At 27.0% G+C, this 52,664-nt stretch carries 47 protein-coding genes; 12 read left to right on the top strand and 35 right to left on the bottom strand.

Features of this window, described 5'->3' with window-relative positions:
* Positions 1 to 66: 66 nt before the first annotated feature.
* From aat to ABUA17_RS11695, 10 genes are all read right to left on the bottom strand, one after another.
* Positions 67 to 717 (bottom strand): leucyl/phenylalanyl-tRNA--protein transferase, encoded by a 651-nt coding sequence (aat, locus tag ABUA17_RS11740; protein WP_349818200.1) that lies wholly within the window; start codon positions 715 to 717, stop codon positions 67 to 69.
* A 127-nt stretch (positions 718 to 844) separates the two neighbouring features.
* Entirely contained in the window at positions 845 to 1,588 is a 744-nt protein-coding gene (locus ABUA17_RS11735; protein WP_042394005.1) for a DUF434 domain-containing protein, read from the bottom strand.
* 209 nt (positions 1,589 to 1,797) lie between these two features.
* Positions 1,798 to 2,100, bottom strand: a complete 303-nt coding sequence (locus ABUA17_RS11730; protein WP_055275114.1) for a hypothetical protein — start codon at positions 2,098 to 2,100, stop codon at positions 1,798 to 1,800.
* Between the two features lie 198 nt (positions 2,101 to 2,298).
* A complete protein-coding gene (gene gloA / locus ABUA17_RS11725) occupies positions 2,299 to 2,679 on the bottom strand; it encodes a lactoylglutathione lyase (protein WP_042393999.1) in 381 nt (126 codons plus the stop codon).
* Between the two features lie 47 nt (positions 2,680 to 2,726).
* Complete coding sequence (locus ABUA17_RS11720) at positions 2,727 to 2,921, bottom strand: CooT family nickel-binding protein (protein ID WP_042393996.1); 195 nt, start codon at positions 2,919 to 2,921, stop codon at positions 2,727 to 2,729.
* Position 2,922: 1 nt separating this feature from the next.
* Positions 2,923 to 3,336 carry a DUF3842 family protein gene (locus ABUA17_RS11715; RefSeq protein WP_042393990.1) on the bottom strand — a complete coding sequence of 138 codons (414 nt, stop codon included), beginning with the start codon at positions 3,334 to 3,336 and terminating at the stop codon, positions 2,923 to 2,925.
* A 9-nt stretch (positions 3,337 to 3,345) separates the two neighbouring features.
* A complete protein-coding gene (locus tag ABUA17_RS11710) occupies positions 3,346 to 4,119 on the bottom strand; it encodes an energy-coupling factor ABC transporter ATP-binding protein (protein WP_042393987.1) in 774 nt (257 codons plus the stop codon).
* Positions 4,120 to 4,929: a cobalt ECF transporter T component CbiQ gene (gene cbiQ / locus ABUA17_RS11705; protein ID WP_042393983.1), complete on the bottom strand. Its 810-nt coding sequence runs from the start codon at positions 4,927 to 4,929 to the stop codon at positions 4,120 to 4,122.
* Positions 4,930 to 4,990: 61 nt separating this feature from the next.
* On the bottom strand, positions 4,991 to 6,022 hold the full coding sequence (locus ABUA17_RS11700) for an energy-coupling factor ABC transporter permease (RefSeq protein ID WP_042393981.1): 1,032 nt from the start codon (positions 6,020 to 6,022) through the stop codon (positions 4,991 to 4,993).
* Between the two features lie 531 nt (positions 6,023 to 6,553).
* Positions 6,554 to 7,924 carry an MATE family efflux transporter gene (locus tag ABUA17_RS11695; protein ID WP_042393977.1) on the bottom strand — a complete coding sequence of 457 codons (1,371 nt, stop codon included), beginning with the start codon at positions 7,922 to 7,924 and terminating at the stop codon, positions 6,554 to 6,556.
* 219 nt (positions 7,925 to 8,143) lie between these two features.
* On the opposite strand from ABUA17_RS11695, the gene selD reads away from it, so the two are divergent.
* The gene (selD, locus tag ABUA17_RS11690) at positions 8,144 to 9,181 is read left to right on the top strand and encodes a selenide, water dikinase SelD (RefSeq protein ID WP_042393974.1); all 1,038 of its coding nucleotides are present in this window, start codon (positions 8,144 to 8,146) and stop codon (positions 9,179 to 9,181) included.
* Between the two features lie 126 nt (positions 9,182 to 9,307).
* On the opposite strand, the gene yedF is transcribed toward selD, so the two are convergent.
* The 5 genes from yedF to ABUA17_RS11665 all read right to left on the bottom strand — a co-directional run bounded on the left by yedF (position 9,308) and on the right by ABUA17_RS11665 (position 12,606).
* Positions 9,308 to 9,904, bottom strand: coding sequence for a sulfurtransferase-like selenium metabolism protein YedF (yedF, locus tag ABUA17_RS11685; protein ID WP_055291519.1), 597 nt, complete (start codon positions 9,902 to 9,904; stop codon positions 9,308 to 9,310).
* Positions 9,905 to 9,926: 22 nt separating this feature from the next.
* A complete protein-coding gene (gene yqeB / locus ABUA17_RS11680) occupies positions 9,927 to 10,718 on the bottom strand; it encodes a selenium-dependent molybdenum cofactor biosynthesis protein YqeB (protein WP_042393968.1) in 792 nt (263 codons plus the stop codon).
* Between the two features lie 2 nt (positions 10,719 to 10,720).
* Positions 10,721 to 11,479, bottom strand: coding sequence for a selenium cofactor biosynthesis protein YqeC (gene yqeC / locus ABUA17_RS11675; protein WP_349819614.1), 759 nt, complete (start codon positions 11,477 to 11,479; stop codon positions 10,721 to 10,723).
* Positions 11,480 to 11,770: 291 nt separating this feature from the next.
* Positions 11,771 to 11,968 (bottom strand): hypothetical protein, encoded by a 198-nt coding sequence (locus ABUA17_RS11670; RefSeq protein WP_042393962.1) that lies wholly within the window; start codon positions 11,966 to 11,968, stop codon positions 11,771 to 11,773.
* Positions 11,969 to 11,982: 14 nt separating this feature from the next.
* Positions 11,983 to 12,606 (bottom strand): HAD family hydrolase, encoded by a 624-nt coding sequence (locus ABUA17_RS11665; protein ID WP_042393959.1) that lies wholly within the window; start codon positions 12,604 to 12,606, stop codon positions 11,983 to 11,985.
* A 168-nt stretch (positions 12,607 to 12,774) separates the two neighbouring features.
* On the opposite strand from ABUA17_RS11665, the gene ABUA17_RS11660 reads away from it, so the two are divergent.
* Positions 12,775 to 13,371 carry a hypothetical protein gene (locus tag ABUA17_RS11660; RefSeq protein ID WP_042393956.1) on the top strand — a complete coding sequence of 199 codons (597 nt, stop codon included), beginning with the start codon at positions 12,775 to 12,777 and terminating at the stop codon, positions 13,369 to 13,371.
* Positions 13,372 to 13,548: 177 nt separating this feature from the next.
* Here ABUA17_RS11660 and ABUA17_RS11655 read toward each other — a convergent pair whose 3' ends face one another.
* A complete protein-coding gene (locus ABUA17_RS11655; protein ID WP_055291518.1) occupies positions 13,549 to 15,003 on the bottom strand; it encodes a glycogen synthase in 1,455 nt (484 codons plus the stop codon).
* 330 nt (positions 15,004 to 15,333) lie between these two features.
* On the opposite strand from ABUA17_RS11655, the gene ABUA17_RS11650 reads away from it, so the two are divergent.
* Entirely contained in the window at positions 15,334 to 15,528 is a 195-nt protein-coding gene (locus tag ABUA17_RS11650; protein WP_042393952.1) for a hypothetical protein, read from the top strand.
* Between the two features lie 38 nt (positions 15,529 to 15,566).
* On the opposite strand, the gene yjeM is transcribed toward ABUA17_RS11650, so the two are convergent.
* Entirely contained in the window at positions 15,567 to 17,087 is a 1,521-nt protein-coding gene (yjeM, locus tag ABUA17_RS11645) for a glutamate/gamma-aminobutyrate family transporter YjeM (RefSeq protein WP_349818033.1), read from the bottom strand.
* A gap of 428 nt (positions 17,088 to 17,515) precedes the next feature.
* Between yjeM and ABUA17_RS11640 the strand changes: the two genes are divergently transcribed.
* Positions 17,516 to 18,244 (top strand): phosphatase, encoded by a 729-nt coding sequence (locus ABUA17_RS11640; protein ID WP_042393947.1) that lies wholly within the window; start codon positions 17,516 to 17,518, stop codon positions 18,242 to 18,244.
* A 187-nt stretch (positions 18,245 to 18,431) separates the two neighbouring features.
* Here the strand turns inward: ABUA17_RS11640 and ABUA17_RS11635 are convergent, their stop codons facing one another.
* The 5 genes from ABUA17_RS11635 to ABUA17_RS11615 all read right to left on the bottom strand — a co-directional run bounded on the left by ABUA17_RS11635 (position 18,432) and on the right by ABUA17_RS11615 (position 27,652).
* Entirely contained in the window at positions 18,432 to 20,072 is a 1,641-nt protein-coding gene (locus tag ABUA17_RS11635) for an outer membrane protein assembly factor BamB family protein (protein ID WP_055291517.1), read from the bottom strand.
* 194 nt (positions 20,073 to 20,266) lie between these two features.
* Positions 20,267 to 20,479 (bottom strand): EamA family transporter, encoded by a 213-nt coding sequence (locus ABUA17_RS11630; protein WP_172684753.1) that lies wholly within the window; start codon positions 20,477 to 20,479, stop codon positions 20,267 to 20,269.
* A gap of 141 nt (positions 20,480 to 20,620) precedes the next feature.
* A complete protein-coding gene (locus ABUA17_RS11625) occupies positions 20,621 to 21,661 on the bottom strand; it encodes a M42 family metallopeptidase (RefSeq protein ID WP_042393937.1) in 1,041 nt (346 codons plus the stop codon).
* Positions 21,662 to 21,895: 234 nt separating this feature from the next.
* Entirely contained in the window at positions 21,896 to 25,051 is a 3,156-nt protein-coding gene (locus tag ABUA17_RS11620; RefSeq protein WP_042393934.1) for a DEAD/DEAH box helicase, read from the bottom strand.
* A 264-nt stretch (positions 25,052 to 25,315) separates the two neighbouring features.
* Positions 25,316 to 27,652 (bottom strand): glycoside hydrolase family 31 protein, encoded by a 2,337-nt coding sequence (locus tag ABUA17_RS11615; RefSeq protein WP_316320593.1) that lies wholly within the window; start codon positions 27,650 to 27,652, stop codon positions 25,316 to 25,318.
* Between the two features lie 139 nt (positions 27,653 to 27,791).
* Between ABUA17_RS11615 and ABUA17_RS11610 the strand changes: the two genes are divergently transcribed.
* Positions 27,792 to 28,694 (top strand): AraC family transcriptional regulator, encoded by a 903-nt coding sequence (locus ABUA17_RS11610; protein WP_042393926.1) that lies wholly within the window; start codon positions 27,792 to 27,794, stop codon positions 28,692 to 28,694.
* Positions 28,695 to 28,732: 38 nt separating this feature from the next.
* Here ABUA17_RS11610 and ABUA17_RS11605 read toward each other — a convergent pair whose 3' ends face one another.
* Both ABUA17_RS11605 and ABUA17_RS11600 read right to left on the bottom strand, forming a co-directional pair.
* Positions 28,733 to 31,978: an ABC transporter permease gene (locus ABUA17_RS11605; RefSeq protein WP_195951170.1), complete on the bottom strand. Its 3,246-nt coding sequence runs from the start codon at positions 31,976 to 31,978 to the stop codon at positions 28,733 to 28,735.
* Positions 31,978 to 32,682, bottom strand: a complete 705-nt coding sequence (locus ABUA17_RS11600) for an ABC transporter ATP-binding protein (protein WP_055291337.1) — start codon at positions 32,680 to 32,682, stop codon at positions 31,978 to 31,980. Before ABUA17_RS11600 ends, ABUA17_RS11605 begins: the two co-directional genes overlap by 1 nt.
* A 247-nt stretch (positions 32,683 to 32,929) precedes the next feature.
* On the opposite strand from ABUA17_RS11600, the gene ytaF reads away from it, so the two are divergent.
* On the top strand, positions 32,930 to 33,568 hold the full coding sequence (gene ytaF, locus ABUA17_RS11595; protein ID WP_042393919.1) for a sporulation membrane protein YtaF: 639 nt from the start codon (positions 32,930 to 32,932) through the stop codon (positions 33,566 to 33,568).
* 121 nt (positions 33,569 to 33,689) lie between these two features.
* Here ytaF and ABUA17_RS11590 read toward each other — a convergent pair whose 3' ends face one another.
* On the bottom strand, positions 33,690 to 34,334 hold the full coding sequence (locus tag ABUA17_RS11590) for a pentapeptide repeat-containing protein (RefSeq protein WP_042393914.1): 645 nt from the start codon (positions 34,332 to 34,334) through the stop codon (positions 33,690 to 33,692).
* 161 nt (positions 34,335 to 34,495) lie between these two features.
* Here ABUA17_RS11590 and ABUA17_RS11585 point away from each other — a divergent pair, with 161 nt between their 5' ends.
* A complete protein-coding gene (locus tag ABUA17_RS11585) occupies positions 34,496 to 35,038 on the top strand; it encodes an NADH peroxidase (protein WP_055275131.1) in 543 nt (180 codons plus the stop codon).
* A gap of 26 nt (positions 35,039 to 35,064) precedes the next feature.
* A complete protein-coding gene (locus tag ABUA17_RS11580) occupies positions 35,065 to 35,382 on the top strand; it encodes a DUF1540 domain-containing protein (protein ID WP_055275133.1) in 318 nt (105 codons plus the stop codon).
* 51 nt (positions 35,383 to 35,433) lie between these two features.
* On the opposite strand, the gene ABUA17_RS11575 is transcribed toward ABUA17_RS11580, so the two are convergent.
* From ABUA17_RS11575 to ABUA17_RS11540, 8 genes are all read right to left on the bottom strand, one after another.
* A complete protein-coding gene (locus tag ABUA17_RS11575) occupies positions 35,434 to 36,324 on the bottom strand; it encodes a tetratricopeptide repeat protein (protein WP_042393907.1) in 891 nt (296 codons plus the stop codon).
* A 178-nt stretch (positions 36,325 to 36,502) separates the two neighbouring features.
* The gene (locus tag ABUA17_RS11570; RefSeq protein ID WP_242833215.1) at positions 36,503 to 37,216 is read right to left on the bottom strand and encodes a PHP domain-containing protein; all 714 of its coding nucleotides are present in this window, start codon (positions 37,214 to 37,216) and stop codon (positions 36,503 to 36,505) included.
* Between the two features lie 177 nt (positions 37,217 to 37,393).
* On the bottom strand, positions 37,394 to 38,143 hold the full coding sequence (gene truA, locus ABUA17_RS11565) for a tRNA pseudouridine(38-40) synthase TruA (RefSeq protein ID WP_154820453.1): 750 nt from the start codon (positions 38,141 to 38,143) through the stop codon (positions 37,394 to 37,396).
* Between the two features lie 76 nt (positions 38,144 to 38,219).
* Complete coding sequence (locus tag ABUA17_RS11560; protein WP_042393904.1) at positions 38,220 to 38,825, bottom strand: hypothetical protein; 606 nt, start codon at positions 38,823 to 38,825, stop codon at positions 38,220 to 38,222.
* A gap of 107 nt (positions 38,826 to 38,932) precedes the next feature.
* Complete coding sequence (locus ABUA17_RS11555) at positions 38,933 to 39,886, bottom strand: patatin-like phospholipase family protein (RefSeq protein ID WP_195951169.1); 954 nt, start codon at positions 39,884 to 39,886, stop codon at positions 38,933 to 38,935.
* A 43-nt stretch (positions 39,887 to 39,929) separates the two neighbouring features.
* A complete protein-coding gene (locus ABUA17_RS11550) occupies positions 39,930 to 40,940 on the bottom strand; it encodes a dipeptidase (RefSeq protein WP_055275143.1) in 1,011 nt (336 codons plus the stop codon).
* A gap of 195 nt (positions 40,941 to 41,135) precedes the next feature.
* Positions 41,136 to 42,863, bottom strand: coding sequence for a phospho-sugar mutase (locus tag ABUA17_RS11545; protein WP_042393903.1), 1,728 nt, complete (start codon positions 42,861 to 42,863; stop codon positions 41,136 to 41,138).
* 151 nt (positions 42,864 to 43,014) lie between these two features.
* A complete protein-coding gene (locus ABUA17_RS11540) occupies positions 43,015 to 43,620 on the bottom strand; it encodes a 50S ribosomal protein L25 (protein ID WP_042393901.1) in 606 nt (201 codons plus the stop codon).
* An 893-nt stretch (positions 43,621 to 44,513) separates the two neighbouring features.
* Between ABUA17_RS11540 and glmS the strand changes: the two genes are divergently transcribed.
* Positions 44,514 to 46,337 carry a glutamine--fructose-6-phosphate transaminase (isomerizing) gene (glmS, locus tag ABUA17_RS11535; protein WP_042393898.1) on the top strand — a complete coding sequence of 608 codons (1,824 nt, stop codon included), beginning with the start codon at positions 44,514 to 44,516 and terminating at the stop codon, positions 46,335 to 46,337.
* 35 nt (positions 46,338 to 46,372) lie between these two features.
* On the opposite strand, the gene ABUA17_RS11530 is transcribed toward glmS, so the two are convergent.
* Together ABUA17_RS11530 and ABUA17_RS11525 are read right to left on the bottom strand one after the other, a co-directional pair.
* Positions 46,373 to 49,612: a DEAD/DEAH box helicase gene (locus tag ABUA17_RS11530; protein WP_042393894.1), complete on the bottom strand. Its 3,240-nt coding sequence runs from the start codon at positions 49,610 to 49,612 to the stop codon at positions 46,373 to 46,375.
* A gap of 176 nt (positions 49,613 to 49,788) precedes the next feature.
* The gene (locus ABUA17_RS11525; RefSeq protein ID WP_042393891.1) at positions 49,789 to 50,142 is read right to left on the bottom strand and encodes an arsenate reductase family protein; all 354 of its coding nucleotides are present in this window, start codon (positions 50,140 to 50,142) and stop codon (positions 49,789 to 49,791) included.
* Between the two features lie 160 nt (positions 50,143 to 50,302).
* Between ABUA17_RS11525 and ABUA17_RS11520 the strand changes: the two genes are divergently transcribed.
* The 3 genes from ABUA17_RS11520 (at position 50,303) to ABUA17_RS11510 (ending at position 52,611) form a co-directional block, all read left to right on the top strand.
* A complete protein-coding gene (locus ABUA17_RS11520) occupies positions 50,303 to 50,740 on the top strand; it encodes a tetratricopeptide repeat protein (protein WP_242833212.1) in 438 nt (145 codons plus the stop codon).
* 88 nt (positions 50,741 to 50,828) lie between these two features.
* Positions 50,829 to 51,638 (top strand): J domain-containing protein, encoded by an 810-nt coding sequence (locus ABUA17_RS11515; protein ID WP_195951168.1) that lies wholly within the window; start codon positions 50,829 to 50,831, stop codon positions 51,636 to 51,638.
* A 52-nt stretch (positions 51,639 to 51,690) separates the two neighbouring features.
* The gene (locus ABUA17_RS11510) at positions 51,691 to 52,611 is read left to right on the top strand and encodes a DUF5685 family protein (protein WP_349818032.1); all 921 of its coding nucleotides are present in this window, start codon (positions 51,691 to 51,693) and stop codon (positions 52,609 to 52,611) included.
* Positions 52,612 to 52,664: the final 53 nt, after the last annotated feature.

Below are 52,664 nucleotides of genomic sequence, written 5' to 3'. Positions count from 1 at the left end.
ATTCCAAATCTACCAACTAATCATACAAAAAAAGAGTAGATAGATTTGTTTTTTACACAAATCTATCTACTCTCCCAGTCCTTCCTTTAACATTACCTTAAATTCTTTCCAACTAACAAACTTTCCACCCATACTTTCTAAATGGTTTGTGTGCATTTGACAATCTAGAAAAATATATCCCTCTTCCTCAAGCTTTTTACAAATACTTATTAAAGCTACTTTAGACGCATTACTTTTCTTTGAAAACATACTTTCTCCAAAGAAACACTTTCCTATCTTAACACCATAAAGTCCTCCTACAAGTTCTTGATCTTTATATACCTCAACACTTGTGGCAAAACCTTTTTTATGTAAGTTGATATACGCTTCCATTATTTCATTAGTTATCCATGTTCCTTCTTTATTTTCCCTAAGTTCTTTACAGTTTTTTATTACCTCATTAAAATCTTTATCAAAAGTAACCTTAAACTCACCTTTATTAAACACTCTTTTCATTGATTTTGATATATTAATCTCACTTGGCTTTATTATAAATCTCGGCTTTGGACACCACCATAAAATTGGTTCACCTTCACTGTACCATGGAAAAATACCATTGCAATAAGCTAAGATAAGTCTTTCAAAACTTAAATCTCCACCTACTGCTAATAATCCATCTTCTTCTGCTAAATCAGGATTTGGAAACATTATTTCATCACTTAATTGATATACTGGCATATGTTCATCACTCTCTCTTAAATTTTATCAACTCTATTATCTTATTATATATCAATATTATTAAATAAAAAAAGTTAAAAATACACTTGTACTTCTAACCTTTTATCTAATATCAAAATATTATTAATCAATTTCTCTTTTCACTATTATATTTTTCTAAATTAATAACCCAAGCATTATCAATATATTCTTTAATAATATAACTAACTAAATTAATCCAACCATCACATTTATCTAAAATAATAGAATCACTACTTACAACGTAATTACTCTTTTCAAGTATAACATCAGGATTAATAACTATATCAACATTTACATTAACTTCCCACTTCTCAGCAGCTTCATAAATTGCAGCTTTAAGATTTCCTGAATTAGAAACAGGGGCATCTATATAAAAGTTAACACATTCTAATTCTAGACTTCTAAAAGCTTTTCCTAAGATTTCTAATACACCATATGTTTTATCAATTAATCTATAAGTACCTCTTAGTCCTGCTAAATCTCTTATAGCTCCATCCATACACTTTATTAATAATCCCTTAGATAATGCCACCTCAAGAGAAATAATAAAATTAAATGCATCTATATTAATAGTTTTTCCCTTTAAACTAGACACACTTATCTCCTTATCTCGTCTCACTTCTAAATCCTTGATTGAGCAACTTGCCCTTCTAATTGCCATGCGTTGTCTTGTTGAAAATTGATACCTTCCCCCTACAAAATCAATTATATTACTAATAGGATAATTTCTATTAAGCAACCAAACTACTTCTTCTTGTGCATGCCTTAATCTTTCTATCTCCTTACTTGAAAAAAATCTTTCATCTTTATCTTCCTTGCCTCTAATAGTTCTCTTTTTTATTTCTTCCATATTGTATTACCTTTCATATCTATTTTTAATAGTATACTACTTATATTTTATATTATTTTTCTTTATATTATAAAAAATCACTAAATATAAACTTCTATTATTTAGGTTAGACAAAAACTTGTACGTAAATTAAAATTAAATATAATAACAAAAACATCAATTTACATTTATGTGAAAATTGATGTTATATATAAGAAATAAATTTATACTTAAAAAATATAAGTCATATTTTGTGGTTCAAAATATGATAATCCATGTGATTTTGCCATTTCAGATATTATGTCATTTAAATATTCAGCATCTTCAAGCATACATCCAATTATTACAAATCCTTTTCCCTTAGCAATTTCAATATTAAGCTTTTTATCAATTAAATCTTCATAAAATTCATCTATTAAGCTTATATCTCCAACTAAAGAACTATCTCCTTCACATAACATTTCATATAAAATCTGTGCTCCAACTGCACTACTTACACTATCACTATTCCATACTGCACAATACCAATCCATTATTTTCTCCTTTGCTTATTAAAAATTCACTTAATACTAGGAATATTCATTACATTTAACTTTTCCTACTAATACACTTATTCCACTGTATTCTGAAATATTTTAATTTCAAAATTAAAATACCTAAAAAAATAAGAAGTAAAGAAACTTATACAAACTCCTAAAGAATTTCTATATCCCCCTTACTTCTTAAAGTAATTATCCTCTTATAACTTCAACCTTATATCCATCTGGATCAGTTACAAAGTAATAATGAGGTTTTTCTCCTGGAAGCCCCTTTAAATCAGTAACTTCATATCCCATTTCACTGTGCTTTTCTCTTAAAGACTCAATATTATCATGAGCTATAGCAATATGACTAAATCCATTTCCTAAATCATAAGGAACTTCTGGATTATAGTTATAAGTAAGCTCTACTTCATAACCACCTGGTACATCTGATAAATAAACTAATGTAAATTTATGCTCTGGAAAATCTTTTCTTCTCGTTTCTACAAGTCCTAAAGCATTCTTATAGAACTCTAGTGATTTTTCTAAATCCATTACTCTTATACAAGTATGTAACATTTTAATTGACATAATATACCTCCTAAATTAAACTTGTATAAATTATAGCATAAATTACTTTATTTTTCAGCCTCTAAAATAATCTTATGATTAACTAATTCCATCTCTTTAATTTTTGCTCTAATCGTTTTTCTTTGACTAAATATATTTTCTAAAAAAATTCCTTCTTCTCCAGGTATAATTTTATCTACTGACTCAAGTAATAATCTTTCTCTTCCCTCTCTATCAATTAAATAAACATTAGCCTCACACATATTATCTACCTCCATAATTTTTAACTATTTCAACTACATCTTCAATATAATGTGGTAGCGATTTATTTTCTATGCCTACAACTAGTACATTACATTTATTTAAAGGAATAAGTACCTTTTTTACAGAACTTTCTGCTATTGCTTCTGCCATCTTAGGTGTTAATTCACCTAAAAAAGAATTTGCACAAACTATTCCAACACTCCCTAATATCATATCTACTCTTGTAGAATTATAAACTATTGCATTTTCACCTGTGGCTCCCTCGTTAGCTCCAGCCTTTAACATCATTGATGTTGCTAAAGAATTGGTTCCAAGTGCTATTATTTCTAACTCCTCATTGCAAGTTCTCCTCAGCCTATCTACAATTGCCTTTCCTATTCCGCCACCTTGTCCATCAATAACTGCTATCTTCATAATCCCTCCCTATTTATTAACAAACTGCTTATTACCTCTCCCACAAATAGGACAATTTTGAATAGATAAAGGAATTTCTAGTCCACATGTATCAAGCAACTCACTATCTCTTAATATTTGCTTAGATGATCCATCAGCAATAATCTCCCCATTTTTTATTACTATAATTCTATTACATGTATCTAAAACCATATCTAAATCATGACTAGTAATTAATTTGGTATGTTCAAATTTATTAAGCATATTTATTAAGTTTCGCCTTGACTTAGGGTCCAAAGCTGATGTGGGTTCATCCATTATTAATATATCCGGTTTCATAGATAATACAGAAGCTATAGCTGCACATCTTTTCTCTCCACCAGATAATTTAAAAGGTGCTCTATCCTTTAAATGTGGAATTCCTACTAAATTTAATGCTTTCATAACTCTTCTTTCAACTTCGTCCTCTTGCAAATTATAGTTTCTTGGACCAAATGCCACATCATCATATACAGTTGTCATAAATAATTGATCATCTGGATCTTGAAATACCATACCTAACTTTTCTCTTATTTTACTTAATGTTTTTTTATTTAATTTCTCTTCCCCTACTATTATTTCACCATTTTTACTGGTTAATATACCCATTAAGAGCATAAGTAAAGTAGATTTTCCAGCCCCATTTGCTCCTATAATTCCAACAGATTCACCAGGCATTATATCAAAAGACATGTTTTTAATTGCTTCTTGTCCATCTGGATAAGAAAAAGTTAAATTTCTTACCTGTAGTTTATGATGAATCATTTATCCGATCACTCCTGAAAATAAATTTCCTATTAAAATAGGTATATTAAAATTTCTTGCTACTATGAAAAATAAACACCAAATAGTTAAATATAAATAATCTGATAATTTAATTTTTAAAGAAGCAGTACTATTATATTCTCCATTAAATCCTCTTAACTTCATTGCTTCATATACCCTTTGAGCTCTATCATAGGTACGTAAAAGCATCTGTCCTATAAAAGAGCCTAAATCTTTCATTTTAACTCCTTTTTGGCCTGGTGCTCTTAAATAGTATGCTTTCATCATTCTTGATGCTTCTTCAACTAAAACTGAAATATATCTATATGTTAATAAAATTTGCATTACAAATATCTTTGGTACTTTTATCATTCTTAATGCACAAGCTAAATTTTCCATTCCCGTAGTAGCTATAAGTAAAATACTTACTACAACTGTAAGCAAAATTTTTATAGATAAAGATAAGAAAGTTATCCATCCACTATTAATTATTATTCCTGCTACATTCATTGGAGTTTTATCATAAAATAAATTTATAACTCCTACTCCTAGTATAAATGGTGCTGCTATTAAAACTCTTTTTAATATTGGAGCTAATGGTATTTCTCCTAAAGAAGTAATAAGAATGGGATAAAATACAAAAGGTATTAATCCACTAATTTCATATTTATTAAATGATACTACACATATTAAATACAAAAATGTAGTTATTAATTTTACTAATGGATGAATACAATGAATTATTGTATCTTTCTTTGCTAAATCATCTAAGGTATTAATTTCGTAAATTGAGTTCATTATATTAGCCATTTATTATCAAACCTTTACTTAAAATTTAAAGGCAAGGCAAAGAATTTGCCTTGCCTAAAGCTTAATGAACATTAACTTTTTTTCTTTTTCCCTTTATAAACTTAACTCCAAACCCTATTAAAAGAGCTAGTCCTAATGTTAATGCTCCACCTATAATTCCCGAAATACTTGTCCCTACACTAACTGCTGGCCATTCTTCTTCATTATCACTTTGTGACTTAAAACTATAATCTGGAAGAAATGCAGTCTTTTCTTGAATATTTGATAATGTATCATGTACTCCTCCTGGCGAATCTAATTCTGTAGTTCCAGCAGTTTTCTCCATAGACCACTCTAATCCATCTGGATTAGCTGATGCAAACCAAGATAACATTCCTCCAACAATTAATACTGCAATTATTAATCCACCTAATACCCTTTTCATAGATATATTTCCATAAGCTTCTCCATCTGAAGATTTTTCTAAAATTTCTGGTCTTGCTTTCCATACAAAAGTTACTACTGCTGCAGTTACAAGCCCCTCAATAAATCCAATTGCAAGATGTATTGGTTGCATTAATAATACAAAGGTAGTAAATGGCAATTCAGTTTTTCCTGATAACAATGTTTCTAAAACAACACTAAATGCCCCTAGCTGAAGTCCTATTATAGATGCTAGAACCGAACCAGCAAATATTCTTTTTGTACTTATTCCTTTTCTATTAATAAACTTATAAATAAATGGATATGCAATAAAACATGCATAAAATCCCATATTAAAGACATTACATCCATAAGCTAGTAATCCACCATCAGCAAAGAAAAGCGCCTGAATGAGCAGTATAGCTGCCATTGTTAAAAATCCAGCATAAGGTCCTAATAAAATAGAAAGTAAAATTCCGCCTCCAATATGTCCGCTTGATCCTGTGCCTGGTATTGTAAAATTAATCATTTGAGCCGCAAAAACAAAAGCTCCCATTACACCCATTAATGGAATCTTTTTTTCATCCATATCACTATTTATTTTTTTTACACTATATGTAGCAACAGCTGCTGTTGCTACCAACATAGTTCCACCTACTGCCCCTGAAACTAAGGCATCTCCCATGTGCATAATATCTACTCCTTTATAAAAATATTTTTTATAGATAAGCTCTAATATTTAGCACCTTCATGGCCCTATTGTATAACTTTATTCTTTACTAAGTTAAACCTTCATGGTTTATATATTTACATTATATACCAGAAAATATTTTTTTAAAATAGTTTAATTATAAAAATAAATTGATTTCTATTATCAATAATACATATGCTTTATAGTAGAATTAATAAATATCTTAAAGTGTTTAGTTATGCTTTAAACAAATTAATACAACAATAATTGAAATAAAAATAATGCATATGAGAAAAGTGCTTTATTACACTTTTTCATATGCATGTTTTTATAATAATTTATTGTAATTCATCACTTTGAACAATTTTTGTCTTAGCCTTCTTCTTCTGCTTAGGCTTTTTTTCATTTCTATTCTTTGCCAAACTATTTTCACCTCACTTAAATAAATTAACGTAATAAATAATTACATTAATTAGAGTGCTCTTATTTACACAAAATAATACTGGCAATAATATCATTCTAAGCCAAAAATTAAGCTCCTTCAAGTTCAAATTCTCTTGTTACGTTTCTTACCCATTTACCTCCTAATACTCTTACAGCTGCAATAATTGATTTTATTACCTCATCACTTTTCACAATAAAAAATACTGCTTCAATTGGCCATTTTAATATAAATGCTACAATAAATCCGCAAGGTATAGCTACAAGCCATAAGAAAATAATATCATTTATTAAGACGAACTTTGCATCTCCTCCACCTCGTAGAACTCCCATCATTAATGTAACTCCAAAACTTTGAAATATAACTATAACTGACATAGATCCCATAATTTCAACTGCTATATTTTTAGTTACTTGAGATACATTATAAAAATCAACTACAATAGGCCTTATTAATAAAATTACGCCCCCTGCCATAATCCCCATTATTATACTAAGTACACCAACTGTTCGTGAATACTCTTTTGCTTTTTCATTCTTGCCTTCACCTATAGTATTACCTATAATTACCGCAGTTGCATTTGAAAGTCCAAATATAAATACAGTTACAAATTGAAATACTACATTACTTATACTATTAGCCGCTACAGTTTCAGTTCCAAGCCTTCCAAGTATAATAGAAATCATTGTTGACCCAGTTGACCATAAAAATTCATTAAATAATACTGGTGTACAATTTGTTAAAAAATCTTTAAAAATTATTTTATCTACTTTTAATAAATGTGAAGCCTTTAATAATATTTTATTTTCAAATTTAATCATAAAAATTAAAACTATACTAAATTCAGTTATTCTTGCTATAACCGTAGCTATTGCTGCTCCTTGAACACCTAATACTGGTGCACCAAAATTACCAAAAATTAATATATAATTAAAAAATGCATTAACAACTAATGATAAACTATATACAACTAATGAAATTTTAACTGTTTTTACTGAACGAAGCATCATTATTGTACAATTTGTTATTGCATAAAATATATATCCAACAGAAACTATTCTTAAATATGAAACTCCTTCCTCTATTACCCTTGTATCAGTAGTATATATTCTCATAAACTGACTCGGGAATACTATTGCTATAAAAATAAATATAGCTGCAATTATTAAGCAACCCCTATACATTATTGAAAGTATTTTATGTATTGTTTTTACATCTCCTCTTCCCCAATATTGTGATATCAAAATATTAGATCCCCCAGCTAGTCCAAATATTAATATCGTCAATATAAAGAATAAATTATTTCCAATTGATGCAGCTGATAATTGAACTTCTCCTAATGCTCCTAGCATCATAGTATCTACCATACTTACTGCAAACGTAATTAAATTTTGTATTGCAATTGGTAAAGCAATACTTAAAATTAGCTTATAAAAATTTTTTTCTTTGCTTATTAACATTATCTTATCCTCTCTTTTCTCTAATATAAAAGCTATAAGTTTATATATTTAATACTTTATGATAGAACATGGTTGTTTATATTTTCCATCTTTTTTTTAGTCCTATATACCTATACCATAATTAAATAAATTCTTCCATATATATTTATAATTTTTTATTTTTTATTTATAATAATCATATATAAAAAATATTTATTTCTTAATTCGAAGGGAGAAAAAATGGGGAATACTATAAAATTAACTACCTTAACTAAAACTTCTGGGTGTGCTGCAAAAATAGGTCCTGGAGTTTTAGATTCAGTATTAAAAAATCTACCTAAATTTGAAGATTCAAATCTTATAGTTGGTTTTGATAAAAAAGACGATGCTTGTGTATATAAAGTAAGTGAGGACAAAGCTCTTATTCAAACTGTTGATTTTTTTCCTCCTATGGTTGATGACCCATACATATTTGGACAAATTGCTGCTACTAATGCATTAAGTGATGTTTATGCTATGGGTGGTGATCCTGCAATTGCAATGAATCTATTATGCTTTCCATCTTGTTTAGATACATCAATAATGCATGATATTTTAGCTGGTGGATACAGTAAGGTATCTGAATCTGGTGCAGTTGTTAGTGGTGGTCATACTATTGCAGACCCTACTCCTAAATATGGACTTTGTGTAACTGGCTTTGCTCATCCTAATGAAATACTTACTAACAGCAATGCTAAAACTGGCGATGTCCTTGTTCTTACTAAACCTTTAGGCATAGGTATCTTAAATACAGCAACTAAAGCTGAATTACTATCTGCTGAAAAAATTAAAGAAGTAACTAATGTAATGACAACTTTAAATAAATATGCTAAGGATTCTTTAAAAAACTTAAGTGTTAATTCTTGTACAGATATAACTGGATTTAGCCTAATAGGTCATGGGTATGAAATGGCAAGTGGAAGTAATAAAACTATTGAGTTCTATTCTAATTCAATTCCTCTTCTTAATGATTCTTTAGAGTATGCTAGTATGGGAATTATTCCTGAAGGTATGTACAATAATTTAGAATATTTAAAAGATATTTTTAGATGTGATTCTTCTGTTACTCAAGAAATGCAAGATGTACTTTTAGATCCTCAAACTTCTGGTGGTCTTCTTTTATCAATGCCAGAAAAAGATGCTTTAGAGTTTATATCAAGAATGGAACTTAATAATCCTTGGACAAGAATTATTGGTACTGTTACTGATAAACAATCCCATTCAATAATAATAAAATAATATACAATTAAAAAGTCAGCATAACCTACTGTTTATTTTAGATAAACTGTACTAATTATGCTGACTCATTATTTAATATTATACGCTACATAATATAATTTAATAAATTTCACTAATCTTTTATAATTATATAGTTATTACTTTTGATACCTCTTTCATAACATTTGTTATATCATACATGTTGCTAACTTTTCCTACACTCAATTGTTCTTCTAAACCATAGAAATTAAGGCAAGCACCGCAAACTAACAGTTCTACCCCCTTAGATTCCAAAACTTTCAAGTGTTCGATTGCTTGTTCATTTAGGGTTGGAACTTTTACTCCTCCATTCATAAATAAAATTGAACTTGGTAAATCTTCACCTTCAGAAATAGTATACAAGAACATCTTCATTAATGATTTACCTAACTCATCATCACCACTACCAATAATTTCTTTGTTAACAAATACAGCCCAATTTCCTAATTCTTTTTTCCCTTCTAATTTATTCAAAATATCCTCACATTCTTCACATCCATTAGAAAAGTCAACTTTAAAATTATCTTTATCTTGTGTAATTTTTATTTCAAATCCTTGATTTTTTGCAAGTTTTTTTAAGTTTTCAACTGCAATTTTATTATCTACTTCAATTTCAAAAAAATTAACTCCAGACTCTATTTCCTTTTTAGCCATTATCACTGGTATTGGACAATTCTTTCCTTTAGCATCTATAAATTTTTTCATAACTTTCTCCCCACTCTTTCATTTATTTATTCTTATTACTCATATACATTATTGCTTCTAATACTCCTCCACCTATAGATCTTGCTTTATCAGAAATTGTAAAACAATGATCTTTTTCACATCGTGGATCAATATCTCCAGCCTTCATACCCTTAAATACTTCTATATTTTCTTGTAACATTCCTCTAACTATTCCATCAATTTGTGCTAAAACTTCTTCTTTATCTACATAAGCCACTACTTGACCTCTTTTAACAAAATCTCCAATTTTAACAACTGGCTTTATTTTACCATTTGCCGAAGCTCTTATAATTCTTTCTTTAGTATATCCACCAATATTCCCTGGAATTCCGGTATTAGGTATTGCACTCCCCTTTTCTATCACCTTTCCTAAATAATGACCTCTTTTAGTTTCAATTACTAAATCACAATCAATCTTTGCTTCAAATCCTGGCCCTACACCAATAACAATTGGTGCATCATCTATACTTGTCCCTAAATTTTTCTTTGCAATTATAGAATCTACAACTACATTTGGTTTTAACTTTGATACAATTTCTGCTTTTTCATCAATCATAACAGGTATATTACCTTGACTTATTACTTCATTTATCTCATCTATGCTATTAACTTTAATTCCTTTAATTCCTTCAATAATTGTTTCATTATCAAATATAGCTTGAGAAAAAGCTACTGTTCTTCTTACTGTTGTAGGATTTTCTATTTCTGTCATTACAACATCAAAACCACTTTTTTTTAATCTATATGCTATTCCGCTTGCTAAATCTCCTGCACCTTTAATAACTATTAGCATTTCTACACCTCATTAAATTCTTTATAACTTGTAATTATACTTTTTATATTATTCTGCTGCAAATATTCACATATCTCTTCTGCTAAATCTAATAATTCCTTGTTATCTACCTTATTAATTAATGCTATATAAATAGCATTTTTGCATTCATGAACGCCTTTTTTTTGTCCCTTTTCACTACTTAATAAAATAGCTATATCTTTAGGTTTAATAACATAATTATCATTTTGCTTTAATATATTACAAACCTGCTGTGGTCTATGACATGTTTCTTTTATACTTTTATTTAACGAATCTATTCCTGCAACACCAACAACCATTGTAGTATTTTTCAAAATAACAGGTTCATGACTTGCTGGAGCTTTAAGCGGTAGCATTTTTGCACCATCAGCTTCAATTATTAAAAAATCACATAAGTTTATTAGTGCTTCAGCTATATCTTCACCAACACTTGAAATTTTATCATTCTTTTCTTTAATTCCTACTGTTACTAAATTATGTATTTTTAGTCTTTCAGTTATTTCTTTAACATCACCTTTAAAATCTATACAATCATTCGGCATATGCATATGTGTCGTAGTTGTAACTAAAACCTTTTTACCTAAATTACTTAACTCTCTTGCCAATGTATAAACAGAGGTTGTTTTTCCACCACCTCCAACAAAAGATATAATATTTTTTTCTTTTAAATCTATCCCTAAAGCTTTATATAAATATTTTTCTTCACTTATTGAACTATTTTCATAACCATAAATTTTCATATTAATTCCTTACATTTTAATTTACATCATAATTTATTGTAATATTTTTAATTATTCGTAATATTATATTTTCATATTTATTATACAAAGTTTTATTTGTTTTATAAACACTTAATAACAATTTTATCTTTATTTTAATTCGTCAATTTACGAATATTTATTTTTATTTAAAATACATTATTCATGAATAAAATATTTAGAAGTCATATTAAATCCAACAATAATTAAATTAAATACATAAATATTATTATTTCAATATAAATAAAAGTCACCAAATTTGGTGACTTTTATTTATTCCTCATATAAGTTATCTTCAATTATTTTATTAGCCAAAATTCCTATATTTACCTCTCTTGTATCCATATAAACATCAATAATTCTATCTACTAAAGTTACTTCAACATATTCAATATCTTTTCCATCTTCGTCTTTATAAGTAATTATGTCATATGTTATTATATCTTCTTTTAGCTTTTTTTTACTTATCATTTGCTTCTCCTTACTTATATTATTTCTAATAATTCATCAAAAGATTCTATTGAATTAAAAAATTCATCTACGTTTCCAAATCCATACTTTGCAAAGATAAATGGAACATTTGCTAATTTAGCTGCATTTGCATCTCCTTGGGTATCACCTACATAAACAGGATTTTTTAAATTATTTCTTTCAACTATTAACTTAATATTTTCGCCTTTAGGTAATCCAGTTCTTCCTGGACATTCATAATCAATAAAATACTTGTCTAATTTATGTGCTTTAAAAAAACATTCTATATAACCATCTTGGCAATTACTCACTATAAATAATTTATGATTTTTTGATAATTCTTTTAATGTATCTTCTAATTTATCATATAGTGTTGCACCATATTCACCTAAATATTCATTTTCATATTCACAACATTCTTTTATTACTTGCATTTGCTTTTTAGGATCTAACTCTGGTAATAAAATACTTGCTATCTCATCTAATAATTTTCCCATACATGGTTTTAAATCTTCAACAGTTACTTCTTTGCGATTTAAATTGTATTTTGCAATTACACTTGTCCAAGTTTTTGCTACTTCAGCAGTTGAATCCCATAATGTTCCGTCTAAATCAAATATTATTCCATCAAACTTCATTTTATCCTCCTAGTATATCTTTTTAATTATTATATCATCTTTTCATCCTATTATCATTATTAGTTATGTTTATATAAATTTAATTAAGTAAATTAGATTTATCATTTAAATATGTAACATATATAAACGTAAATTAATAAGATATATTATAGCAAAGGAGGTAAACTTATGAAAAAGAATAAAAATACACTCTTACATGCATTAATTAAATGTTGGAGTCAAATATCTATTAGTGATAAATCGTTAATAATTATAATGTTTATCCTTTTACTTCAATGTGTTTATAATTTATTTATGCCTGAACCTACAACAAATAATGGAATTTCTATTAGCGTTATCGTACGTACTAGTGTTGCTTCTATTTTTGGTTATTTTTTAAGCGAAAATTTTTTAAAACATGAAGTTATAAAGAGTAATGACTCTAACTCTCCAATAATTGTTACAGTAAATGATGATGATAAAGAAGTTAAAGAAGAAACTCTAAAAAGTGATGATAAAAATTATATGGTTGAAAGTAAAAATAAATCTAATAACATTACAAATGATTTAAAATACTACATTTGTAATAAATCTTTTCAAGTTATAGTTGCTTTATCAGTTTGTGTAATTGCTTTATTCTCACTAATTATCGGATATGATTTCAACCTAATTCCTGAGGAAGCCACTCCATCTATAATACAGTTTAAAGATTTAATAAGTAGCTGCGTAGGTTTTTTATTGGGATGTTCAAGAACTAACTCCAATAAAAATTCATCAAAGAAATAAATAAAAAGCCACAACATATTTTTAATACATTGTGGCTAGTTATTAAGATATTCTAATTACTATAACTCTTACTTATATTCATACTACATACTTATATATTAAAATATTCTATAAATAATATTCAATCCTTTAAACTTACGAAGTTTAATTTCTACAACTTTATAACGTCCTAATATTTTACCATTCACCCATTAGTTTCCTATAAAGCCCAGCATAATCTTGTGCTGAATTTCCCCACGAGTAATCTTTTTCCATTCCTCTAAATGCTATACCATTCCATTTATCTCTATTATTAAAATATATATGTTTAGCATAATTAATTGTATTAAGCATTTCATGGGCATTATAATTTGCAAATGAGAAGCCTGTACCACAATCAGAATATATATTAAATGGTTCAACAGTATCTCTTAAACCACCTGTTTCTCTAACTATAGGAACGGTTCCATATCTTAATGATATAAGTTGTGTTAAACCACAAGGTTCAAATCTTGACGGAACAAGCATTGCATCAGCTGCTGCATATATTTTATGAGCTCTGTTATTTGAAAAATAAATATTTCCTGATACCTTTCCTTTTAACTTCCATTCATAATATCTAAACATATCTTCATAACCTTTATCCCCAGTTCCAAGTACTACTAATTGAGTGTGATCATCTACAATTTCTTCTATTACTCTAGCAATTAAGTCTACACCCTTTTGGTCAGTCAATCTTGATATAATTCCTATCATAAATTTATTATCATTTTGTTCTAATCCTAATTCATGCTGTAAGCCTCTTTTATTATATAATTTATTTTCTATAAAGCTGTATTTATTATATTTACTGAATATTTCATTATCCGTTTCAGGATTATACTCATTATAATCAATACCATTTAATATACCATAAAGATCACCTGATTTTTGACGTACCACTCCATCAAGTCCTTCACCATAGTAATCATTTTGTATTTCATTTTTATAACTATTACTTACAGTAGTTATATAATTTGCGTAAACCATTCCACCCTTTAACATATTAGCATCTTTATTATACTCCATATCAGTAGGTCTAAACACATAATCCGGGAAATTGGTAATCTTTTGAAGTGTCTTAATATCCCAGATTCCTTGGAATCTTAAATTATGGATTGTCATTATAGTTTTTATATTATCGTAGAAATTATTATCTCTAAAAATTGTGTGCAAATACACAGGTAATACACCTGTTTGCCAATCATGACAATGTATTATATCTGGTTTGAAATTTATACTTGGTAAAATTGATAAAGCTGCCTTACTAAAGAAGCAGAATTTTTCAATATCAAATCTAGTATCTCCATATGGAGTATTCCCTCCGAAATAACGTTGATTATCGATAAAATAAAATGTAATTCCATCATATTGGGTTGTCAATACACCAACATATTCACTACCTGAAACTTGTCCTAAATCCATATAAAAATGTGTAATATATTTAAAATCACTTCTGTACTCCCATGGTATACATGTATAGTTTGGTATCACAACTCTTACATCAAACTCTTCTTTTGGAAATGATTTTGGAAGTGATCCTACAACATCTGCCAATCCACCTGTTTTAATAAATGGTACACTTTCAGAAGCGACAAATAATATTTTTTTCATCTTAAAATTCCTCCTGTTTTTAAACTGTGCTATCCTATTTTATAATTATAATTTTATGTTATTTAAATTAAATATTAATTTTTTTCTTAAATTCTAATAATATTTTACCACATTTCCATATTTTTGAAATAGTTTATTGCTATATTTGCGAATAATTTTTCTGTAAACCTTTCTAAATAACATTTTACTTCCTTTTTTTATATTTTTTTAATTATTTGTTAATATTTTACTGTTAAATAAATCATTTTTGTATTAATATATATTATATGGTATAATTATATTAGAAATAATTATATTTCAATACTTTACAGTAAAAGGGATGGGATTATTATGAAAAATAATGCATATGAAATAATGAAAGAAATGTGGGCAATTGATGAAGAAATTCAAAAACTTACATCTGATTTGAAGAAAACAGCTCAAATTACAGAGAGAGAAGTATTAGAACGACGTATAGATTCATTATATGCTGAATTTTTAAAATATAAACATTTACTACAAGATATACAAGTTACAGGTTTATAATAAAAAAGTACCAAACAACTTCGTTTGGTACTTTTTTATTATGCTATTTTATCTATTGAATCTTTATTTCTTCCATATCTTTTCTCGTATTTAGAAATTAAGAAGAAAGCAATTAATCCAAATACTATTGGTCCAGCTAATTGGAATCCTGTAGAAACATAATCTTTAGTTTCAATTGCTGGTTGTAATATAGTAAATATATTAGCAAATCCAACAGTACAAGTTACTATTATAGCCCATATTGTTGCAACTGTTTTACTTTTAAAGAAAATGAAAGGTTTATCTATAATATCATTTTTTTTGAAATAAATAAATGCAATTGCTAAGAACATTGTTGGTATTGTCATTGCCACATTTCCCATAAGTATTAAATAATCTAAGAAGCTAGAAGATTTTCCGCCTGTTATTACAGCAATTATAATAATAGCCACAACTGCGATACATTGCATCCACATTGCATTTACAGGCATACCGTTATCATTTATTGCGGTCCATTTTTCTGGCCATATTTCCTTTGGTGTACCTTCTATTAATTGTTTTAATGGTGAATAAATTAGTGTAAAGAATGCACCTAATAATGCTAAGAACATTGCCAATCCAATATATCTTGCAAACCAAGTCCCCATTATTTCAATTCCATGTGGAGATAATCCAAATACCTCTCCAAGCTTAACTCCTAAGTTTTTAATAACCACATATGATACATTTGCCATTCTTACATCAGGATTTGAAAGTACTTCTTGCCAATTAGTGAATAAACCAACCATTAATATTGCTAAAGAATACCCTACCCCAATTACTATTGCTGAAATTTTAATTCCTTTTGGGAATGTTTTATTAGCATTTTCAGTTTGGTCAACAAGTCCACCAACTGCTTCTAATCCTCCATACGCAAATATAGCAAATACTAGAAATCCTAATACGGCTAAAACAGTTCCATAAGCTGGATTAGGTGAATGTACAAACTCTGATAGCTTTAGTGGTTGTGCTGCTTTAAAACCGTTAGCAAAAAATACAATTAATGAACCAACTATTAATAATACATTTGCACTTGTTACAAATATACCTCCAATTGATGCAACTTTTGAAATACTATTCAAACCTTTTGATGATAAGAATGTAATTAATATAACAAAAATTGCTCCTAAAATACCTAATGTTTGTGAAGAAGTAAGTCCAAATAGTGACCAAGTAGATGTTTTATCAGTTCCAAATATTAAATTAGAAAGTGGAACCCATATAGATGATGATACACTAACCATCCAAACTATATATGATGCAAACCACATAAATGTACCAATAAATGCAAATTTTCTACCAATAGACTTTTGCATCCAAACGTAAATACCACCTTTTTCTTCTTTAAATGCTGCTCCAAATTCAGCCATCATAAATGCATATGGAATAAAGAAGCATATCGCACCAAAAATATACCATGGAATTGCTGAATATCCCATAAGGAAAAAAGCCCTTGGAATATTATTAAATCCAAATACTGATGTAAAAATCATAAGTATTAATGCAATTAAAGTTAATTTTCCTTTATTATTACTCATAATATTTCCTCCTTAGTTTAAAAAAGCTTTTTTTCATATTATAGCTTTTTTTGTCGAATTTGATTTCAAAATATATACTATCATAATAAAACTATTATTTCTACTTTACCTTTTTCACAAAATAGTATATTTTATATAATATAATTAAACTTATATTATTTTATACTTATTTTATTTAAATATTATTTAATATAAATATATAAATTTTATCATATTATCACTTTACTTTATTATACTAAACTGTTAAATTGTTAAACTGCTTTTTTTAACTTTTCTATTCATTTATTATAATTTCATTTTTTTATATAAATTAAACATTTAATTTTAATTTAAACATTATTTCTTTCTTATATTATTGAAGTTTAACTTAAAAATAAATATACTTTAATTATAAATACAATTACTTTAATTATACGATAAAGGAGAATTTTATGAATTACTTATCTGATTTGCATACTCATACTATAGTGAGCGGCCATGCATACACAACTCTTATGGAGAATATTAACTTTTGTTCACAAAAAGGCATTAAAATTTTAGGTACATCAGAACATGCTCCTACTATGCCCGGGGCTCCACATTACTGGTACTTTGGTAATCTAAAGGTTCTTCCAAGAATAATAAATGGAGTCATAATTTTAAAAGGGTGTGAAGCAAATATTTTAGATGTTGATGGTAATCTTGACATGCCTAGTGATGCTATAAAGAACTTAGATTATATGATTGCTTCTTTTCACGAACCTGTATTTGAGCCAAAATCTTTAGAAGAAAATACTATGGCTATTTTAAATACAATGGATAAATATGAAAAAGTTGAAATATTAGGTCATCTAGGAAACCCAAATTATAAACTTGATTATGATGCAATTGTAAAAAAAGCCAAAGAAAAGGATATTATGATTGAGATTAATAACAGTTCTTTATCTGGCTCGTCAAGAATTGGAAGTGATGTTAACTGTGAAAAAGTTGCACGTCTTTGTAAAGAACATGGGACTAAAGTTATTTTAACTTCTGATGCTCATATTAATTTAAGAATTGGTGATTTTTCTAATGGAATTGAATTATTTGAAAAAATAGAAATGCCTAAAGAGTTAATCATGAATGATCCTGAAAAATTAATTTCTCACCTTAAAAATAAAGGAAGATTACAAGATTTATAACAAAATACTATTTCAATAAAAAACGATATTTACTTTATGAATATTATAATTTACATTAAAAATTAAATTATAATATTCATTATGGTAAATATCATTTTTTGAATTCTTTTTAAGTTAGAACTTTCCAATTTAACTTGAAATCAGTATTTGCTTTTTTGCATCATTATATTAACTTTTCTTTATATTATTATTTTATTTCAATACCATAAATACTCCCAGCACGTGTTGCTATTACTATTGTATCTTCATATATTGCTGGTGATGCTTCTATATTGGCATCTAAAGTTAAACTATTTAATATTTCTCCATTTTTACCATCTATTAAAAACATATTTCCTATAGAATCACATTGAATTATATAAGCATTTCCATTTTTATCGTAAAAATCAACAGGTGATGACCACAAATAATTATCCACTTTAGTTTCCCATTGTATTTCACCTGTACTTTTATTTATTGAAATAATAGCTCCACTATTAAATCCATCATATCTAGCCAATGAGAATATCACTGAATCTGATATATTATTTTTCCCTATAACATTAGTAGCTAATACTCCTCCATTAGTTGCATCTGTTCCAACTACTGATTGACAAGAGAACTCATTCTTCCAAACCACTTCCCCTGTTAATCCATTTATTTTTCTAATTGTTGATATTCCACTTATCCCTTGATGATCTACCTCATCCCCTACATATAAATAAGGAACTCCTTCTTCAGCTTCAATTGTGATTGAAGCATCTATATCATCTAATCCTTCTATAACCCATATAGGTTCCATCTTCCTTAAATCTATACATTGAATATCTCCATTATTATCTGCAAAATATAATAAATTTGCATATGCTGCTACGCTATTTTCAATTCCTAGCCTACCATAACCTTCTCCAGTATAATATCTATATTTTAAGATTTCTGGATTTACTGACACAGTATTAGTATACTTATCATAATCAGTATTTAATTTTGTAATATATAAAATTCCATTTTCTCCACCTTCAATTACTATATCCCCATCAGAGTATATTAATGCTGAAGAATCGAAAGCTGGCCATCCTCTATATGCATATTCATCATATCCATTAATTTCATATAAACTACTTCCATCTATTAAGCTATAAATATTAAATCCAGTTACTCCACTCTCATTAATACCTTCACCTACATATAGCATTGGAATTCCTCTCGAATCTATTGACAGACTACCTTTTATTGGATTTCCTACATTGATAACACTTCTGCTTTTCTCTCCCGTTTCTAAATCTAAAAAATATACTTTCCCATCTAATGAAGCATATATTACTTCAGTAAAATTTTCTTTACTTTTAAATTTATCATCTATATTCATTGAATTTTTCAACTCTTCATCCCACTTAATTATCGACGGTTGACCAGTCCACCCTGCTCCTCCTCCCCATGAACTAAATGATGTTGAAGTTTTCCATTTTACATTTAACTCTTTTTGTGATATTTTGCTTATTCCATAAGAAGCTGTATTTCTAAAATTATTTCCTCTAAAAGTAACTATTCCTTCTAAATCTGTATATTTTTCAGTAAATAAAATATCGGAACATATGCTTTTATCCCCTATAACTTCATAACTATAATTAATATTAATAGTTGGCTCTAAATCTATTGCTTCAAATTCTTTGTTTTCTTCAATAATATCTTCCTCTGCTCCTTCTACCTTTTCTATTATCTCATTTTTATTTTCAATACTTGTTGTTATTGTAATATTATTACCTCTAACATTTTTATCTACCACTCCACAAGCCATTAAACTCATTGTCATTCCCATTAAAATAAGTATTTTTATCTTTTCTCCCATAGTTAAACCCCTTTTTATTTTTTTAGATTTATTTATATATCTAAATATGTAATTAAACTTATGAGAATGACAAAAAATAGCTGATATAATAAAATTATATCAGCTATTTTATATTTTGCAAACTTTTTACATTTATTCTTTATATTGTTATTATTTTTCTATTATAATTGCATTTTTTACCAATAATTTTATTCTTATTCTCTGAAACATAAACTCCAAAAATAATCAGTATCCCCCCCCATCCCTGCTATTGATTTTATTATTTCTTTTAACATTATCGCTGAGGTTATCATTGTAATTAATGGAATTAAATATATAAAATTATTAGATTTAACTGCTCCTATATGAAGTATTACTTTATTCCATAATACAAAACAAATTGAAGAAGCTAATATCCCTAGAAGCAAAATATTAAAAATGAAATTTTATTGTTCATAAAACCTAAAAAAAATTCATATCTATATAATTAAATTGGGATTTTAAATATAAAATAGCTCACTAAGACATTTAAATCTTAGTGAGCTTTAAACATATTTCTATTCAAAATATTATATCAAATATGCACTTAATAGTTTTATTGTATTTTCAAGAGCGTTTACATGAGTTCTTTCCATACCATGAGAAGCATGGACCCCTGGTCCAATAAGGGCTCCTCTAATATCATTTCCAGCTCTTAATGCTGCACTGACATCTGAACCATACATTGGATATATATCTACAGCATAACTTAAATTATTTTCTTTTGCTAAATTAATTAATTCAGTAGTCATATTATAATCGTATGGCCCACTAGAATCTTTAGCACAAATTGACACATCATATTCTGTACAACTTAAATCATCCCCTATACATCCCATATCCACTGCTATCATTTCACTAATATCAGAAGGAATAGAAGCTGAACCATGACCAACCTCTTCATATGTAGAAATTATAATTTTTACTGTATTTTTAGGTTTTAAATTTTCTCTATGCATCATTTCTAATAATGCAATTATGGCTGCAACACTACCTTTATCATCAATAAATCTTGATTTAATAAATCCACTTTCTGTTATTGTAGTCTTTGGATCAATAAAAATAAAATCTCCAACTCCAATACCTAATTTTTCAACATCCTCTTTACAATTTACAATTTCATCAATTCTTACTTCCATGTTTTTTTCATCTCTTGGTTTAGATTTACTATCCTCAAAAACATGAGCAGCTGGGCTAGTACTTAGAAATGTACCTGAATAAAGTTTTCCTTCTCTAGTCCTTATTGTACAATATTCACTATCTAATGTAGGTAAAATAGGCCCACCTAATATTGTAAACTTCAAATTTCCACTTGGTGTTATTGACCTAACCATTGCACCTAATGTATCAACATGTGCGCACATTCCTATTGTTTTTTCATTGTTTTTTCCTTCAACAGTAATTGTTCCACAACCCTTATTATTTCTTTCAAAGTTATATCCAAAAGGTTTAATAATTGCCTCTATCTTATCCATGATTTCAAAACAAAATCCTGTAGGACTATTGAACTCTAATATTTCTTTTGCTGTCTTTAATAAGAATTCCTTATTAACACTAAAATTACTTTTCATTTTCTCCTCCTAAAAGTCAATATTATTTTTTATATTATTAATATTATCATATTTAACCTTAATCTAGTAAATTTTACTTAATTTTATTTATATTCTTTACCGCACAAAAAAATATCCTTAATATTAACTCAATTTATGAATTAATATTAAGGACATTTTATTAATATATTACTGCTTAACTATAACTTATAACTCATTAATTTATAATATACTCTTGTTATAAAACTATAGTCTTTATTTAAATAAGTCTAAAATTTCTTCATTTGTTAGCTTTGAAATATTATTTATATTTAAGCTATCATCACTTATAACACTATTAATTATTTCTCTCTTATCTTCCTGTAACTTTATAATATTTTCTTCTATGGTATCTTTTGCAATTAACTTAATAACTTCAACTATATTTTTTTGCCCTATCCTATGAGCTCTATCAGTAGCTTGGTCTTCAATTGCAGGATTCCACCATGGATCCATGTGCATTACAAATTTTGCAGATGTTAAATTTAATCCTGTTCCTCCTGCCTTTAATGAAATTAAAAATACCTGTGCCTCTTTACTTTCATTAAATTCATTAACTAAGCTTATTCTTTCCTTTGCAACTGTTGTTCCATCAAGATATTTACTTTCAATTCCTCTTTCTATTAATTCTTTTCTTAGTTTTTTTAATACTGATGTAAATTGCGAAAAAACTAATATTTTATATTTACTTTCAATTATATCCTCAATTATATCTATAGCCGTATTAATTTTCCCATTTTTACCGTTATAATTTTCATCTACTAATGATGGATCAAGACATATCTGTCTTAATCTTGTTAAGTAAGAAAAAATAGTAACCTTATCCTCTTCGCCATTTTTAATACTTAGCTTAACGTCTTTCATATAATTTTTATAAGCAAGTCTTTGATCAGATGTCATTTGAACATAATATTTTTTTTCAATTTTTTCTGGTAATTCAGAAATAACGTCTCTTTTCAATCTTCTCAATATAAATGGATTAATAAGAATTTTTAATTCTTCTAGTTCATCTTCATCTCTATGCATAAATTTTTCTTTAAAAGAACTTTCATCAAATAAATATCCTGGCATTATAAAATCAAAAATTGACCATAATTCAACAATAGTATTTTCAATAGGAGTTCCTGTTAAAGCAAATTTAACTTTTGCATTTATTTCTTTAATAACCTTGGTATTTTGCGCTTTAGGATTTTTTATATTTTGTGCTTCATCTATTATGCAATAATCAAAAACTTCATTTTCATAAAAATCTATATCATTTTTAATCGTTCCATAAGTTGTAATCAATACATCAAACTCATTTATGTTCATTAATATTTTTTCTCTAACATTTTTATTTCCATGTACTATTCCTACTTTTATCTGTGGCGCAAATTTTTCAAATTCAGCCTTCCAATTATATAAAAGTGATGTAGGTGCAACTATAAGGCTTTTTTTATTATCCTCTTTTAAATTCTTCTCTTCTAAGAGAAATGAAATAATTTGTATTGTTTTACCTAATCCCATTTCATCAGCTAAAATTCCACCAAACCCTAAATTACTTAAAGCCTTTAAATAATTTACTCCAACTAACTGATAGTTTCTTAATTGTCCATTAAATCCTTTCACTTGACTTATTTCCGTTTCATTACGATTAGATAATTTATCTGCAATATCTTTCACTATCTTATTGCCTCTAATAAAGGATAAATTATTTCCTTCAATGCTATTTTCTAAAAATAAAGCTTTATTTTTATCTACTTCTAATATTCCTTGACTTAAGTCTTTTCTATAAGATAAATTATCAAGCATATTTAGAAAATTCTTCATACCAATATCTTTTAAATTAATTAGTCTACTTTTTTTACTTTTATAATACTTCCTTCCATCTTTTAAAGCTTCTAAAATGTCTTTATATTCACTAAAATCAATATCCTCTATATTAAATTTAAAGTATAAGTTGTCCTCTTCATCTTCAATTATAGCTTCTATATTTTTTGAGTTTAGTAAATTAGATTTTTCAAAACTTTTATTGAAAGTTACTTTAGAAATTAAAGCAAGCTCATTTATTCCTGCAGTTAAAAATTCATAATATTCATCATCATTTCCAATAAAAATATAGTCTTTATTTTTCTTTATAAATCTTAATCTTTCAAGTCTTCTATCAATTTCATCTTCCAAGGTCAAATCTCTAAAAAACTCAATACTATCATTTTCTAAAATATTTATATTCTTACCAAAATAGTTTATTATTGCTTTACACTTAACTAATTTATTTTCTGTAGAAAAACTTAGCTTAGGCTTCCAAAATCTTCTACAGATTCTCTTTATTCCTTCTGATAATATAACATCGCTACTAATTTCACTTAAAACTTTTATTACCTTTATTAACTCATTACTTTCTTTAGAATATTCTATCTTTCCTTGTCTTTTAAGTTCCTTCCAAAATCCAAAATAAGAGTTTGCAACACTAATACTTGGTAAATATATTTTTCTATCGTAAAGAAAAACATCAAATTTATTACTCAAAGGTATAGGTAGTTTCTTTTTAGTAGTAAGATTAACACTATCATTTTCTAGTTTCAAAGTAAATGATAATGGTAAATTTTCTTTATACACAAAAGTTTCATAGTTAATATAATCATAATTAAATTTTACTTTTTTATCACTACTAACTAACGATAGGAAGTCTCTAATTTCATTACTTTTTAATCTTAAATATTTACCTTCAATTATTTTAACTTCATCATTTTCTTTAAATCTATCAATTGCAAATGATAAAAGCTCCTTATCACTTTCAGAAAAATACATATTGTAAGGATTAAATAAAAATTCTCCATTAATCCTTAAAGGACTTTTATTTTCCATAGCCTGAAAAAACTCATTTAATTTGGTCACCAAATAAGTACTACCTTCACCAATTCTAAATTGAACATCAAACATAAATATATTTTTTTCTTTAATACTTTTTATATCTAAATCTAATTTTATTTCTTTTTTATAATTATCTGATCTATTTATTTTATTTTGTATTGTATTGTTACTTCTATTACTTTTTTTTATTTTATTTTTAGCAATTATATAAAATGAAAATATGCTTGCTATTATATGTTTACAAACATAATTATTTTTATGTTTTGAAAATTCCTCATAAGTACTACATGTACAAGTTGCACCATTAACTTTTTCATTTTTTAAATTATATTTTATATGACAACTATAGCTTTTAGAGTCATCCTCTTCTTTCACTTTTGAATATATATGATAAACACCATCAATGCTTTTACTTGTCATGCCTGTTACTAATTTTAACTTATGAATTTCTTTACCTTCTTTAATACTAATATTAGATCCTAAAGCCAATACTGCATCTAATAGCTTTCTTAAGTTCATATTTTCACCTCATTATCTTAAAGTAATAAATTATTATAACATATCTTATCATTACAGTTAACACTATTCTTACTAATAAATAAACTTCTAAATTTTATATTTATTATTATAAGTCATGCAAGGTATAATTTTTTTACATAAATATTATTAGTTTCTTTTAAACATAAAAAAGCACCAGTTTTATAAAAACCTAGTGCTTCATAAATTTAAGGTGGAAATTTATAAAATTACAAAATGCTATAAAGCATTGTAAGATTAACTAATTTATAATTTAATTTTTAATTTATTATCTATTAATTCAACTTCATTTCCATTAAAGAATACTTTTTTACTACAATCAAAATTATGAACTATAATTTCAATTTCCTTATAGACTTTTTCATATCCTATTTTTTCTTTCATTTCTATATTTAATGCTTCTCCTAACTCAAAGTTAAATTCATATTTATTAAATTTTCCTTCTTTATAATCAAAGCTTTCCCCATCATCAAGGAAATTATTATAATTTCCAATACCCTTTTTATTAGATAAATAAATATTTAAATTTAAACACTCATTATCTTTTTCACCTATATAATTTACATCTTTGCTAGTTGGTATAATTGACATTGCTTTAATATAAATAGGACAAATATCTAAAGGTGCTTCTTTAATAATATATTGCCCACCCTCAAATTCTGTTCCTGTCCAATAATCAATCCAATTATTTCCCTCTGGAAGATAAACTAATTTTTGCCTTGATCCTTGTTCAACCACTGGCGAAACTAATATATTATCACCAAATAAGAATTCATCATTAATTTCATATGTCTTTTTATCATTTTGATAATCATATAATAACGGTCTTATAATTGGAGCTCCATTTTCTTCACATTTGTGCATCATATCATATAAATAAGGAAGAAACTTATATCTTAATTTAATATATTTTCTATTAATTTCTTCTGTCTCATTACCAAATGCCCATGGTTCCTGCTCTCTACTACCAATAGTAGAATGATTCCTGAACAATGGTGTAAATGCACCAACTTGAACCCATCTACTTAAAAGCTCAGCTGTACAATCATGTCCAAATCCACCAACATCAGTACCACAAAAAGCCATACCACTAAGCCCAAGATTCATTAGCATTGGTAAAGACATTCTTAAATGTTCCCATGTACTTTGATTATCACCAGTCCAAACTGTAGCATATTTCTGTGTACCAGCATAGCATGCCCTAGTTACTACAAAAGGTCTTTTACCTGTAAATTCTTTAATTCCATCATATGTTGCCTTATCCATCATATGTCCATAAACATTATGAATTTCCTTATGAGTAACTATTGTACCATCATTATCAAAAATTATATCATCAGGTAATGGTCCATTAAAACTAGCTGGTTCATTCATATCATTCCAAATTCCTGCAACCCCTGCATCAATCATTATTTTTTGATTATTTGCCCACCACTTTCTAACATTTGAATTCATAAAATCTGGAAAAACAGAATCTCCTGGCCACACAACATTTTTATATACTATTCCATCTTTATCTGTTGCAAAATATCCATTTTTTATACCTTCATCATAAACCTTATATCCTTTATCTACTTTTACCCCTGGATCAATTATTGTTACAACTTTAAATCCCATTTCCTTTAATTGATTTGTAAAATCTTTAGGATTTTCAAACTTTTTATTATCCCATGTAAACACTCTAAAACCATCCATATAATCAATATCTAAATAAATTGTGTCACACGGTATATTCTTTTTCCTAAAAGTTTTCGCAATTTCTAAAGCTCGTTCTGCCGGTGCGTAAGACCATCTGCATTGCTGATACCCTAATGTCCAAACTTGTGGTAATGGTGTTTTGCCAGTTAAATTAGTATATTCGTTTACAACCTTACTAACTTCTGGTCCATAAATAAAGTAATAATCTAAATTTCCATCCTTCGCTCCAAAATAGTAATAATTTGAGTTTTCCTTTCCCATATCAAAGTGGCTTTCAAAATGATTATCAAAGAAAATACCACATGCTTCTTTATCCTTCATTGTAATTAAAAATGGTATAGATTTGTATAACTGGGCATATGTTTCTCCATGTGGTGTTGGATCATCCGTATTCCAATTTCTATAATGATATCCTTTTTTATTTAATGATCCTGTTCTTTCCCCTAAACCATAAAAATACATATCATTTTCCATTACTTTTGATACATATATTTTATACTCTTCGTGCCCTTCCAATTTATGTCCTTCTTCAGCAGCTAACGAAAAATTTGCTCCTAATCTTCTAAAAGGTTTTCTTTCTCCCCTAAAGTCTCTACATAATGCTTCTCCATTTGATTTAAATATATCAACTTTAAAATCATCGTAAATTCTAATATCTAATAATTTAGTTTTTACATTTAAACATCCTTCATTTTTTTCTACACTAAACTCAATATTTTCACACTTTAAATTTTCTACCGCTTTCGAATTTCTTTCTTTTCTAAAAAATGGTGCAAAAAAGTTTACTACTCTTTCATTAACCATAGTAACAGTACATTGAATATCTTTATAATTTACTAATATTAAATTTCCATTTACTTCATAACCTAATATTTTTCCTAACATAGTACTTCTATCCCCTTTATACCAATTGAATTATTCTATTTAAATACTACTATTATAATGTTATTATAATAATTAGAAATATAAAATACTTGCAGTATACTATCACTAAATAAAACAATACTGCTATACTGGAGATTATATGGATAAATTAGATTTTACAAGATTAAAAGAAAATACTACTCATGGGAATTTTATTTTACCATTTTCTATATATAAGGGTACTATAAGTCCAACTTTTCCTTCAATTGCTGTTCATTGGCATGAAGAAATAGAAGTTATTATAGTTATAGATGGAAGTTGTAATTATAGAATTGATTTAGATTCATTTATAATTAATAAAGGTGATATTTTAATTGTGGGACCTCAAAAACTTCACTCTTTTTCATTAATTAAAGATAATACAATGACTTGGATATCATTTGTATTTAATATGGACATGCTTAAAAGTTCAACTACTGACGGTGCATTACTTAAATATATATCACCAATTTTAAATCATGAGCATGAACTTCCTACTTTTATAAAAGGAACTAGTCCTTGCTATAATACTATATTTAACTTAATAGAAAATATACTTTACTGCTACTACGAAAAGGATATTGCATATGAATTGGAATTAAAATCATTTTTATTTCATTTCTTTGCACTTCTTTATAAAAATAATCTAATTGAACAGCAAATCAATAAAAGCTTATTAACTGTTAATACTATGGATAAAATTAAGTCAGTATTAAATTATATTAATGAACATTATACTGAAGATATTTCTATTAACACATTAGCAAATATTTGTGATTATAGTGAATATCACTTTATGAGATTTTTTAAAAAACATATAGGCTTAACTTGTATTCAATATATAAATAATTATCGCTTAGAAAAAGCTTCTATTTTACTTACTACATCCAATAATGCAATTATGGATATATCTTTAGAAGTAGGATTTGATAACTTATCATATTTTAATAAACTATTTAAGAGAAAATATAATTTAACACCAAAGGAATTTAGACTATTAAACGGTATTTATCTAAAAAATTAAATTAGATGTGTAAAATCTAATTACACATCTAATTTGCTTTAATCTACAGATTTTAATGATTCAACCATTTGGACATTTTTTAATTTATAATACATTGCAAAATTTACAAGTAATGCAAATATCATAGTTAATATTGATGCTATTATAAAACTAAATAATGATATATTTCTTCCAAACATAACGTAATCCATTTCTACAGTTACTATAATAAATTTATGAAATACAACACCTAATCCCAGTCCAACAATTAAACCAATTATAGTTAACAATATATTTTCCCTATATATATAAGCCGAAACTTCCTTATCATAAAATCCTAATACTTTTATTGTGGCTATTTCTCTTATACGTTCAGAAATATTAACATTTGTTAAATTGAAAAGCACTATAAAGGATAATGAACCTGCACATAAGATCATTACAATAACTACTAAATCTAGTGATTTAATTGTATCATCAAAATTTTGCTTAGCGCTTGTATTATTTACAGTTCCAGATATTCCATCCATAGTAATAAATTTATTTGAAACTTCATTTACTAAACTTTCCTTATTTAACTTTAATAGAATACTATTAATTTTAGCATTTTCATTAAATACTTCTTCATAATATTTTTCACTTATATAAATATAATTATTTACATATCTTTCAGCTATTGATCCAATTTTTACTTTTCCTTTTTTATCATTATTATTAGTAATTTCTACTTCATCACCAACTTTAACATTCAATAGCTTTGCAAGCTTTTCAGATATTACAACATTCTCTTCTGTAAGTTCAATAATATCCCCACTTATTCTATTTCTCAATAATTCAAAATTATTAAACTTATCATTATCATTTGAAACAATAAGTGAAACATCTTTACTCATATCCTTAGCTATAACTTTACTATTTTCACTTGTTACAAATAAATAATCTTCTATATTTTCATCTTCACTTATTTCATTTTTTATACTACTAAACTCTTCATCACTAATATTATTATCAAGATTCAAAGCCATTTCATATTTTGTTAATTCCCCATATTGTTTAGAAACGACAGCCTTAATAGAATCTTTAATACCAAAACCAGTAAGTAACAATGCCGTACTTCCTGCTATTCCTATTACAGTCATTAAAAATCTCTTTTTATACCTAAAAATATTTCTTACAGTAACTTTTCCAATAAAATTAAGTTTATTCCATATAAACGGTATTCTTTCTAATAAAATTCTTTTACCTTCTTTAGGTGCCTTTGGCCTCATAAGTACTGAAGGTGTTTCCATCAATTCAATTCTACAAGCTGCATATGTAGCAAATGTAGTAAGACCTATAGCCGCTACAAAAACAAGAATTGCAAGTGGAATATTAATAACATAGTTAACATTAGGTAAAATATATAATATTTTATAGGCATCTATTATTATAAGTGGAAGTACTGTAAACCCTAATACAACACCTATAATACATCCAATTGTACTAGCTAACAATGCATATACTATAAATTTTTTAGCTATGCTACCTTTGCTATATCCTAATGCCTTTAAAGTACCTATATTTACTCGTTGCTCATCAACCATTCTAGTCATTGTTGTTAAACAAACTAAGGCTGCAACAATAAAGAAAAATACTGGGAATACATTGGATAATTTATCAATACTCTTTGCATTATTTTCAAAATCCACATAAGAATAATGAGATTTTCTATCTAATACATATAATTCTGGCTTTTTAATTTTTGCAATTTCCTCTTCAGCTTTCTTAATCTCTTCTTCTGCTTTAGCTAGCTCTTCATTTGCCAACTTTTCTTTTTCTAAAAGCTCCTTTTCACCTTCTTGAATCTTTGTTTTACCTTCAATTAATTGTGCTTTTGCTTCTTCTAATTGAGCTATTCCACTATTTTGAGCTTCAATTAAAGAATTCTTAGAGGAATTTATTGCTTCTCTTCCTGTTGCAAGCTGAATCTGTACAGATTTAAGGCTCTCTTCCTGTTTTACCAATTCCTCTTTTTTTTCTTCAAGTTGTGCTTTTCCTTCACTTAATTTATCTATCCCTTGTTGTACTAAAAAATTAATACTATTTATTTCTTGAGTAATTCTTTCTTTTTCTTCTTGTGATAATTCTTCATTACTTAAAGCTTGTTCTAAACTATCTTTTTGTTTTTTTAACTCATTTAATTTTTCTTCAGATTCTTTTATATTTTCCTCTGCTTTTACAAAACCTTCTTCAGCTACTTTTTTTGCATCATTAAATGTACTTAACCCAATATTATACTCTTCTTCTTTTTGATTCAACTCTTCTTCTGCAACATTAATTTTTTCTTTTCCTAATTTTATAGAATCTTTTAATTGTTGTTCTTTAGTACTTATTTCACTTTCAGCTTGAACTAATGTATTTTTAGAATTTTCTATTTCTTTCTTTGCATCATCAATTTGTTGTAATGCTTCTGATTTTTTATCTTCATATTCCTTTTTACCATTATCTAGCTCTACATTAGCAGAATCTATTACTTCAGCATATCTTCTATTATTTATTTTAGATGAAATATCTTCTATTGAAGCAGTTGTTTTATCTATTATATCAAAATATTTACTTTCATAAGAATTAATATTCCTTGCGCCATCAACCGTTGCATAAACCTCTGTATAAATATCACTTTTAAAATTATTTTCATTTATATACATATAAGTTTTAACATTCCCGTTACCTATTGTACTGCTTCCAATTTGATTACTTAAGTAATATGGTGTTTCTACTATTCCTACTATTTCATATTCATCATTTTCTAATGACTCATTAATATCAGTATTATCCCCAGAAAAAAGTGTTATCTTGTCACCAATTTTCATATTTAAACTTTTAAATTTTTCATTTGCAATTACACATTCATTTTCATTTGTAGGAAGTCTTCCTTCTACTACATTAAGCCTATTAATGTAATTTTCATTACTATCATTTAAATTATCACTTGGCAAACTATGAATTCTTATTACAACTTCTTCTGAACCATGCTTTGACAATACATCTATAGTCTTACTTGGATAAACTCCTAAGACACCTTCTATATTTTTAATATCATTAACATCATTATCACTTAAACCTAATGTCGATATTATTTTTAAATCCATTAAATTATAATCATCATAATATTTATCAGCTGTACTTTTCATATCAATTGGTGCAATTTTAACACCAGTAAATAGCATTACTCCCAACGCAATTATAGATGCAATTGAAATAAATCTTCCTTTAGATTTTTTGATATCTCTAAAAATATCTTTCCATAAAGCATTTTTTATCATTACCATTCAATCCTTTCAACAGGAGTTGGGTTTTCATTTATGGTTACCTTTTGTATTTTTCCATTCCTAACTTCTATAACCTTATCCCCCATAGGCGTTAATGCTAAATTATGTGTAATTATAATAACAGTTACCCCTTTTTTTCTACAAGTATCTTGTAGCAATTTTAAAATAGCTTTACCTGTATTATAATCTAATGCTCCTGTAGGCTCATCACATAATAAAAGTTTTGGATTTTTTGCTATAGCTCTTGCTATTGCAACTCTTTGCTGCTCACCACCTGATAATTGAGATGGGAAATTATTTTTTCTATTAGCTAATCCTACTGAATCTAATACTTTATCAATATCTAAAGGATTTTTTGATATTTGGATTGCTAATTCTACATTTTCACGAGCTGTTAAATTTTGAACTAAATTATAAAATTGAAATACAAATCCTATATCATATCTTCTATATGTAATTAGTTCCTTTTGCGAATACTTACTTATTTCATTATTATCAACAATTACTTGTCCTGATGATACCGTATCCATACCACCTAAAATATTTAGTATTGTAGATTTTCCTGCTCCACTGGCTCCTGCAACAACTACAAATTCACCTTTATTAACAGAAAAATCAACACCACTTAATGCTTCAATTTCTACTTCTCCCATTTTATACTTCTTTTTTACATTTTTAAACTGAATATATCCCGACATCTTTGCCACCCCTTTTCAATTCATAATTTATGTCATATCTTAGTATATATTATTTGGTTATCTTAAACAATAATTATAAATTTCTTTAATTATTTATTAATTTTTTGTTATTATATCTGGAAATAATTGTATTTTTATATAAACATACTATGCTATTTATCGGATTTTAAAAGTTTTTTTGTCTAAGTAACTAACTTTTTATCTTTGAATATACTAATTAATATAATTATGAAATAAGGAGCAACATATGTTTATATTCTCTTCTATTTTATTAGCATTTTCAGCAAGTTTGGACAGCTTAATTATTGGAATTGCTTATGGAATAAAAAAAATTAGAATCAAATTTAGTATAAATATAATCATAGCTTTAATAGTTACTTTAGGTACATTTTTATCTATGCTTCTTGGTGCTATATTAGGCAACTTTATTCCCGGATATATTTGCAATTATATAGGTGCAATACTTTTAATTGCAGTTGGAATTTGGATGACAATAGATTATTATAAAGATCAAAAAAGCCTTAGTAGTGATACAACAGATAGTGATGATATAAATAATGATTTAATAGATTCTTTAAATTATGATGAAATATTAACTAAAAACAAAACAGCAGACATAGATGGTTCTGGTAATATTGAATTAAAAGAGGCTGTTTCTCTAGCATTAGCTTTAAGTATAAATAACTTTGCATTAGGTATTGGTGCAAGTATGTCTGGAATTAGTATACCACTTACAACTGCCTTTACTTTTATATTTAGTGTTTTAATTTTAATCATTGGTTTTAAAATAGGTAACAGCTTCCTTTCTAAGATTTTTGGTAAATATTCTGGATTATTATCTGCACTAATAATAATTTTAATGGGTGTTTTCCAACTATTTTTTTGATTTTTAAAGTAATTAAAATTATTATTTTAATTATAAAAAAAGAAATATTATATCTACGAAAATTTTAAAATTTTCCCATCGATATAATATTTCTTTTTGAATTTTATCTTAAATTATACATTTATACTAATTCTTTTTTTATCATTCTTATAATATAACTTATTGTATAAAAGTCTCTATCTATTTTGGATTTTATTTTATCAAATCCTTGAATCAATTCACTTTCGCTAAAGTTTTCTAACAAAATCATTAATGTTAATGTATTAATTCCACCATCTTTAGTATCAAATATTCTTGAGTTTTTAACAAATATATTTTCCATGAAATCTTCTAAAGCTGCTTTTAATTCTACACTTAACTCCATTACTGGCATTTCATCAAAAATTCTTACACCTTCTAATTCTTTATTAAAATTTCTAGCCTTCTCTAATTTACATCCTAAAAATATTGTATTCTCAAATATAGCTTCTTTAAAATCTGCACCATCTAAATTTGCACCCTCAAAAATGGCATTTTTGAATTTTGAATTTTTAAATTTACTATTTTTTAAATTAGTTCCAATAAATTCCGTTCCCTCAAAACTTCCCTTAATAAAACTACAAGTTTTAAAATGAGCACCTCTAAAAGTTGCAAAATTAAAATTAGAATTTGAAAAATTGCAATTATAGCAATTACTTCTTTTAAAGTTTTTATACATAAAATTCTTATCTTTTTTTTCTACATTATTATAATGAAAATTTTCGATTCCGCTATTATCTTTTGCCATCTTTTTCTCCTCTTACTATATAGTATATCCTACAATATTATATATTTTTAGATCAAAAGTCAATTAAATATTCTAAATTTTTCAAATGAATATTAAATTTCATGCGTGAAATAATAATATAGATGTTTATTGTTTATATGATATTAAGGAGGTATTTTTAATTGAAAAAATTTATTTGTACAATATGCGGGTACGTTCATGAAGGCGATACTCCACCAGAAGTCTGTCCAGTATGTAAAGCACCTGCCAGTAAATTCGAAGAAATGAAAGGTGATATGGCTTGGGCTGATGAACATAGAATTGGCTTAGCTGAAGATGTTGATGAAGAAATCATCGAAGGATTAAGAGCCAATTTTACCGGCGAATGTACCGAAGTTGGTATGTATTTAGCAATGTCACGTGCTGCAGATCGTGAAGGTTATCCAGAAGTTGCAGAAGCATACAAAAGAATTGCTTATGAAGAAGCTGATCATGCTAGTAGATTTGCAGAAATGTTAGGTGAAGTTGTTTCTCCAAGCAGTAAAGCTAACTTACAAGCAAGGGTTGAAGCTGAATTTGGAGCATGTGATGGAAAGAAGAAACTTGCTACTTTGGCAAAACAACATAACTTAGATGCTATCCATGATTCAGTCCACGAAATGTGTAAGGATGAAGCAAGACATGGAAGAGCATTTAAAGGCTTATTAGACAGATATTTTAGTTAATAATTTATTTTTAAGGAGATATAAAAATGGCAAAAATTAATTGTGATGTATGTAATTGTTCATATAACAATTCAGGAGTTTGTTTTTCAAATCGTGTTGATATAGGCGGAATGGCTTCATCAACTGAAAACGATACATGTTGTGGGTCTTTTTTAGATAAAAAGCATTATAGTGATCTTACTAACTCTTCAGAAAGTTCAGGTCCTTGCGATTGTTTAGTTTGTAAAGTAAGTAGTTGTGAACATAATGAAAATTGTCTTTGTACCCTTTCTTCTATTCAAGTAAATGGATCTGAAGCAAATCTTTATACTGAAACTAACTGTGGAAGTTTCGATAAAAAATAATAATTTAGGCAAATGATATCTATAAATTTTATCATTTGCCTTTTATGTATTCTATTCTATTTCTCTATTTTCTTCATTTTTCTCTAAATCAATAATTAAATTTTTAATTTCTTCACTATCTAAACTATCATCAATTATTTCCTTAAAGTATTCAATTGCTTCACTATTTCTACCCTGTCTTAACAATTCATAAGCATATTCTTCAATAACTCTATTATCCTCAGGTTCTAAAGTATTTGCTTTTATTAAATACTCCTCAATACAATCATATTTTTTCAACTCTTTATAACATATAGCTAATGCAAAATAATTTTCACCATCATCCTTATTTATTTCTATAGCTTTATTAAAATACATAATTGCTTTTTCAAAATTTTTATTATTTGCTTCATAAATCCCAAGCCCTGTATAAGATCTACCACATTTATCATTTGCTTGGATTGATTCTACTAATGCTTCTTTTCCTAATTCACTATTATTTAAATCAATTAAATATGTCCATCCAATTATACACTTAAAATTTGAAATTTGTATATTATCACATTCATATTTTTCCATGTAATCAATACATCTATTTATTGCATCTACATAAAGCTTTTCTCTAATATCTAATTCTATTAAAAATGTATTAGCTAAATATTGTTCTTCCTCTTCTTTTAAGACTCTTTCAAAGCATCTTCTACTTTCAGCATAAAGTCCTAGTTCTAATAAAGCTTCACCTTTTACATTATATCCATAAACAATATAATCACATCCTAATTCAAAGGCTAAATCTATAGCTGCAATTGCCTCTTCAAAACACCCCTGAACTAAATAACAATGTCCAGTATATATTAAATATTCTGGATTCCCATTCTTTTTAAATCCATCACTTGCATATTTCATAGCTTCCTGAATATCACAAGCTAAAATTTCATTAAATGTTTCTTCAATATTTTCCATGATTTCTTCTTCCTTATCTAATTATTTATATTAATTATCTTTGCCATATTTTATATAGTCTATAATTATATAATTATGTAATCTTATAATTTTCTCTCTTTAAAAATTATAAAGCAAATATATAACAAAAAGCTATCTTTTATTATATATCAAAAGATAGCTTATAAATTAATTTTATTTAAATTTTAAATTCAGTATTTTTATCATAAGTATCAGCTTTTAATAAATATCTCTTTAATATCTTTGAAGAAAATATTTTAAAATTAAGTGCGGAGTTTATTTCAATAGTATAATCATTATTTTTGATACACTCTTTAAGTTCTTTAATTGTTTTACATTCTTTATTTAAACTAGTATATATTCCTCCAAGTTGGACTGGAGTATGACTATCACTGCCAGTTATTATATTTAAGCCTAACTCTTGAGATAAATTAATAACTTCATCTCTGGCAATTCCTTCACCTTTTTTAAATATATCTTTTCCATTTAAATCTAATGCATCAAGTCTTTTTAATAATTCATGAGGATGCTTACATAATTTATGTCCTCTTCTACATGGATGTGCACCTATTTTTAGTAAATTAAATACTTCTGCTAAATCCAATAATTCCTCTAAATCAATTAAGTTCTCTTTTTCCCTAAAAGTTTCAAGGGACTTATATATATTTACTATGCTTTCTCTATCCCCACAAAGTATCACATGACCTTTGTTTTTCACACTTACTTCCATAGCTGGGAATACTGAAATACCATCGATAATATATCTATCTCCATCATAAGTATAGTTTTTTTCTAAGAAATCATAAATTACTAAAAAATCCTTAGCATTAAAATGCTCACATAAAACTATAGCATCTAATCCATTATCTTTTGAAAAGTATATCTCATTCATAAAAAAATCTTTATTGAAATCTTTCCGCTTGCTTAACAAACCATGGACATGAAAATCCACATTCATTTATTTTTCACACCCTCAATTAATTTATACTTTTCTAGGTATAATAAAACAACCTATATTCATTAGTATATTAATTTTCCTTCTTTTATGTTAATTATTATGATAAATTTTTTAATAATTTACTTCCTTCATACAAAGTCCTTTTGCTGGTGCTTTTACTGCAAGTTCACTTCTTTGTTTAGATTGAAGCATTTTTTTAATATCCTCAGGTTCTATTTGCCCCTTACCAACATTTATTAATGTTCCACTTAATATTCTAACCATGTTTATTAAAAACCCATTCCCGTTGTATTCTATTTTAATAATATTATCTTTTTCTGTAATATTTATATAATTAATAGTCCTAACAGTAGATTTTTTTGATTTATCTTTTACACCACTAAACCCTTTAAAATCATGAGTTCCAATAAAATATTTACTTGCCTCTTTCATTTTTTCAATATTTAATTGTCCCTCAACATGATAAGCATATTTCTTAATAAAAACATTTGCAAATCTATTATTATCAATAGTATATACATAAGTCTTTGAAATAGCATTTAATCTTGAATGAAATCTATCACTTACATCTCTTAATGAAATTACTGATATATCTTCTGGTAAAAACTCGTGTAAGTACTTCGACATATCCTTAATATTTTTGTTACTATTAGTTTTAAAATTTGCAGTATACTTATCTGCATGAACTCCAGTATCAGTTCTTCCACATCCAATTACTTGAATTTCTTCTCCTGTCATTTTAGATAAAACATTCTCAATTTTTCCCTGTATGGTAGATACATCCATCCCTTTTATATTTTGCTTTTGCCACCCCTTATATCTTGATCCATCATATTGAATTGTCATTCTTATATTTCTCATATTTTATCTCTCTTTTCTTTAAATTTAAACATTAGTAGATTTTACTTCTTATATTTTGAAAATTGATTTTAATTTCCTATCTATTCTTAAGTTTAAAACCTTCTTTGTAGTTAACAACCTTAACATTAAGTACATTTAACAACTTTTCTAAACTTTTAACTTGATTTATATATTCAATCTTTCCACTAGCAAGTAAATTATTAATATTATTTATAATATCTTGTTTTTCATCTTCTCCTAAGCGTCTCTTAGTTTTAATTACAGCTCTATTTATGAATGTTAGTGTTTCCCAAATTTGTTCATTTGTTATTTTACTAAAATCATTTATTACTCTAGTATATCCTACTCGTCTATTATTTGGAGGATATGCTTCTTTAAAGAACTCTAAAAAATAGTTCATTTCCTTAGGATCTTTATTTTCAACAAACTTCCCTAATGCTGATTTTAATTGATTTTTTAAATACATGATAGTATTTGCTTTTACAATTGTATTCATTTCCTCTATACTCTTATAAATTACATTATATATTTCTTGAATTTTATCACTTTCTAACCCCTCTTTTGCTAGAGGTTTTATTTTTTCTATTGCTTCTAATATGTTCTTTTTAGAATTTAATTCTTTTCCACATAGTTCGTTTAAAATTTCTTTTCCTGTCAATTCTTTTAAATTATTCTCTTCCATCCTTAGTTTCCTACCTTAATTATTTTCTTTTATTAATAAAATATTGATATGATACTATAAACATTGCACCATATCAATATTCACTATTATATTAATATTTCAATAAACTAATGTCTATTTCTATTTATTAGTTCTTTATTATATTCTTCATGCTTTTTTATTAGTTTTTTAATATCTTTTCCTTTTATCATATCAATTATCATTGGTGCAAGTATAGTTAGTGCATCTCTATACCCTAGTTCAATATGTTGATTTAATGCACTTGGTCTAATATTTAAAGAACCAATTCCTTCTATAAGCTCTAATTGTGTTGAAGGATATATTTCAATAATATTTGCATTTTCAAAACCTTCTCTATTCAAATCTTCCTTATAAGATAAATGAACAACTATAATAATATCACAATTATGATCTTTTAGTGGAGCAATTGGAACATTATCTACATTAGGTTCCCTATACTGTGGGTTATTTACTCCCCCATCAGCATATCTATATTCATCAATTTCAATTGGTTTAAATAAAAATGGTACTGCACATGATGCTATGCAAATATCTAATGCCTTTTTGTCATCGTAATCATTAAGCTTAAAATACTCAGGTTTTTCTAAATCAATATTATAAGCACAAGCATATAATATTTTTTTACTTTGTCTAATTACATTAAAATCAACATAATCTTCAATAAAACTCCTTATACCACTTTGTGATAACAAACCAATATCATTTTTTTTGAATAAGTCAGCTAGCTTTTTTTCTTTATCTACAGTATCCTCTCTTTTAATTAATTTCTTTATATTAATATCCCTTATTTTATTTTCATTATTAATAAATCTCGAATAAGAAATATTAGACCAACTCTTATCCATAACATTTCCATCATTCATAGAAAGCATAAGGCCATTAATTGTACCTATTGATGTACCTGAAACTACACTAACCCTTCTTATTATATCTAATTCCCAAAGTGCTTTAAATACTCCAGCTTCATACGCACCTTTAGCTCCACCACCAGCTAAAACTAATCCTATATTTAAATCAAATAATTTTTCAACATCTATCAACTAAGATCATCATCCTTAATACTAATAATAATTATTATACACTTTATAATAATTCCTTATATAAATTCATAGTATTCTTATAAAATATTTTTTCTACCTCTTCATAAGTAAAATCATTATTCAAAAGCGCTTCTGCCAATAATTGAATTTGTGATGCATCCTTAATTTCTAATGTACTTTGTATTCCATCAAAATCTGTGCCTAATGCAATTACATCTATTCCACCTACATTTTTAATATGCTTAATGTGTTTTACCAAATCTTCTATATAAGTAAAAGTTAGATCTGTATGAGGCGTTGGCATAACAAAATTTGAACAAAAATTAATACCTACAACTCCACCCTTATCAGCAAGCTTCCTTATCATATCATCAGTTAAATTTCTAACAACATTTGTAACAGCTCTTGCATTACTATGACTTGCTACAAATGGTTTTTTGCTATATTTTAGAACATCATAAAATCCAGCATCAGATAAATGAGAAACATCTACTATAATCCCTAATCGTTCCATTTCTCTTAATAATTCAACTCCAAATGCTGTAAGTCCAAATTCAGTATTAGGAGTTATAAGGTCTACTTTTTCAGTTATATTTCCACATGCATCAATCTTAAATTTAAAGTTTGGAAAACCTACTCCATTTATGTGATTCCATGTTAATGTTATAAGTCTAACCCCTTGTTCATAAACCGTTTTTAAGTTTATAAGAGAACCTTCTAATGCTCCTGCATCTTCTATTGTTAATAATGCACCTATTTTATTCTCATTAGCACACATAGATATATCTTCATATGAATAAACAGGCTTAATTATATCTCTGTTTTCCTCTAACTCTTCGTAATAAACTTGTATCATTTCTTGCAAGGTTTTATAGGGATTTTTATATTTTTTTATATCTATAAACATTGCAAAATTTTGAAGTAAATAATCTCCCTTTATTAGTTTATTTATATCTACATGTAAATTATTTTCTTTCAATTCATATTTATTTCCTAAAAGTCTATTTTCATAGATTTCTCCTATAGTATCACAATGCATATCAACAACTCTCATTCCCATTTTCCTCCAGATAAATATCTACCTTAATTATACCATATATAACTTCATATGAAAAAAGTACCACATCTATACCTGTAAACTAAATCTAATACTCAGAATAATTTATAAAATATAATTAACCTAAATTCAATTAATTTTTATAAAAAAAGTTGTTACATTCTTAAGAATGCAACAACTTCTACCTTTATATTAAGCTAATTTTTCATTTATTATTTCCATAACTTTTTCGTTAAATCTCTTTAACTTTTCTTCAGCATTAGTTAAGCTTTCACCTTTAACAGCTGAATAAACTTTCATTTTTGGTTCTGTACCTGAAGGTCTAACTACAAATGATGAACCATCAACTAAAATATATTTTAATACATTTGATTTTGGTAAGTTAATAACTTCTTCAGAAGCATTTACTAAATCTTCCTCTTTGCTTAATTTATAATCAAGTCTTTTTGCAATTTTAACACCATCAACTTCTGTTAAAGCTGTTTCTCTTAGTAAATCTAAACACTTACCTATTTTTTCTTGACCTTCTTTTCCTTGTAACTCAATTGAAATTAAGTCTTCTTTGAAGAATCCAACTCTATTATAAAGTTCAATTAATGCTTCATATAAAGATTTTCCTTGCTCTTTATAGTAAAGTGTCATTTCTGCTATTAACATTGAAGCTATAACAGCATCTTTATCTCTAACAAATTCTCCAGCTAAATATCCATAACTTTCTTCAAATCCAAATAAATATTTTTTATCTCCATTTTCTTGGAATTGTCTTATTTTTTCTCCAATATATTTGAATCCAGTTAATACGTCCATTATTTCAACGCCATAGTAGTTAGCTATAGCTCTTGCACCTTCAGAAGTTACGATAGTCTTAATAACAACACCGTTTGAAGGTAATTTACCTTCTTCCTTAAGAGATGATAATATATAATCTGTTAACAATAAACCAGTTTGATTACCTGTTAATACTTTATATTCTCCACTATTTTCCTTAACAACAACACCAATTCTATCACAATCTGGGTCAGTACCAAATATTATATCTGGGTTGCTTGTTTTAGCCATTTCTAAAGCTAATTCAAATACTTGAGCATTTTCTGGATTTGGGTAAGAAGCAGTTGGGAAATTACCATCTGGCATTTCTTGTTCTTTAACAACTTCTACATTCTCATATCCTAATTCTTTTAATACTCTTCTTACTGGCATATTACCACTTCCATGAATTGGAGTGTAAATAACTTTTAAATCTTTAGCCTTTTCTTTTACTAATTCTGTTCTAATAGTAAGAGCTTTTACTTCTTCAAGATAAGCCTTGTCTACATCTTCACCTATATATTCTAAAAGATTATCTTTTAATGCTTCTTCTAAAGCAATAGTCTTTATATCTTCATAGTTTACTATACTATTAACTTCCCCTATTATTAACCCCGCCTTTTCATCAGTAACTTGACCACCGAATTCGTCATAAACCTTATATCCATTATATATTTTAGGGTTATGTGAAGCAGTAATTACTATTCCACCTTGACAATTTAAATGTCTTACAGTAAATGAAAGCATTGGCGTTGGTCTTAGGCTTTCAAATAAAAATACCTTTACATTATTTGCACAAAGTGTTAATGCTGCAGCTTCAGCAAACTCTTTTGACATGTTTCTTGAATCATATGCAATTGCAACCTTTGGAGCTTCAAAATTTTTATTTAAATAGTTAGCAAATCCTTGAGTTGCCTTTGATACTGTATAGACATTCATTCTGTTAGTTCCAGCACCTATAACCCCTCTTAGACCACCTGTACCAAAATCTAATTCCTTATAAAATCTATCTTCTATTTCCTTTTCATCTGTAATGCTTCTTAATTCTTCTTTTATTGTTTCTGATATTACTTTTGAGTTTAACCACTCATTATACTTCTCTTTGTAATCCATATTATCCCTCCTAAACATTTTCAGTAGTCCATACATTAGTTATTATATACCAAAATCTTATAAATTTAAATAAAAAAATAAGAGTTATCTTTAAAATTATTTATAACTCTTATTTTTAGTATATTTTTTATTCTATTTTTAATATATTTTTTTATTCTGCAACATCTTTTACATCAGCATCTTCTGCTTCTTCCATATCTCTACTAACTGTATTTCGTTCATAGCTAATAGATGCAATTACTGAATTTAAATCATCTAATACTGATATTTCTGATGCCACTTCTAAATCCCCAAATTTATAAACAGATCCAACAGTTCCTGTACCTATATTAAAATCTATATATTTAGGTATTGAATCAACTGTACATTCAACCTTTACACTATCCTTTTCTTTTTGTAATACAATTCCCTTCTTATTTAGGAACTCTTCTCCTATATAATGAATTGGAACTGAAGAAACAACTTTTTCTGCTCCGTTTACTTCTTCTAAATCTAAATGAATAATTTTGTTAGTTACAGGATCTTTTTGAACTTCTTTAATTAATCCTTTATGTTTTTCTCCATCTAAACAAAAATCAAGAACTCCATGTTGCCCATTTCTTGCTACTTCATGAGCTAATTCAAGTTCTCCAACTTCAAATAATAAGTTCTTTATTGCCTTACCATATAAAACTCCTGGAACCTTTCCATTTTTTCTCGCTTTCTTTGCACTATTTGGAACATCTATAGATCTTCTATTAATTTCTAAATCTGACATTTCACATTACCTCCTGTTTTTAAACTCTCTTAGGTATTTTTGCCAAGAATTTAATAATTTATACATCTAACTTGCTAAATTATGTGTGTTTTTTACCTTACATACATTTTTAATAATATTTATAAAACTTTAAATAAACTACAAATTTATCAACTAATAATAATTTACTTTTTCCTATTTTTATATATTTTTATCTATTTTTTTCATCTTTATGCATATAATAATATTATTTGAGTTACTGTTTATAGTGATATATGGATTAGGTATTTATATAACTGCTATAGACAAATGTTTATTTTATGATAAAATTATGGGGTGGTATACTAAATAATTAGCAAAGGATGTGATTATTATAGTAATACAGCAGAAAAAAATTTCATAAAAGCGCCAGAACTTAAGTGAAGCTCTGAATTTTAATTCGGCACGCTGAACTTACTCAGTTTAATCTGAGTTTCCTTAATGAAAAGGAAACTCCTACTATCGTAGGAGCAAGTTCGCCTAACCAAATCGAAGATTGCTTTGGAAAAGGAAACTCCTACTATCGTAGGAGTAAGTTCGCCTAACCAAATCGAAGATTGTTTTGGAAAAGGAAACTCCTACTATCGTAGGAGTAAGTTCGCCTAACCAAATCGAAGATTTGGAGGCTCACTTAAGTTGACGAGGATGGGGAGTATCGAATTCTTCGGCGGGTGCCCCACGGTATCGCACTACCGTTAACAACTAGTAAAACTACAAAGTGATTTGTAGCACAATCCTAGTTTGGTGTTAAAACCTTCATTGTGTTTTTAGAGGTCCTAGTATTAGTATACCCTTTTTAAATACTATCCTTTAATTATCATAATAAATCAAAGTAAAATAAAAATAATTTAATAATGGAAGGAAGATTTATTTATATGTGCGGAATAGTTGGTTATGTAGGAAATAGACAAGCGTCTAATTTATTAGTAGAAGGATTATCAAAATTAGAATATAGAGGATATGATTCTGCAGGAGTTGCCATTTTAAATAATGGAATTAATGTTAGAAAGTTTAAAGGACGTTTAAATAATTTAGCAACAAGCCTAAAGGAAAATCCTATAAACGGTCATATTGGAATTGGTCATACAAGATGGGCTACTCATGGTGAACCATCAGATGTTAATTCACATCCTCATACTACAGAAAATGCTACAATTAGTGTAGTTCACAATGGTATTATAGAAAACTATATGAAATTAAGAGAATGGTTAACTTCAAAAGGATATAAGTTCTTCTCTGAAACAGATACAGAAGTTATACCAAACTTAGTTGACTACTACTATGAAGGTGATTTATTTGAAGCAGTTGTTAAAGCAACTTCTAAACTTGAAGGAAGTTTTGCAATTGGAGTAATAGCTAAAAATGAACCTGATAAAATAGTTGCAGTTAGAAAAGATAGTCCTCTTATAGTTGGCTTAGGAAAGAATGAAAGCTTTATTGCTTCAGATATTCCTGCTGTATTAAACCATACAAGAGAAGTTTATTTATTAGAGGATAAAGAGTTTGCTATTTTAACATCAAATGGCGTTGAACTAAGAAATGAAGATGGAGAAAAAATTGAAAAGGAAATTTACCATGTTACTTGGAACATCGATGCAGCTGAAAAAGGTGGATTTGAAGATTTCATGTTAAAAGAAATTCATGAACAACCAAAAGCTGTTAAAGATACTTTAGCAGGTAAAATTGTCTTAGGAAAAGAAATAACAATAGATAATATAGCATTTACAAAGAAAGAGTTAGAAAACTTTGATAGAATTTATATAGTGGCTTGTGGAACTGCATACCATGCTGGTTTAGTTGGTAAAACAGTAATCGAAAAATTTGCTAAAATACCAGTAGAAGTTGATATAGCATCTGAGTTTAGATATAGAGATCCAATGATAACTGATAGAACATTAATAATCGTTGTATCTCAATCTGGTGAAACTGCTGACACTTTAGCTGTTTTAAGAGATGGTAAGAAACAAGGTGCTAGAGTTTTAGCTATAACTAATGTTGTAGGTTCATCTGTATCAAGAGAAGCTGATGATGTATTCTATACATTAGCTGGGCCTGAAATAGCTGTTGCTTCAACAAAGGCTTATGTTACTCAATTAGCAGCATTTTATATCTTAGGATTATATTTTGCTTCATTAAAAGGCACTATGTCAGATGAAGAAATCGAAGAAATTAAGACACATTTATTAGAGATACCAAATAAAATAGAAAAAGCATTAGGAATGAAAGATTCTCTTCAAAAATTTGCTTCTTCTCACTATAATCATAAAGATATGTATTTCTTAGGTAGAGGGCTTGACTATGCCGTTGCAATGGAAGGCTCATTAAAACTTAAAGAAATATCTTATATTCATTGTGATGCTTATGCTGGTGGTGAATTAAAACATGGTCCTATAGCTTTAATAGAAAAAAATACTGCAGTTATTACTCTTTTAACTCAAGAAGGACTAAAAGATAAAATGATTAGTAACGTTAGAGAAGTTTCTACAAGAGGTGGAAATATATTTGCAGTTGTAAATGAAGGCGATACTACTACTAAGGAAGTTGTTGATGACTTAGTTTATATACCAAAAACTATTGATATGTTAACTCCACTAGTAAGTGTTGTTCCACTACAATTAATTTCTTATTACGTTGCAAAACAAAAAGGCTGTGACGTTGATAAGCCAAGAAACCTAGCAAAATCTGTTACAGTTGAATAATAATAGAAAGGATACACAATATGTGTATCCTTTTTTTAGTTAAACAATTCAGTTATTTCTTCAGAACTTAAGCTACTTAAGAAACCTCCATTAGTATAATTTCCATCCATTATATCATTAATAATTTCTTTCTTACTTTCTTGTAGTTTAATTATCTTTTCTTCAATACTTCCCTTTGCGATAAGCTTAATAACTTCTACAACATTCTTTTGTCCAAATCTATGTGCTCTATCGGTTGCTTGGTCTTCAATAGCTGGATTCCACCATGGATCAAAATGAATAACAACATCTGCTGATGTTAGATTTAATCCTGTTCCTCCTGCTTTCAATGATATTAAAAATACTTTAACTTTGTTTGAATTATTAAATTCATTTACAAGCTGAACCCTTTCTGAAGCCTTCGTACCTCCATCTAAATAGAAATACTCAATCCCTTCTGCTTCAAAAATATTTTTTATACTATCAAGTACAGATGTAAATTGAGAGAATAATAATATCTTATGATTATTATTTATAAATTCATTTATTAGTTCTACAGTTATATCAATCTTACCACTTCCCCCAGTGTATCCTTCAACAAGTATACTTGGATCTAATGCAAGTTGTCTAAGCTTAGTTAAATAAGAGAAAATTGTGATCTTATCTTTAGTCACACCCTTTTCTCTCATTTTTATTTTAATATCATCTACATAAGATTTATAGACCTTCTTTTGCTCTTTAGTCATTTCAATTACATATCTTTTTTCAATTTTATCTGGCAACTCACTCATAACATCACTTTTTAATCTTCTAAGTATAAATGGTTTAATAAGCTTCTTTAATTCAGATGTTCCTTTTCCCATTTTAATAAATTTATCTTGGAATTTTCTTTTGGAATATAAATATCCAGGCATAATATAATCAAATAAAGACCACAATTCTAAAAGATTATTTTCAATTGGAGTTCCTGTTAATGCAAATTTTACCTTAGCGTTTAATTCTTTAACAACTTCACTACTTTGTGATAAAGGGTTTTTAATATTTTGAGCCTCATCAATTATACAATAATCAAAGTTAATACCTTCATATAAATTATAATCATTTCTTAATGTTCCATAAGTTGTAATTAACACATCATACTCATTAACATCTTCTTTTGTAAATGCTCTTTCTTCTTTGTTTCCATGGATTATCTTAATCTTCAAAGAAGGGGCAAACTTTTCAAATTCACTTTTCCAATTATAAATTAATGATGTTGGTGTTATTATGATACTTTTCTTTCCAAGTTCCGATAATAAAAATGTAATAGTCTGAAGTGTTTTTCCTAATCCCATTTCATCTGCTAAAATTCCACCAAATTCATAATAACTTAAAGTTTTAAACCACTTAAACCCTGTTAATTGATAATCTCTCAAAGTTGCTTTTAATTCTTTTGGCACTTCATAATTAACACTATTTAAATTTTCTATTTTATAAGAAATATGTTCTACTATATCTTTACCGTGTATAAAAGATAAATTATTTTCTTTTATGCTATTGTTGATAAATAATGCTTTGCTTTTATGTACCTTAATTTCATTAGATTCAATAATGGATTCTTCATTTAAGCTATCAATTAAATTAAATAATTTACTTACTTCTTCATCTTTTAAATCAATAAAACTTTCATCTTTTAACTTAAAAAATCTTCTATTGTCCTTAAAAGCAGCAATTATTTTCTTATATTCATCTTCACTAACATTTTCTATATTAAAAGAAAATTCTAAATAATTCCCTCTTCCTTCTGTAATAGAAGCATTCAACGATGAAGCTCCATAAATCCTTCTTTCTTTAAATCTATCAGAATAATATACAGTAGCTTTATCTTTTAATATTGATAAATCATCTGAAAGTAGCTCAAATAATTTTTCATCATCACCGTTAAACATAAATACATCTTTACTTCTATAAAAAGCAAAATTATTTAATATTTTTTCTATTTCTTCTTCTTCATTTAAGTCTCTAATAACATACTCATTATCCTTTTCGCCTTTTATCATATTAAAATTTACGTCACCATAATAAATCTTAACTAAGGCCCAAGTTTTCTTCCTATCTCTATCTAAATATACTTCAAACCTTGGTTTTTCTTTAACTATACTTTTTTTAAGACTATCATCTATATTTATTTCATCACTTATAGTTTCAAATAAAGGTAAAACTTTATTAAACACTTCTTTCTTTTTATTATCTTTAAACACAATCACAGGAGCTTTTATAAATATATCATTTATAGTTTTATAATATTTTATTTGATTTTCACTAGGTAAATAAATATTATTCTCATAAAGATATACATCACCTTTATAATTTAATGGTTTTGGTACGTCTTCATTAGAAGAAATTTTAATTTCTCCGTTTTCTTCATTTATATTGAACTTTACCGGCAATTCTTCTTTAAGTACTTGTAGTTCAAGTGTAGTAACAGCTTCAGTGAATGTTATAAATTTATCCCCTACGCTGCTTAATAACCTTCTTAAAGCACTTTGAGGTATAAATAAAGACTTATTATTCCCAAATATACTGTTAGTAATTCTATTAATTGAATACTCCTTTTCAAAAGGTTCATTTAAAGATACATATTCTTCAATAAAATTTAAAATATTTTCATCTTCTTCTGAAAAATAATGTATTGATGGATCATATTTAAATTCTTTTCCATATGATAATGTTTTATTATATCTTCTAGCATTAATTAATTCTGCTATATTCTTAACAACATAATATTTTTTAGTCCCTATTTTCAAATCTAACTCATAGAAATATTTATATTTTGTTATATCCTTCTTAGTTAAATTTACTTGTATGCTAGCCCTTTCTTTATTACAGTTGTTTATTTTATTTATTACGCTAAGTAATTTATCTGAATAATCCTCATTTTCACTATCCAAATTATTTATTTTCTCTTTTTTAGCATTACTTTTTTCTTCAACTGCTGCTTCAAATTTATAAAACGTAGCCCCTATATGCTTACAAATATATGTTGAATTAAAATCACAATTATTTTCAAAATCTACGCAATTACATTCAGTATAAATTAACTCATTCTTTTTTAAGTCAAATGATAAATTTGTATTATAAACATTTAAATCATTTTCAGACATGACTTTCCCATATATATCTAAGGATCCATATTCTTTATCTGCTATAGATTTTATATCCAGTACTAATCCTTCTTTAAAACATTTCATTCCCCTATAAAGACGATTATTACTATCTTTTTTTAATATTAATGCGTTTAGCTGCGTCACATTCATCCTAAGTCACCTCATTAAATGAACTATTTTATATATTAACTTTATTTAGAGTTTATTCATTTCAATTATTCTAAAAAGCACTATCAATTATTTTACCACATTTTTCACTAACTGATACATTATTTTAACAAAAAAGAATGTATCAAAATATCTTTATTTTGATACATTCAATAAATTTAAATGATTTCTTTGTATGTTTCCTCTTTAAATCCTACTAATACTTTTTCTTCAGTGATTAATAATGGTCTTTTTACAAGCTTTCCATCACTTGCCAAAAGCTTAATCATTTCTTCTTGACTCATATCTTTCAACTTATCTTTTAAATTCATTTCTCGATATAAAACACCTGAAGTATTAAAGAATTTTTTAATTTCTAATCCACTTAACTTTATCCATTTACCTAATTCTTCTTCTGTAGGATTATTTAATACTATATCTCTATCTTCAAAATCTACATTATTTTCTGTTAAAAATTTCTTTGCTTTTCTACAAGTTGTACATTTAGGATATTCAATAAATAATTTTTTCATAAGTATCTCCTTTTTTCATTTTTTTATAATTCTATCACACTTATAATATAATAGTAAATAATAGTATAAATTTTATATTTTTATTTATGATTAATATTAGATAATTGTATATAATATATATATTAAAATTATTATTTTTTTAGTAAAAGGAGTTGATATCTTGGAAAATTCACTAAATAAAAATGAATCTCTTTTTAATATTATTAATACGTTGATAATCAATAGAAATTACATAGAAGCTGAAAATATATTAAACTCTACAACCAATAGGAATTCAGAGTATCATTATCTATATGGATTAATTTTAAAGAATAAGGCTTGGTTTGATGCAGCTTTACCTCACTTTAAAAAAGCAGTACTCTTATCACCAAACAATACCCAATATAAAGATGAACTTATTTCACTTATGGGCAGACATAGATATTATTCAGATGATTACTATAATAACAGTTATAGAAGAAGAAATCGTGGTTGTTCATGCTGCTGTTGTGATGATTGTTGTGATTGCTGTGACTGTGGTAATTTTAGCTGTTGTGACCTTATTTGTTTAGATCAATGCTGCGAATGTATGGGTGGAGACTTAATAGATTGTATTTAATATTATTTCTATTATTTTATTGAATCACTTATTTACATTAATGTGAATATATTATAATGATTTAACAATCTTTCTAAGGAGATTTAATATGAACCCTTATAAGGTACTAGGTGTACGACCTAATGCATCTTTAGATGAAATTAAAACAGCCTATGAATCCCTTGCAAATACCTATGATATAAATAGTTATGAAGGTTCTCTAGAAGAACCTCTTGCTGAAGATAAGCTTTCAGAGTTAAATACAGCCTATAATAGTTTAATTAATGAGTATAAATACAAAGATATACGTGAATTAATTGAAAAGCAACAATTTTTATCAGCTGAAACACAATTAAATTTAATTACTGATAAGTCATCTGCTGAATGGAACTATTTACAAGGCTTTGTATTATTAAAAAAAGGTTGGTTCAAAGCAGGAGTTAATCATATGAAGGTGGCTGCAGAACTTAATCCAGATAATGAGGAATATCAAGAGGCATTAATGGTTTTAGCTAAAAAAGTAAGACAAATGAAGGCAAATTATGCTCGTGCTATGCAAAGTAATGCAGCTGCACAAAATAATAATAACATGTGTGGCGGCGGTGGCGGAAACCAAGCTAATATGTGTGGCGGACAAGGATCTGGTGGCGGAATTGATCCAAATGTATTAAATATGTTGATGAATAATGCTGGTAATATGGGCGGTGCTAATCCTATGGGTGGAGGAGCTAATAACATGGCTGGTGCAGCTAATAATGCCAATCCTATGAATGGAGCAACTAATCCTTTAAATAATATGGCTGGCATTGCTAATAATATGGGTGGAAATCCAATGCAAAATATGCTACTCCAAAGTCTTTTAGGCGGTGGTGGTAATGGAATGAATATGTGTGGTAACGGCGGTGGTGGAATGTGCTAAAACATCGCTTAGACGTCCAAAACTATCTATGAAGCTATAAAGGAGTCTTATAATGTTTGGATACGTCACACCTCTTAAAAGCGAACTTAAAGTTAAAGAATTTGAATACTTTAGAAGCTATTATTGTGGCTTATGCAACGAAATTAAAAATCAATTTGGTAATATTCCCAGATTCTGCCTAAATTATGATTTAACTTTCATTGGTTTTATGTTAGATGGACTTTTTAGTGATCCTCTAAAATTAAAAGAGGTAAAATGTATACGCCATCCCGGTAAAAAACTTATTATTACTGCTGAATCCCAATGTTTAAATTATTGTGCAGACTTAAGTATATTACTATTTGATTATAAACTTAAAGATAATATAGAAGATGATAAAAGTATAAAAAGTAAGTTTTTTAAGCTACTTCTTTCACCCTCATCTAAAAAGAGTTTTAATAATTTAAATACAATAGCTGATAAAATATCAACTAATTTAAACCTAATTTCTAATTTTGAAAAGACAAAAGCCTTTTCTTCATTAGATGAAATATCTCATCCTTTTGGAGATATTATGGCATGTGTATTAAGTGATTTTCCGTATAAATTTGAAGAAGATAGTAAAATATTAAGGGATAACTTATATTCACTTGGATATTTTATTGGTAAATGGATTTATTTAATAGATGCTTTAGATGATTTAAAAGATGATATGTCTACAAATAATTTTAATCCTTATAATATTTTATATAACACCCAAAATTTATCTTACGAAGATTTAATATCTTACTGCATTGAGGATATTGATTTTTCTATTTTGAATAGCTTGGTTAATTGTAGTGAAATTTTAAAAAACATTCCATTTAAAAAACATTATAGTATAATTGAAAATGTTATTAATCTTGGAATGCTAAACAAATATTATGAGGTATTAAATAAATATCCTTTTATTAATATCAAAAAGATAAATGGGGCTGTCGCACTAAATAATTAGTGCGAGGCCCCTTTTGCAAAAAAAAAATAAATCCCAGACTCTATAAGCCTAGG

Origin of the sequence: Clostridium sp. RTP31139st1_H3_RTP31139_211217 (assembly GCF_040227035.1) — a bacterium.
Taxonomy (GTDB): domain Bacteria; phylum Bacillota; class Clostridia; order Clostridiales; family Clostridiaceae; genus Clostridium; species Clostridium saudiense.
This window is presented reverse-complemented; position numbering and strand designations above follow the sequence as displayed.

Excerpts from the sequence above, each read along its gene's own strand:
- aat (WP_349818200.1), bottom strand. The coding sequence starts at position 717 with ATGCCAGTATATCAATTAAGTGATGAAATAATGTTTCCAAATCCTGAT.
- ABUA17_RS11735 (WP_042394005.1), bottom strand. The coding sequence starts at position 1,588 with ATGGAAGAAATAAAAAAGAGAACTATTAGAGGCAAGGAAGATAAAGAT.
- ABUA17_RS11730 (WP_055275114.1), bottom strand. The coding sequence starts at position 2,100 with ATGGATTGGTATTGTGCAGTATGGAATAGTGATAGTGTAAGTAGTGCA.
- gloA (WP_042393999.1), bottom strand. The coding sequence starts at position 2,679 with ATGTCAATTAAAATGTTACATACTTGTATAAGAGTAATGGATTTAGAA.
- ABUA17_RS11720 (WP_042393996.1), bottom strand. The coding sequence starts at position 2,921 with ATGTGTGAGGCTAATGTTTATTTAATTGATAGAGAGGGAAGAGAAAGA.
- ABUA17_RS11715 (WP_042393990.1), bottom strand. The coding sequence starts at position 3,336 with ATGAAGATAGCAGTTATTGATGGACAAGGTGGCGGAATAGGAAAGGCA.
- ABUA17_RS11710 (WP_042393987.1), bottom strand. The coding sequence starts at position 4,119 with ATGATTCATCATAAACTACAGGTAAGAAATTTAACTTTTTCTTATCCA.
- cbiQ (WP_042393983.1), bottom strand. The coding sequence starts at position 4,929 with ATGGCTAATATAATGAACTCAATTTACGAAATTAATACCTTAGATGAT.
- ABUA17_RS11700 (WP_042393981.1), bottom strand. The coding sequence starts at position 6,022 with ATGCACATGGGAGATGCCTTAGTTTCAGGGGCAGTAGGTGGAACTATG.
- ABUA17_RS11695 (WP_042393977.1), bottom strand. The coding sequence starts at position 7,924 with ATGTTAATAAGCAAAGAAAAAAATTTTTATAAGCTAATTTTAAGTATT.
- selD (WP_042393974.1), top strand. The coding sequence starts at position 8,144 with ATGGGGAATACTATAAAATTAACTACCTTAACTAAAACTTCTGGGTGT.
- yedF (WP_055291519.1), bottom strand. The coding sequence starts at position 9,904 with ATGAAAAAATTTATAGATGCTAAAGGAAAGAATTGTCCAATACCAGTG.
- yqeB (WP_042393968.1), bottom strand. The coding sequence starts at position 10,718 with ATGCTAATAGTTATTAAAGGTGCAGGAGATTTAGCAAGCGGAATAGCA.
- yqeC (WP_349819614.1), bottom strand. The coding sequence starts at position 11,479 with ATGAAAATTTATGGTTATGAAAATAGTTCAATAAGTGAAGAAAAATAT.
- ABUA17_RS11670 (WP_042393962.1), bottom strand. The coding sequence starts at position 11,968 with ATGATAAGTAAAAAAAAGCTAAAAGAAGATATAATAACATATGACATA.
- ABUA17_RS11665 (WP_042393959.1), bottom strand. The coding sequence starts at position 12,606 with ATGAAGTTTGATGGAATAATATTTGATTTAGACGGAACATTATGGGAT.
- ABUA17_RS11660 (WP_042393956.1), top strand. The coding sequence starts at position 12,775 with ATGAAAAAGAATAAAAATACACTCTTACATGCATTAATTAAATGTTGG.
- ABUA17_RS11655 (WP_055291518.1), bottom strand. The coding sequence starts at position 15,003 with ATGAAAAAAATATTATTTGTCGCTTCTGAAAGTGTACCATTTATTAAA.
- ABUA17_RS11650 (WP_042393952.1), top strand. The coding sequence starts at position 15,334 with ATGAAAAATAATGCATATGAAATAATGAAAGAAATGTGGGCAATTGAT.
- ABUA17_RS11640 (WP_042393947.1), top strand. The coding sequence starts at position 17,516 with ATGAATTACTTATCTGATTTGCATACTCATACTATAGTGAGCGGCCAT.
- ABUA17_RS11635 (WP_055291517.1), bottom strand. The coding sequence starts at position 20,072 with ATGGGAGAAAAGATAAAAATACTTATTTTAATGGGAATGACAATGAGT.
- ABUA17_RS11625 (WP_042393937.1), bottom strand. The coding sequence starts at position 21,661 with ATGAAAAGTAATTTTAGTGTTAATAAGGAATTCTTATTAAAGACAGCA.
- ABUA17_RS11620 (WP_042393934.1), bottom strand. The coding sequence starts at position 25,051 with ATGAACTTAAGAAAGCTATTAGATGCAGTATTGGCTTTAGGATCTAAT.
- ABUA17_RS11615 (WP_316320593.1), bottom strand. The coding sequence starts at position 27,652 with ATGTTAGGAAAAATATTAGGTTATGAAGTAAATGGAAATTTAATATTA.
- ABUA17_RS11610 (WP_042393926.1), top strand. The coding sequence starts at position 27,792 with ATGGATAAATTAGATTTTACAAGATTAAAAGAAAATACTACTCATGGG.
- ABUA17_RS11605 (WP_195951170.1), bottom strand. The coding sequence starts at position 31,978 with ATGATAAAAAATGCTTTATGGAAAGATATTTTTAGAGATATCAAAAAA.
- ABUA17_RS11600 (WP_055291337.1), bottom strand. The coding sequence starts at position 32,682 with ATGTCGGGATATATTCAGTTTAAAAATGTAAAAAAGAAGTATAAAATG.
- ytaF (WP_042393919.1), top strand. The coding sequence starts at position 32,930 with ATGTTTATATTCTCTTCTATTTTATTAGCATTTTCAGCAAGTTTGGAC.
- ABUA17_RS11590 (WP_042393914.1), bottom strand. The coding sequence starts at position 34,334 with ATGGCAAAAGATAATAGCGGAATCGAAAATTTTCATTATAATAATGTA.
- ABUA17_RS11580 (WP_055275133.1), top strand. The coding sequence starts at position 35,065 with ATGGCAAAAATTAATTGTGATGTATGTAATTGTTCATATAACAATTCA.
- ABUA17_RS11575 (WP_042393907.1), bottom strand. The coding sequence starts at position 36,324 with ATGGAAAATATTGAAGAAACATTTAATGAAATTTTAGCTTGTGATATT.
- ABUA17_RS11570 (WP_242833215.1), bottom strand. The coding sequence starts at position 37,216 with ATGAATGAGATATACTTTTCAAAAGATAATGGATTAGATGCTATAGTT.
- truA (WP_154820453.1), bottom strand. The coding sequence starts at position 38,143 with ATGAGAAATATAAGAATGACAATTCAATATGATGGATCAAGATATAAG.
- ABUA17_RS11560 (WP_042393904.1), bottom strand. The coding sequence starts at position 38,825 with ATGGAAGAGAATAATTTAAAAGAATTGACAGGAAAAGAAATTTTAAAC.
- ABUA17_RS11550 (WP_055275143.1), bottom strand. The coding sequence starts at position 40,940 with ATGAGAGTTGTTGATATGCATTGTGATACTATAGGAGAAATCTATGAA.
- ABUA17_RS11545 (WP_042393903.1), bottom strand. The coding sequence starts at position 42,863 with ATGGATTACAAAGAGAAGTATAATGAGTGGTTAAACTCAAAAGTAATA.
- ABUA17_RS11540 (WP_042393901.1), bottom strand. The coding sequence starts at position 43,620 with ATGTCAGATTTAGAAATTAATAGAAGATCTATAGATGTTCCAAATAGT.
- glmS (WP_042393898.1), top strand. The coding sequence starts at position 44,514 with ATGTGCGGAATAGTTGGTTATGTAGGAAATAGACAAGCGTCTAATTTA.
- ABUA17_RS11530 (WP_042393894.1), bottom strand. The coding sequence starts at position 49,612 with ATGAATGTGACGCAGCTAAACGCATTAATATTAAAAAAAGATAGTAAT.
- ABUA17_RS11525 (WP_042393891.1), bottom strand. The coding sequence starts at position 50,142 with ATGAAAAAATTATTTATTGAATATCCTAAATGTACAACTTGTAGAAAA.
- ABUA17_RS11515 (WP_195951168.1), top strand. The coding sequence starts at position 50,829 with ATGAACCCTTATAAGGTACTAGGTGTACGACCTAATGCATCTTTAGAT.
- ABUA17_RS11510 (WP_349818032.1), top strand. The coding sequence starts at position 51,691 with ATGTTTGGATACGTCACACCTCTTAAAAGCGAACTTAAAGTTAAAGAA.